This window comes from Methylocystis sp. (genome assembly GCF_050251305.1).
Taxonomy (GTDB): Bacteria; Pseudomonadota; Alphaproteobacteria; order Rhizobiales; family Beijerinckiaceae; genus Methylocystis.
Map to the genome: position 1 here is coordinate 1 of NZ_JBFWNB010000023.1, position 51627 is coordinate 51627.

Consider the following 51627-nt stretch of genomic DNA (forward strand, 5'->3'; position numbering starts at 1 on the left):
AATATCGCGAACAGGGCTATTGGCGCGGCGCGCCGCTGACGGAGTTTTTGCTGTCCGCGCGCCGGCGCGCCCCCGACGCGATCGCGCTGATTTGCGGCGATCGACATTTCACTTACGCGGAACTCGACGCCAGATCGTCGCGGCTTGCGTGCAGCCTCGCGCGGCGTGGAATTGCGACTGGCGATAAGGCGCTCGTGCAACTCCCGAATGTGGCCGAATTTTACATCGTCTTTTTTGCGTTGCTGAAGATCGGCGCGGCGCCGGTGAATGCGCTGTTCAATCATGACCGGCTGGAGATGACGGCCTATGCCGAACAGCTTCAGCCGAAACTTCTGATCGCATCCGCGGAACATCGCCTTTTCCCCGATGACGCCTACCTGAGACGTCTGCAAAGCGTCTCGCCAGCGTTAAGGGTCGTCTTGATCCATGGACCAACTGAATATGCTGAACGTCTGGAGTCGCTGTGGGAGGGCGACTCGATCGGCGCGGTGGGCGATCTGCGCCCTTCTGCGCCCGATGAAGTGGCGTTCTTCCAATTGTCGGGAGGCAGCACCGGCGCGCCCAAGCTCATTCCGCGCACGCATGACGATTACGCCTACAGCGTGCGGCGCAGCGCTGAGATTTGCCGTCTGACGCCGGAGAGCCGCTATCTGTGCGCGCTTCCAGCGGCGCATAATTTTCCGCTCAGCTCGCCCGGGGCGCTCGGCGTGTTTCATTCTGGCGGAACGGTCGTGATGGCGCAAAACCCGAGCGCCAGCCTCTGCTTTGAGCTCATTCGACGCCATAGGGTGAATTTCACGGCGATCGTGCCGACGATCGCTTCGCTATGGCTCGACTCTGCAGTCGACGAACCTCTTGGCGCGCCGCAGCTGACGGTGATGCAGGTCGGCGGCGCGCGACTCAATGAGGGAGTCGCCAGACGACTCGTCGCCGTCTTCGGCTGCCGGCTGCAGCAGGTCTTCGGCATGGCGGAAGGGCTCGTGAACTATACGGATCTCGATGACAATTCCGGGCGCGTTTTCACGACGCAAGGCCGGCCGATGAGTCCAGACGATGAAGTGAAAGTCGTCGACGCAAGCGGCGGAGAGGCGGCCGCAGGCCAGATCGGGGAGCTGTTGACGCGCGGTCCCTACACTATCCGCGGGTATTACCGCTCTCCCGAATACAACGCCCGCGCCTTCGATGACGAGGGCTTCTATCGCACGGGCGATCTCGTCGAACTGACGCCGGACGGATATTTGAAAGTCGTCGGCCGCAAGAAGGATCAGATCAACCGCGGCGGCGAGAAGATCGCGGCGGAAGAGATCGAGAATCTCCTGCTGCGGCACGACGCCGTCCTGCACGCCGCGCTCATTTCCATTCCCGATTCGCTGATGGGCGAGAAAAGTTGCGCGTACATTGTCACAAGCGACGCCGCGCTCCGTCCGATCGCCTTGCGGAAGCATCTGCGGAGCCAGGGAGTCGCTGAATTCAAGCTCCCTGATCGTTTCGAATTTCTCGATCAGATGCCGCTGACGGCCTTCGGGAAAATCGACAAACAAACTCTGCGCAGCAACATCGAGACGAAGCGCGACATCCCAAGCGAATAGGAAGAATCATGGCCATACAATCCCTTGCATCTTACGCCATGCCGAGCGCGGATTCGTTCCGAATAAACAAAGTCGGCTGGAGCCTTGCGCCCGAACGGGCGGCGCTGCTCATACATGACATGCAAGACTATTTCGTCGGTTTCTATGGCGCAGAGAGTCCATTGGTCGATCAGCTCGTTTCGAACATTCGAAAATTGCGCGCCTTTTTCAAGGCTCACGGCGCGCCGGTGATTTATACCGCGCAGCCGATTGAGCAGAGCGATCAGGATCGAGGGTTGTTGAACGATATGTGGGGGCCGGGTCTCAACGCCCATCCGGACCTGCACAAAATCGTCGCGCCGCTGGCGCCGGAAGCGGACGACATTGTGCTGACCAAGTGGCGCTATAGCGCCTTCAAGCGCTCGACTCTCGCTGAGATGATGAAGGATATGGGCAGGGATCAGCTCGCGATCTGCGGCGTCTACGGCCACATTGGCTGCCTGACCACGGCGCTCGACGCGTTCATGCAGGACATCAAGCCCTTTGTGATCGCCGATGCGATCGGCGATTTTTCGCGTGAAGATCACCTCATGACTCTGAACTATGTCGCCGGGCGCTGCGGCATGGCCATCGGCGTCGAGGATGTGCTCGCCGCAGGAAAGGGGCATGCCGCTTTGCTCACCAGAGAAGACATCAAGAAGCAGCTCCTGTCGGCGCTCGAGGTCGAGGAGGCGGAATTCGACGCCGACGAGAACCTTATCGATTACGGACTCGATTCGGTGCAAGTGATGATGCTGGTCACGGAATGGCGCAGGCGCGGCGTCGATGTCGGCTTTGAGGAGCTGGCGAAAAATCCGACTTTGAACGGCTGGTGGGAGATCATCGACCGTCGGCTCTCCGCGGACGTTGCAGCGTGACGACAGAGCCGCCGCCAATGGATTTTTCAGGAAAGCGGATCTGGGTGACGGGCGCCGGCCAGGGAATTGGCTATCAGACAGCGGTTCGCTTTACGGCGCTGGGCGGCGACGTCGTCGGATTGGACAAGGCCTTTTCGGCTTCGAACTACCCTTTTGCAACGATGCGCGTCGACGTCAGCGATCGCGACGAGGTGCAGGGCCTCTGCCGAACCCTGCTGGAAGAGCGTCTGCGATTGGACGTGCTGGTGAGCGCCGCCGGAATCCTGCGGCTCGGGTTGACGGAAGAGCTGAGCGGGGATGATTGGGCCGCCTGCATGGCGGTCAACGCGGCCGGCCCTTTTCACCTCTTTCAGCAGACGATCCCGCAGTTCAAACGGCAGCGCTCGGGAGCCATCGTCAGCGTCGGCTCCAACGCAGCGCATGCGCCGCGCATGCTAATGAGCGCCTATTGCGCCTCGAAGGCGGCGCTGACCAGTCTGACTCAATGCGTCGGCTTGGAGCTCGCGCCTTATGGCGTGAGATGCAATCTCGTCTCTCCCGGCTCAACCGACACCGCGATGCAGCGGTCGATGTGGCGTTCGGCCGAGGGAGAAAAGCAGGTGATCGCCGGCGATCCCGTATCCTATAAATTGGGCATTCCTCTCGGAAAGATCGCGACTCCGGAGGAAATCGCGAGCGCCGTCGTCTTTCTTGCATCGGATCTCGCAAGCCACATCACGCTGCAGGATCTTGTCGTCGATGGCGGCGCGACGCTCGCAGCCTGACGGCGGCGTAAGCGCTCTTCGTCGCCGATCGGGAGCCGCGCTCCTGACGTTCCGACGCTGAGCTGAGTCGCTGGCGCGCCGCCAATGCCGCGGCTGTCGCCAATGCGGCAGACTGCGGATTTTTTCAGCGTCCGCTGCTGCAATTCGAGCAGAGCGCCGTTAACGCGAGCTGCGTTCGCGCGGGTTTTTCGTGCGCGCAAGAACCTGCCGTTCCTTGTGGTTGAATGATTTCAGCAAGTTTTTGCCGTAGATGGCGCCGCGCTTGCATCCGCCGGCGCGAGGACGTCGTTCGCGACGTCGACCGGTCCAGCGAAGGGCCCCCAGCATTGCCGCTGTCCTGAACGTCTGCTGCGCAGGCGTTCAGGCAGCGGCTTTTTTCGTTGCGCATCGCCCGGATGCAGATGAGGTTTGCGATGAAGAGAGCACAGCCACAGGGAGCGACGCTCCCACAGCCGCGGTCGTGCGGCGCATTCGCGATGGCCGTCGCGGCCGCGCTTGTCGCCGCCGACGCGAACGCCGCGCCTCGGAAGCCGATCCCTGCGGGGGCGTCGGTACAGCCGCCTCAACCGGCGACGCCGCCCATGCAGGCCGATTCGACTCGCGCCGCCTCAAAGCCTCCCGCGCCGCCGCCCGCGCCGATGGGGGTCTTCGGGGCCGCCGTGCCTGGAGCCGGCAAACTCGTCGTTTCGATCAACTCCGCATTCGGCAATCTCGCCGGAATCAAAATGGGCACGCGAACGGTTTCTAACGAATACATCGTCACGACCGTGCCGTTCTTCCTTAACCCCAAGCAAACCGTGCGGATCGTTCCTCAAAATATATCGTTCAGAACGCAGATCCTCGGGCTCAGTTACGGCGTGACCGACGATCTTGCGGCGGTTCTCACGGCTGGCTTCGCCGAGAAAAGCCTGGAAGCGCTCACCTTCAAGGGAACATCCGGCATTTTGCCGCTGGGCAGGAGCTATCCGGGAACAGAAGGCCTCGCCGACTTCAGCTTGTCCGGGGTGTATCGCGTCTATCATGACGACGTCCACCGCGTCATGGTCAATCTCGGGTTTTCCTTCCCGACCGGCAGCAACTACGCGACGTTCAACAACTTCCTGCTGCCGACCGGGGTCCGCCAGAACATCCGCGGCTTCTATGGGATGCAGATCGGCACGGGCACGTTCGACGTCATGCCGGGCGTTGTTTATGCCGGCTTTAGCGGGCCGTGGTCGTGGGGCGCCTCTTATCGCGGGCGCTTCCCGCTCGCGCCCAATCCGCAAGGCTATCTGTGGGGCGATCTTCATGACTTCAGCGGATGGGGCGGATATTCTTGGATTCCGGGCTTTACCACGACGCTACGTGTGAACGCCTCACTGCAGGGCCCGATCCGGGGGTTCGACCCAGAGATCCGCGGACCGGCCGTGCCCGCCAATCCAGCCTTCTACGGCGGACAGCGGGTGGAGCTCTTTGGCGGCGGGACGATCAGCGGCGCGTTCATCGGTTACGACAACTGGACGCTCGCGGGCGAAGCAGGCCTTCCCGTATATCAGAACCTCAATGGTCCGCAGATTATGAAAAACTGGCAGGCCGGGATATCGTTGCGGTACAAGAGATAACCGCGTGGATCGCGCCGGGCGGGCGTCGCGAGTCTGACAACTGACGATGCAACGACCGGCATGCACGACCGATTTTGCGCCCACCGGATGCCGCCAATTGAAGATCGTCATCGTCGACGAAAGCCCCATTCGCTCCTTGATCCTCGAGGAAGGGCTGCGTGAAGCCGGCTTCCCGAAAGTGGAGCGCATCGGCGAAATGCACAATCTGCTGAAGCAGATTTACGCCATTGATCCTGACGTCATCCTGATCGATCTCGAAAATCCTTCGCGCGACACGCTCGAACAGATGTTTCAGGTCAGTCGCGCGGTGCGCCGTCCGATCGCAATGTTCGTCGACCAGAGCGATACGGCGTCCATTCAGGCGTCGGTCGACGCTGGCGTTTCGGCCTATATCGTGGACGGATTGAAAAAGGAGCGCATCAAATCGATTCTCGATCTGTGCGTGTCGCGATTCAGGGCCTTCTCCAAGCTTCAGGACGATCTCGAGCAAGCCAAATCCGATCTGGAGGAGCGCAAGACGATTGAACGCGCCAAAGGCATTCTGATGAAGGCGAAGAAGCTGTCCGAAGAGGACGCTTACAAGATGATGCGTGGCGCGGCGATGCGCGAGAACAAGAAAATCATCGAGATCGCCCGCTCGGTCATCACTGCGGCGGAGATGTTCAAATGACCGGAGAAGCGCATGTGAGAATCGGCTTCATTCCGCTTGTCGACTCCGCGGCGCTGTTGATCGCGACCGAAAAAGGTTTCGCCAGAGCGGAGGGGCTCGACGTCGAGCTGATCCGCGAAGTGTCCTGGGCGAATGTGAGAGACAAGCTCGCCATCGGCCGTTTCGACGCGGCGCATCTTCTGGCGCCGATGGCGGTCGCATCCACTCTTGGTCTAGGCCATGTGCGCGTCCCGCTCGTCGCGCCGATCAATCTTGCGATGAACGGCAACGCGATTACGGTGTCGACGGCGCTTCATGCGGAACTGTCGGCGGAAGACGCGGTCGCTCATCCGGCGCAGACCGCGCGCGCCCTGGCGAAACTCGTCGCGCGCCGCCGCGCCGAGGGACGAGAGCCGTTGACCTTCGGCATGACCTTCCCTTTTTCGACGCATAATTATCAGCTGCGCTATTGGATGGCGGAGGGCGGAATCGATCCTGACGAAGACCTGCGGCTGATCGTCTTGCCGCCGTCCTACATGGTGGAAAATCTCGCGCGCGGCCAGCTCGACGGCTTTTGCGTCGGCGCGCCGTGGAGCTCTCTTGCGGTCGACGCAGGCATCGGCGTCATTCTTCATTTCGGCTGCGAGATCTTTGCGCGCGCTCCCGAGAAGGTCCTTGCGTTGCGAGAGAGCTTCGCCGGCGACGATCCCAATCTTGTGGCCGCTCTGGTCCGCGCCCTGGAGAAGGGCGCCGCCTTCGTCGACGATCCGCCAAACCGGGATGAGGTTTCGCAGATTCTGTCGCGTCCGGAATATGTCGGCGTCGACGCCGAATTCATTCGCCGCGTGCTGACAGGCCATTTGCGCATCAACGGGCGAGACGAGCGGGAGGACGTCGACTATCTCCTCATCGGAAGAGACGGCGCGATGCGGCCGGAGCCGCGTCAGGCCGAATGGATCTATGCGCAGATGCTGCGCTGGGGGCAGACGCGCTATGCGCGAACCATGGCTGATCAGGCGAAGCGCGTCTTGCGCGCCGATCTATTCGACGCCGTGCTCGGGGAGGCGCATGTTGAACATGAAATCAGCGCCTTTGCGGGTCCGTCCTTCGATGGTCAAAGCTATGAGGACTATCTCGCCGGTTTTGTCATCGGACGACGCGTGTGAGCGCTGAACCGCTGCCCGAAAGCGCCAGAAGTTAGGCGCCTGCCGCCTAAGCATTCGGCGCCGCGAACGCCGGCCAATTCCCTCGATAAGCGCTAAAGTCCTGCATTTGGCGGGAAAAACTGATCGGGCCGCCATTGGCCTGAAACATGCAACACCCCCTTTGGTCAACGACGACCGCCGGTCCGCCGGAACGAGCCCAAGGACGGGCTCCGTCACAGAAGCGGCTTCGCAATCGCGTCGCGCTTCGGTCGTCTTGCCAAATCATGCCAGACTTAGGCGAAGCGACCTGTGACCGGACCGTCGGCCGTTCAGCAGAGTCGACACATGACTGGATCGCAGAAGTGTAAAAGCCGCGAAAACCTCGTCGTCGTTGGCGCAGGCATGGCCGCCACGCGCTTCGTCGAGGAGCTGACGAGCCGGGCGCCCGGTCAATACGATATCCTGGTGATCGGGGAAGAGTCGCGGCTGGCTTATAACCGTGTGCTGCTGTCTTCGGTGCTGGCAGGAGAATTGTCGGTCGACGACATCGAGCTCAAGCCCAGCCAATGGTGGCGCTCGGCCGGCGTCGAAACTCTGAGCGGCCGCAGGGTCGTCAAGATCTACGTCCCAGAAGGGCGCCTCATTCTCGATAATGGCGATAGCGTCGGCTATTCGAAACTTGTGCTGGCCACGGGCTCGCGCGCGGCGAGACTGCCGATCGACGGCGCCGATCTGCCGGGCGTTCACGTCTTCCGTGACGTAGAGGACGTCGAGGCGCTGTCGCGCTTCGCGAAGAACACGCGCGCCGTCGTCATCGGCGGCGGCCTCCTCGGACTCGAGGCCGCCTATGGTCTCGCGCGGCGCGGCGTCGACGTGACGCTCGTCCATGTCATGGATCGGCTGATGGAGCGTCAGCTCGATGCGGAGGGCGCGGAAATCCTTCGCCGTCTCGTCGAGGAACGCGGCGTGCGCGTGCTGCTCAACGCGCAGACGACGCGCATCGACGGCGCAGGCCGCGTTGAAACAATAGCGTTCATCGACGGCCGAACGATTCCAGCGGACGACGTGATATTCGCCGTCGGCATTCAGCCCAACGCCGGCCTTGCGCGAGAAGCAGGTCTTCACGTTGGGCGCGGGGTCGTCGTCGACGACGGTCTTGAGACGCGCGCGCCAGGCGTCTTCGCCATCGGCGAATGCGCCGAACATCGCGGCGCCTGTTACGGACTCGTCGAGCCTGCCTATGAGCAGGGACGCGTTCTCGCCATGCGCCTCGCCGGACAAGACGCCTCCTACTGCGGCAGCGTCGTCTCCACCAATCTGAAAGTCTCCGGCGTGCGTGTTTTTTCGGCCGGCGATTATCTCGGCGAAGACGGTGCGCGCCGCATCGTCTGCAAAGACCCGCGCATGGGAATCTATCGCAAGCTCGTCGTCCGCCGCGACAGACTCATTGGCGCAATCCTGATCGGAGACACCAACGGCGCTGCCGATCTCCTCGATCTCATCCGCTCCGGCGCGGACATTTCGTCCATGTGCGACGATTTGATGTTCGGTCCGCTGATCCAAGAGGCCGCCTGAGATGTCCGTCGATTTCACGCTCGATCAGAAGCGCTATCTTGAAGGCTTTGCCGCCGGTTTCTCGGCGCGCAGCGGACAAAAGGCGCCGGTTCCGCAAGCGCAGCCGACGGGGCCCGACGCCGCGCATGTCTTGGCGCAGGATCGGGTTGTCGCCGCAGGCGGCAAGCTGAACGATCAGGAGAAATGGAAGCGCGAAGAGCATCCTTTCGACGCCTGGCCGCGGCTCGTCGCGCAGGCGAAAGAGAATGCGCCGCCAAAGCCCGCCGACAATTTCCGTTGGCGCTACTACGGGCTCTTCTATGTCGCGCCGGCGCAGGACTCCTATATGTGCCGGCTGCGCATTCCCAATGGCGCGCTCACGCATTGGCAGTTCGCCGGCCTCGCGGATCTCGCGGAGACCTATGGCGGCGGCTATCTGCATGTGACGACGCGCGCCAACATCCAGATTCGCGAGATTGCGCCAAAGAACGCGACCAACATCGTCGAGGCGATTCAGGATCTCGGACTCTGGAGCAGGGGCTCGGGCGCCGACAACATCCGTAACGTCACCGGCACGCCGACCGCGGGCGTCGATCCGCAGGAACTCATCGACACGCGCCCCTACGCGCGCGCGATGCATCATCATATTCTCAACGACCGCTCGCTCTATGGCCTCCCGCGCAAATTCAACATCGCCTTTGACGGCGCGGGATTGATCGGCGCGCTCGAGGACACGAACGACATCGGCTTTCAGGCCGTCGTCGTGAAAGAGGGGCAGGGCGTCGCGCCGGGCGTCTATTTTCGTCTTGCGCTCGGCGGCGTCACCGGTCACAAGGATTTCGCTCGCGACACTGGCGTGATCGTCCCGCCGGACGAAGCGGTGGAGGTCGCCGACAAGGTTCTGCGCGTCTTCATCGAGCATGGCGATCGGACCAACCGCGCCAAAGCGCGCCTGAAATATGTGCTCGACGCCTGGGGCTTCGACAGATTCCTCGGCGCCGTCGAAGACAAGCTCGGACGCAAATTGCTTCGCGTGGGAGCCGACGCGATTGACGCGCGCCCGCGCCAGGATCGCGCCGCCCATATTGGCGTGCATCAGCAAAAGGAGCCGGGCCTGAATTGGATCGGCGTTACGCTGCCGGTCGGTCGTTTCACCCCCGAGCAGGCGCGCGGTCTCTCCGAGATCGCGCGCCAATTCGGCGACGGCGGTCTGCGTCTCACGGTCTGGCAGAATGTGCTGATCACCGGCGTGGCCGACCGCCTGGTCGCCGAAGCTGTCGCGATGATCGAGACGCTCGGCCTTTCGACAAAGGCCTCGCCGATTCGCGCCGGACTCGTCGCCTGCACGGGGAATTCCGGCTGCCGCTTCGCCGCCGCCGACACGAAGCGGCATGCCGAAGAAATCGCTGCATTTTGTGAAAAGGCTGCCCCGATCGATGCGCCGATCAACATCCACCTGACCGGCTGCCATCACTCATGCGCGCAGCATTACATCGGCGACATCGGGCTGATTGGCGCGCGCGTAGCCGTGAACGAAGAGGACGACGCCGTCGAAGGCTATCACATCCTCGTCGGCGGCGGCTTTGGAGAAGACGCCCGCATCGCGTCCGAGTTCTACCAGAATGTGAAAGCGCAAGACGCGCCGCAGGTGGTGGCGAGAATTCTGCGCGCCTATCGAAAGCACCGTGCGGATGCGGACGAAACCTTTGTCGCCTTCGCGCGCCGTCACGACATGGATACGCTGCGTCGTCTCGCCAATGAGGAGAGCATGGCGTGACTCATCTGTCCTCCCCGACGTTTCTCATTCCGCCGAACGCGCCGTTCACGCCCGAACAGCGCGCCTGGCTCAGTGGATTCTTTGCCGGCTTCGCCGCCCCAGACGACGGTTCCATCACGCCGCTGTCGCCGGAGGCCAACGCCGCCGTCCTGGCCAGCGCGTCGGGCGATGGCGATGATGGCGAAGCGCCCTGGCATGACCAGACGTTTGCGCTCGATGCGCGCATGCAGCTTGCGCAAGGCCGTCCGCTACGTCGCCGCATGATGGCGGCCATGGCGCAACAGGACTGCGGCCAGTGCGGTTACAATTGTGAAACTTATGCGGACGCGCTCGCGGCTCGAAAAGAAGAACGCCTGAACTTGTGCGCGCCCGGCGGCAAGGACACGGCGCGCACGCTGAAGGCGCTGGCGACGGAACTGGAGCAGGCGACAGCGGCGCCGGCGGATGTTGCGCCGGCTGAACCGGCCGTCGCTTGCGCGCCTGGCCGATCGCGCGACACGCCCGCTTGCGCGACCTTCCTTTCGCGCCGTCGGCTCAACAAGGACGGCTCCGAAAAGGAGACATGGCATATCGAATTCGATCTCGCCGCAAGCGATCTGAGCTACAAGGCCGGCGATAGTTTCGGCGTGTTTCCCAAAAATGATCTCGGCCTCGTCGATCAGATCATCGCCACGCTTGGCGCATCGCATACGACGCCGGTGGGCGGTAAAACCCTGCGCGACGCCTTGCTCAGCGACGTTTCGCTGTCGCCGGCGCCCGATGCGCTGTTTGAATTGATCTCCTTCATCACCGGCGGCGCGCAGCGCGAAAAGGCGCGATTGCTCGCGCAAGGCGAGGATCCGGACGGCGACGCGACGACGCTCGACGTGCTCGCCGTGCTGCAGAAGTTTTCGAATGCGCGCCCCCACCCGGAAGCTTTCGTCGAAGCGCTGGAGCCTCTGCAGCCGCGCCTCTATTCCATCTCGTCGTCTCCGAAGGCGGCGCCAGGACGCCTGTCCTTGACAGTCGACGCCGTCCGTTACGCTGTCGGCAAACGCAAGCGTCTTGGAGTCGCTTCGACGTTTCTCGCCGAACGCATCGCGCCGGGCGACGGCGTTTCGGTCTATGTTCAGGTGGCGCATGGCTTCGCCCTGCCGGACAATCCTGCGACGCCGATCATCATGATCGGGCCCGGCACCGGCGTTGCGCCGTTTCGCGCTTTTTTGCAGGAGCGTGGGGCGACGCGCGCGGAGGGAAAGAACTGGCTGTTCTTCGGCCATCAGCGTTCCGCCTGCGATTTTTTCTACGCCGACGAATTCGAAGCCATGAAGTCGACGGATCTGCTCACTCGCCTGTCGCTCGCCTGGTCGCGCGACGGCGCGGAGAAATTCTATGTGCAGGATCGCATGCGCCAGTCCGGCCGCGAACTATGGGCGTGGCTTGCGGAAGGCGCGCATATTTATGTCTGCGGCGACGCGCAGCGCATGGCCAAGGATGTCGAACGCGCGCTTGTCGACGTCGTTGCCGAATTTGGCGCGCGCAGCGTCGATGAAGCGGTCGCCTTCGTCGCCCAACTCAAGAAGAGCGGGCGCTACCAGCAGGACGTCTATTGAGGCCGCTCATGCTCGACGGAATCCTGGCGCCGGCGCCTCATGAAAACTCTCAGCCTGGGCAGCCGCCGCGCCAGGCGGTTGCGACGCGTTCGACCTGCCCCTATTGCGGCGTCGGCTGCGGCGTGCTCGCCTCGGCCGCCAGCAAAGACGTCGTCGGCGATCCGGCCCATCCCGCAAGTTTCGGCCGCCTCTGCTCAAAGGGATCGGCGCTTGGCGAAACGCTCGGACTCGAAGGACGGCTTCTTCATCCGCTGCGCCGCCAGGCCGACGGCGCCTTTGCGCGTGTAAGCTGGGATGCGGCTCTGGATGAAACCGCGAACGGCCTGCGCCGCATCGTCGATCGGCATGGCCCCGAGGCGGTCGCGGTCTATCTCTCCGGCCAGCTGCTGACCGAAGACTATTACGTCGCCAACAAGCTGATGAAAGGATTCATCGGCTCGCCGAATGTCGACACCAATTCGCGTCTCTGCATGGCGTCGACGGTCGCCGGCCAGAAGCGCGCTTTCGGCGCCGATGTCGTGCCGGGCTGTTACGAAGATCTCGATGAAGCCGACCTGATCGTGCTCGTCGGCTCCAACGCCGCATGGTGCCATCCGGTTCTGTTTCAGCGCATCATCCGCAACAAGGAGGAGCGCGGCGCGAGGCTTGTCGTCATCGACACGCGCAGCACGCCGACGGCGGAATCCGCCGATCTTTTCCTGCAGATCGCGCCAGGCGCCGACCAGGCGCTGTTCTGCGGCCTGCTCGTCCATCTTGCGAAGGTCGCCGCCTTCGATGAAGAATATGTCGGTCGTCACACGGTGGGCTTGCAGCAAGCGCTGAAGGGCGCTCAGCAGATCGCGGCTTCGATTGAAGCGACCGCCATGACGACCGGATTGCGCGAGGTCGATATTGCGACCTTCTTCGAATTGTTCGCGCAGACGCCCCGAACCGTCACAGCCTTCTCGCAAGGCGTCAACCAGTCGGCGCAGGGCGCCGATAAGGTCAACGCCATCATCAATTGCCATCTCGCGACGGGGCGCGTCGGCAAGCCAGGCGCGTCGCCTTTCTCGCTCACCGGCCAGCCGAATGCGATGGGCGGACGTGAAGTCGGCGGGCTCGCGAACAGCCTTGCGGCGCATATGGGATTCGACGCTGAAAGCATCGATCGCGTTCGCCGGTTTTGGAATGCGCCGTGCGTCGCGCCGCGCGAGGGATTGAAAGCGGTGCAGATGTTCGACGCCGTCGCGCGCGGCGACGTCAAGGCGCTGTGGGTCGTGGGAACCAATCCGGCGGCGTCTCTCCCGAACGCCGATGCGGCGCGCGCCGCGCTCGGCAAGCTCGAACTCTTCATCGTTTCAGACAATGTGGCGTCGAACGATACGATCAACAGCGGCGCGCATCTGCTGTTGCCGGCGCAGGCGTGGGGCGAGAAGAGCGGCACGGTGACAAATTCCGAGCGTCGCATTTCTCGTCAGCGCGCATTTCTTCCGCCCCCGGGAGAAACGCGCGCTGATTGGTCAATTTTCGCCGACGTCGCGCGACGCATGGGCTTTGACGGCTTCGACTTCCGCTCGGCTGCAGATGTCTTTCGTGAACACGCCGCGCTATCGGCATTTGAGAACGCAGGCGCGCGCGCCTTCGACATCGGCGGGCTCGCGCGGGTGAGCGACGCCGAATATGAAGCGCTCGAACCGGTTCAATGGCCAATTCGCGAGGGAGAAGAGAAGGGCCGCGAACGCCTTTTCGCCGAAGGCGGCTTCTGCTCGAAGGACGGGCGAGCGGCGTTCATTGCGCCAGCGAAACCAAGTTTGGCGATCGCATTGACCGACGACTTCCCGCTTCGGCTCAACACCGGCCGCATTCGGGATCAATGGCATACTATGACGCGCACCGGCGTGAGTCCGCGCCTCGCGCGGCATCTCCCGGAGCCCTTCGTCGAAATCAATCCGCTGGACGCCTTGGCGCTTGGCGTAGAAGATGGCGGATTCGCCCGCGTCGCCACCCGATATGGGAACTGCGTCCTGCGCGTCGTGACGACCGATCGCCAGCCGGCCGGCCATGTCTTCGCGCCGATTCACTGGACCGATGAGACCGCCGCAGATGCGCGCGTCGGCGCGCTTGTGGCGCCGGTCGTCGATCCATTGTCGGGTCAGCCGGAATCGAAGGCGACGCCCGCCGCGATCACGCCGCTGCGCTTTGCGCGCCACGGTTTTCTCCTCTCCCGTCAGCCGTTGGCTCTGCCCCTGGGCGTCTGGTGGACGCGGGTGGCGGTTGTAGAGGGCTACGGCTATCGCGTCGGCGCCGATCTCTCTGATGATGATTGGACGGCCGTCATTCAGGCCTCGGCGTCGAGCGAAGACGTTATTCAGCTGATCGACGAAAAGAAGGGGCGTTTCTCCGGCGCCGCCTTTTTCGAGGACCGTGCGGCGCTCGTCTGGTCTCTGGCGCCTCTCGCGCCGCCTTGGGATCTGGCGCTCGAGCTCTTTGAACAGGAGCGCGTCGAGGCGTCGCAGCGACTGTCGCTGTTGTCGGGGCGTTCGGCCCTCGCGGCGAACAATGACGGTCCGCTCGTTTGTTCATGCTTCAGCGTCGGCCAAAGACAGATTGAAGCGGCGATCCAACAGGGATGCATTTCCGCTTCCGATGTTGGGAAGGCGACGCGCGCGGGTTCCAATTGCGGTTCGTGTCGGCCGGAAATCGAACGTCTGATCAAGATTTCTCTTGCAGCCGCGTCTGCGGCGGATTTGGCGCGAGAGGACAAGCCAAGCGTGAAAGCAAGCCAAACATGAAAGAAGGAGCATCTGATGAATCTCGCGGATTTTAGGAAGGCGGGTCACTGGCCGACGCTGCTTGCGGCCTTCCTCTATTTTGACATCAGCTTCATGGCCTGGGTCTCGCTCGGCCCGCTGATGATCTACATCACCAAAGGCATGCCGATTTCCGTCGAAGACAAGCTCTCTCTCGTCGCGATTCCAGTGCTTGGAGGCGCGTTCTTTCGCGTGCCGCTCGGCCTCCTTGCCGACTCGATCGGTCCGAAAATGACCGGCGTCGTCGCCCAGGCGATCGTGATGTTCGCCGTCTCTCTCGTCTGCGTTTTCGGATTGAGCAGTCCGCTGGCCATCGGACTATTCGGCTTGTCGCTTGGGCTCGCCGGCGCCTCCTTCGCGGTCGCGCTGCCGCAGGCCGGCCGCTGGTATCCGCCGCAATATCAAGGCCTGGTCTTGGGCATCGCGGGCGCCGGCAATATGGGCGTCGTGCTCGACACGCTTTTTGCGCCGACGATCGCTGAGGCGTACGGTTGGCAGACTGTCTACGGCGTTCTGCTGGCGCTGATGGTTCTGGTGCTGCTCGTCTATGTGTTGGCCGCCAAGGATGCGCCAGGCGCCAAGACGACGATTGAATTCGCCGACTATGGCAAAATGCTCGCCGACTCCGACAGCCGCTGGTTCATGTTCTTCTACTTCATCACTTTCGGCGGCTTTGTCGGTCTCGCCTCGGCGCTTCCGCTCTATTTCACGACGCAATACCACGCGACGGGCGTCGCCGCGGGCCTCATGGTCGCGTTGATCGTCGCGTTCGGCTCCGGGTTCAGGCCGGTCGGCGGCTACATCGCGGACCGCATCGGCGGCGTAAAAACCCTGTCGTTTCTCTTTGTCGTCGTCTCGGCCTGTTATTTCGCCGTCGCCTTTCTTCCGGCCGGACCTGCGCCAGCCAAGGGCCTCGCAGGATGGAGCCTGATGCAGCTGCCGCCGGTCGCTTTTGCGGCGGTGGCGCTGTTTTCGGTCGGCGTCTTGTCGCTCGGGATGGGCAATGGCGCGGTGTTTCAGCTGCTGCCACAACGGTTCCGTCGCGAGATCGGCGCAATGACCGGACTTGTCGGCGCCGCTGGCGGTTTCGGCGGGTTCTTCCTCGCCAAGACTCTGGCCTTCTCAAAAGGGGCGACGGGAGGCTTCACCTTGGGGTTCATGTTCTTCGGTTTCCTTGCGCTTCTCGGGCTCGTAGGTTTGGTGTTCGTCAGGACGCGCTGGCGCACCACCTGGGGCGCGGTTTCCGGCGCGCGAATCTGAAGCTGAGAAACACTCGTGTCGTTCCGCATCGTCCATGATCTTCGAGTCGAAGCGGGCTTTTCCACACAAAAGGGCCGACGGCCGGACAATCAGGACTATGTCGCCTATTGCTTCGGTCCGGGCGGCGCCGGCGCCTTGCAGGGCGTCGTCGCCGCCGTGGCCGACGGCGTCGGCGGCCACAAGGGCGGGCGCGCAGCGGCTGAGACGGCCGTGCGCGCCTTCATCGACGGCTATTATGCGCAGCCGGAGACCTTGGGCGTCAGCCGCGCCGCCGCCCGTTCGCTCGAAGCCGCGAACGGCTGGATCGCCGCGCAGTCGCGGGTCGATCCTGCTCTGCAAGGAATGGCGACGACGTTCAGCGCGCTCATTCTGTCGCGTCGCACGGCCTTCATCCTTCACGTCGGCGACACCCGCGTCTATCGCCTCGCCGGCGACGACTTCGAGAGATTGACGAAGGATCACACCCTCGGTCGCGGCGATTTCGCGCATGCGCTCCTTCGCGCGATCGGCTTCGAGGATGCGCTCCCGTTTGATCAGGGAATGCATAGTCTCGCTCTGCATGATCGATTTCTGCTGTGTTCGGATGGCGTCCATGGCGCGCTGACGGACGACAGCCTTCACGCATTGCTTGCCGAAAGGCGCGCGCCGCAGGAGACCGCGGAAAAAATTGTTCAGACCGCGCTCGACATGGGCAGCAACGACAATGTCACGGCGCTCGTCGTCGACATCGTCGATGTGCCGCCCGCCGACGCGCGCGCCTTGTCGGCCGCGCTGGAATCGCTGCCAATTCGCGAATTGCCGGCGATCGGAGACCACGTCGATGACTTTCGAATCGACGCGCTTCTTTCCGAAGGGCGCTACAGTCGGTTGATGCGCGCCACGGATATGCGGAACGGCAAAGAGGCCGCGTTGAAATTTCCGCATCCGCGCGTCGCCGACGACACCGCCTACCGACTGGCCTTCGTCAACGAAGCCTGGGTCGCCGCGCGCGTCAGAAGTCCCTTCATCGGCGAAGTGATCGAACTTCCCCCGGGCCGACAAACGCGCCTGTATTCGGCGATGCCGTTCTATGAAGGCGAGACATTGGAACGGCGCCTGGGCCGCGAACCGCGGATCGATCTTGCCGAAGGCGTTTCAATCGCCGCGCGATTATCGCGCGCGATCGCGACATTGCATCGCTGCGGCGTCATTCATCGCGACATCAAGCCGGAAAATGTCATTTTGACGAAGGTCGGCGGGCTGCGGCTGGTCGATCTCGGCGTCTGCCGCGCGCCGAACCTCGAGAATTTGCCGGAAGCGCATGCGCCCGGCACGCCGAGCTATATGGCCCCCGAGCTTTTCGATGGCGCCGCCGGCGACGAAGCGTCGGATCTCTTTGCGTTCGGCGTTACGGTGTATCGCATGTTCAGCCGTTGCTACCCTTACGGCGAAATCGAGCCCTTCAGCAGGCCGCGTTTCACGAAACCGGCGTCGCTCGCGTTCAAGAGACCGGACCTTCCGGCATGGCTCGACGCCGCGATCCTCAAAGCGATCGCCGTCGAACGCGACGACCGCTTCGGCGACGTGCTGGAATTCGCCTTCGAACTCGAGAACGGCTCGGCGCGCGCTCAACCGCTGACGCTGCGCAGGAAGTCGCTCTACGAACGCAATCCTCTCATATTCTGGCAGACGCTCTGTTTGCTGCTCGCGATCTTGTTATCGATTTCGGTTTTTTATCGATAAGGCGGCGTCTCGGGTGGCGAGCGATACGCGCTCGCGCGCGTCCGCATCCGCAGGACAGCTCAGCGCCGCATCTCCGGCTCGCGGTTCCACCAGCCCCCGCCGAGCGCCATGAAGAGCGCCGCCGTATCGGCGAGACGCGTTGCTTCGGCCTGCACGCGCAACAAGGCCGCAGAGAAATAGATTCGCTGCGCGGTGAACACCGCGATCTGAGAGACCTGGCCATATTTCAATTGCATGCGTACGATATCGAGGCTGCGTCGCGAGGCGTCTTCGCTCTTGCGGGCGGTTTCGACGGCCTTGGCGTCCGATTGCAGGGAACGCAACGCGTCGGCGACATTCTGAAACGCGTTGACGACGGTGCTGCGATATTGGGCGTCGGCCTGTTCCAGCGCCGCCACGGCGGAACGCTCTTTATTCAAGAGCGTCATCCCGTCGAAGAGCGGCTCCGCGGCGTTCGCGGCGAGCGTGTAGAATCCGGTGCCCGGCGCAAAGAGCTGCGCGACATGAAAGGCGCTGGCGCCCAGATTGGCGGAGAGCGTGATATTGGGCAAACGAGACGCGCGCGCGATGCCGACGGCGGCGGTGGCGGCATGAAGATTGGCTTCCGCGGCGCGAATGTCCGGACGTTGTTCGACCAGCATCGACGGCACGCTCACCGGCACCGTCATCGGCAGCTTGAGTTGCGACAGCTTGAATTGCTGCTCGATCTGATCGAAGGACAGACGCCCGGCGAGCGCGGTCAGCAGATCGCGCTGGAGCGCAAGCTGCTTTTCCAGCGGCGGCAGCGCCTGCTCGGCCTGCGCAAGCGCCGCCTCCTGCGCAACCACATCGGCTTTGGCGATCGAGCCGAACGAATATTGCCGATTGAGGATTTGCAGCGAGTCCTTGAAAATCGCGATGATGTTCTTCGTCGCCTCGATCTGTCCGCGGATCGAGGCCTCCTGGATGGCGGCGACGACGACATTGGAGGTGAGCGCCAGCCGCGCGGCCTCCATCTGAAACGCCGCCTGGTCCGCCTGCGCCTCGGCGGCTTCGACGCCACGCCGGTTGAGGCCCCAGATATCCGGCGCATAGCTGATCGTGAGCTGCTTTAAGAAGAGGCCGTAAGGCGCCGTCGGATTGGTCGTTACCGGGCTCGGAGTCGCTTGGCCGGTGATGAGGTTGTAAGGGCTCGGATAGAATTGGTTGAACAGCGACTGGTTGATTGCGCCGTACGACCGGTTGTTCGATTGAAGGTTTTGGCTCTCGTTAGAGAGGAGCGCGATCTGCGGAAGCAGTATGCCCTTTTGCGCTTCGGCGTTGTAATAAGCGACGCCAATCGCCGCCTCGGCCGCCTCGAGCGAAGGATTGTGGTCAAGCGACTCGCGCACCAGCGCGTCGAGCGGCTTTGAGCGATACAGCGTCCACCAGTCTTCCGGAATGTCGCGGCCTTGCGCAAAACGCTGGCCCAATCCAGGGGACGCCGTTTTTTCCGGCGTGAAATGCGGCGCATCGGGCGCCGGCGGCTGAACAAAATCAGGTCCGACCAGACAGCCGCAAAGCGATGCGGCGAGCAACGCGGGCAATGCCGCGCGCATTATCCGCGCTGCTGCGCCCGTACTCCGCATGCCTGTGTCGCCTGTCTTGACCATGGGCCGATATCAGACCGCCTGGCTCCCGCTCGCCGCAGCCCTCATACGCCTTTCCATAAAGCGTTCGATGACGAAATGCAGCGTTGGAATTACGAAGAGGATCAGGCCCGTCGCCGCGATCAATCCGCCGACGATGACCGTGCCGAGACCGCGCTGCACGTCGCTGCCGACGCCCGTCGCCAGCGCGGCGGGGAGCATGCCGACCAAAGGCACGGTCGACGTCATGAGCACCGAGCGGAACCTCTCGGCCGCGCCGTCGAGCACCCGATCGCGAAATTCGGCGCGCTCGTCGCCCATAATCGCCTCGGTGGAAACGTCCGTCGCGCCGCGACGCACGCGCGCGGCGGCGACATGCACCGCGGTGACGCGATTGAGTTGCGACACCATGATGATGCCGTTCTGCACAGCGACGCCGAACAGCGCCAGAAAACCGACGCCGGTGGCCACGTTCAGCGTCTCTCTGGTCATGATGAGCGCGACGAGTCCGCCGAGCGCCGAAAGCGGAACGACGCCGAGAATGAGCAGCGCATTCCGTATTCTTGCAAAGCCGATGTAGAGGATCAGTAGCATCAGGAGAAACACCACGCCGGCGATGATCATGAGCCGCGCCTGCGCGCGCTGCTGATTTTCGAATTTGCCGCTCCAGACGACGTTATTTGCCTGTTTGTCATAGGCGACCGTGTCGGCGACCGTTTTCTGCGCCTCCGCAAGATAGGAGCTGAGGTCGCGGTCGGCGTAGTCGAGTCGAATGGTCAGCACCCGCTTCGTCTTCTCGTGGGAGATCGCGCTCTCGCCGTTCTGCAACGAGATTTTGGCGATCGCCGACAAAGGAATTTGCGCGCCAAGCGACGTCTTCACAAAAAGATCGCTGAGTTCTTCCGGGCTGTTGCGCGCCTGAAAGGGAAAGCGCACCGTCATATCGTAGCTGCGGTCGTTAACGTAAATCTGCCCGATGGAAGCGCCGCCCACGCCGATCTGAATTAGATTGGAGACATCGGCGACATTGATGCCATAGCGCGCGGCCGCCGCGCGGTCGATATGGAAGGCGATTTGCGGAATCGGCGGCTCCTGCACGATCGACGTCTGCGTCGTGCCCTTGACCGTCTTCAGCGCGGCGACGATTTCATTGCCAATTCGGCGCGTTTCCTTGAGGTCTTCGCCGAAGACCTTGACCACCATCGCGCTGTGCGCGCCGCTAACGAGATCATTGACGTTGTCGATGATGGGCTGGCTGACGCCGATCTCCATGCCGGGAAGCTGACGCAGGCGTTTGGTCAGCTTGGCGATAAATTGTTCTTTGGTTTCCCGGCCGGGCCAGGAGCCGTAAGGGGTGAGACCGATCGGCGCTTCGATATGGCTCGTCGTCCAGGGGTCGGTGCGATCGTCGTTTCTGCCGATCTGGGTGATGACGTAGGACACCTCGGGAAATTCCATCACGGTCTGGCGCAAATCGCTCGCCATCTCCGACGCTTTCTCGAAGGAGATGCCGCTTGGAAGCTGCACTTGCAGCCAAAGCGACCCTTCGTCGAGATTTGGCAGGAAATCGCGTCCGACAGCGCTGCCCGCCACCACGAGGCCAGACACGGTCAGCGCCGTCGCGACATAGATCACGGCTGGCCGCTGCAGACAGAAGAAGAGCCCGTCCCTGTAGCGACGCTCCAGCCATTCGAGCGGACGATTGTGGAAGGGACGCGATGGATAACGCAACGCCAGATAGGCGAGGCTCGGAACGACGGTCAGCGTGCACAGCAGGGCGCCGATGAGCGCATAGGCGATCGTATAAGCGACCGGCGCGAAGAGTCGCGCCTCAACGCGCTCCAGACCGAGCAGCGGCACATAGCCGGCGATGATAATGATGGTGGCGAAGAAGATCGGCCGGACAACCTGACCGACGACAAATTGGACGTCGACGACCCGAAGCTCCCGGTCGGGATTGTGCTCCCGCAGTCTGAGAATCGCTTCAGTCACGATGATTGCGCCGTCGACGATAATGCCGAAGTCGATCGAGCCAAGCGAAAGCAGATTGGCGGGCAGCTTGGTGAAATTCATGAGAATGAAGGCGAAGCTCAGCGAGAGCGGAATCGTCGCCGCAACCACCAGCGAGCTGCGCGGGCTTCCCAGAAAAAGCATGAGGATGACGACGACGAGGATAATTCCCTCGGCGACCGTATGCCCGACTTTGGAAACCGTGAGCTGCACCAGCTCATTGCGGTCCATGTACGGGACGATTTTCACCTCTTGCGGGGCCAACTGCGCATTCAGTTCATTGATTCTGGCGTGCACCGCCTCCAGAACCACTGTGGCGTTCTCGCCCTTCAGCATCTGCACGACGCCCTGAATGGCGTTCGAATTATAATCCTTGCCCAGCATGCCTTCGCGTTCTTGCTGGCTGTATCGGGGCGTGCCGACGTCGCGCGTCAGCACGGGCACGCCGCCATGCTGGGCGATGACGATGTTCCCGAGGTCCTCCTTGGTGCGGACCAGACCGATGCTGCGAATGACGTAGGATTGTTCGCCGCGGGTGATGCGGCTGCCGCCGGCGCTGGCGCTGTTTGCGACGATGGCGCTGGTCACGTCATTGAGGCCGAGCCCGTAGCGTTGCATCGCAACGGGATCGAGCTGTAGTTGAAACTGGCGCGTGACGCCGCCGAAATTGGCGACGCTCGCGACGCCGGGCACCTGATTGAGCGCCGGAACCACGATCCAGCGCTGGATTTCGGAGAGCTCCTCGATATTTTTGGCGTCCGACTCCAGCGTATATCTGAGAATTTCGCCGGTCGGGCCGGTCAGCGGCCCGAGCGCAGGCTGAATGTTCGGCGGCAGCGTCACTTGCGCGATGCGCTCCAACACCCGCTGGCGCGCCCAATAGTCCTCCACGCCATCCTTGAACACCATGGTGATGAGCGACAGCGCGAAGGTGCTCGTCGAACGGATGGTGATGAGGCCCGGCGTGCTCGCGAGCACGCGTTCGAGCGGGATGGTGATCTGCTGTTCGACTTCCTCGGCGGCGAGGCCGGTCGCCCGCGTGGACACGACAACCGTCACGTCGCCGATCTCGGGATAGGCCTCGATCTTGAGCTGCGTCCAGGAATAGACGCCGAAGGCGAAGACCAGCGCCGTTGCCAGAATCACGCTGGCGCGGTTCTTGAGGCAGAACTCGACGATCCGCTCAATCATTCAGAAGAATCCCGCCGCGCACGACGATCTTTTGGCCGGCGTTGAGTCCCGAGACGACTGTAAGGCCCTCGATATCGGTCTCGGGCTCGACCGGCTTGCGCTTGAAGGTCCATGGCGCGACCTCGACGAAGACGCTCGACTCGTCATTGACCATCATCAGCGCTGAAGGCGGCACGACGACGCGCTTCGAGGGCGGCGAGAAAAAGCGCACCGTCGCGAACATGTTCAGCTTGAAGATCCCGTTCGGATTGTCGAACGCGATGCGGACCTTGTTGCGCCGCGTGTCGGCTTCGAGCAATTGACTGATGATTTCGACTTTGCCGGGAAATTTCTTGTCCGGATAGGCGACGAGCGAGACCTCGACTCGCTCCTCCTTCTTGACGAAGGACAAATCCTTTTCGCGCACGCTCGCGGTCACCCATACGCGATCGAGGTTGGAGATCGTCATCATCGGCGCCGTCGTATTGTCGATGAAATCGCCGGGCGCAGTGTCGAGCGCGGTGATGGTGCCGTCGATCGGCGCATTGAGGGTGATCTTGCGCTGACCCGTGAGCTTGCTGTTATCGCCAATCACCTCGAGGCGGGCTTCGGCGCGCTTCAACTCCGACGTCGCCTGCAGATAGTCGTTTTGCGCCTGCTCGAGATCCCGCATCGCGAGGCCGCCCGCCTTGTTGAGGCCCGTGGCGCGGTCAAGCGCGCTTTTTGTCAGCCTCGCCGCGGCGCGCGCCTTTTCGGCGTCGGCGATGGCCTGCGCCAGATCGCCCGAGTCGATCGTCGCGAGCGGCTGCCCCTTTTTGACATTGTCGCCAAGCTCGACGTTCAGCTCGCTGACGCGTCCGTTGACGGGGGCCAGCACTCTCACGGTGCGGGCCGGATCGGCCTCGACTGTTCCGGGCACGACGCGACTGAGGCTCACGTTGCGGAGCTCGGCCGGCGCGACCACAATATGCGACCGATAGGGAGACCCGTCCGGGATGAAAACCGTGTCGCCTTTCCGCACGAAGGGCGGCGTGCGTCGCCTGTCCGACGCGCCAGGCTCCTTGCCGGAAAAAATCCTTTCTGGCCCAACGAGATAAAGAAGCGCCGCAAATAAGGCTAATGCGCTAAGCGCCGTGATCGCCGCGGCAAGCGTTTGACGCTGGCTCAAAGCAAAATTGCTTCCCAGACCCCACATCCGTTTCACGTTTAGTTTGGCGCTCCGCAGACTCATGGCCATTGGGGTCTGTCGATCGTTCCCTGAGCGCCGGCTACCGGTCAATAACGGCTACTCAAAGCACAGTGAACTGCGACTGAATAGTGACGGCCGGGCGGTCCAAGCGACTTAGATGCAACTGATTTGTTTCTCGAATATTGCTGTCTTAAAGCGCGGCGGTCGGCCGACGAAAACACTGATCTATTCGCCCTGTCTTGCGCCGACGCCGAGCCGATGGCGATCAAGCGCGGCGTTATCGATGGGCCAGCGGGATGGCGATCGCGAAGGCGGCGCCGCGCGAAGTTTCGTCGTCGCCTTCCTCAATAAAATCAATGCTGCCCCCGTGGGCTTGCAGCATGGCGCGGACGATCGCGAGCCCCATGCCCGTGCCGCCTTCCTCGCGTTGGGTGGTGAAGAAACTGTCAAAGATTCGGTCGCGGTTGGCGCGGGAAACGCCGCGCCCGTCGTCGCGCACCACGATCATCAGATCGTCGCCTTTGCGCGCGCATGAAATCGTGAGTTTCGTCGCACCGTGGCGCTGTGCGTTGTCGGCGAGATGCGAAAGCGCAACGCTCACATTTTCCAGCGACATCCCCACGCTGGCGGACAGCGGGCCTTCCGCTTCGATCCGCAGGGCGCTAAAGGCCGAGCGCAGCTCGGCGAGGCCTTTCTCGAGAGTCGTCTCTCCGGCGATGGGCGTCGCTTCGGCTCGGGCGAGTTCGCGTAGCCGTTGCACGATCGCCGTCAGACGGCCGGTGTCGGCGATGATGTTGGTCAGAAAGCGCCGCCGCTCTGCGTCGCTCATGCCCCCGGCCGGCGTCCCGACGTCTTCGCGCAGCAGTTCCGCCGCGCCCTGGATCGCGGTCAACGGCGATTTGAGTTCGTGGGAAACGTGGGCGGCGAAGGTGGCGATGAAGTCGGACCGGCTTTGCAAGGCCTCGGCCATATCGAAGAAGCTCTGCGTCAGTTGTGCGAATTCGGCCGTGCCATGGTGGGTCACTGGCGTGAGCGCCGCACGGTCGCCGCGCGCGATCGCGGCGGTGCGGGACATCAGCTCTCGCATCGGCAGCGTGATCGCCCGCTGGAAGATGGAGCCGATCAAAAGGGCCAAAACAAAAATCGTTGCGCCGGCGGCGGCGACCTTGCCGCGCTCTTCATAGAAATTCTTGAAGACGTTGCTCGGCGTGCGCGACGCATAGACCACGCCCGCCACCCGGCCATGGAGCGTCACCGGCATGGCGGTGAAGACGCGAACGGCCGTTCCCCGGCTCCAGGAGTAAAGCGGCGGCGGGTCGTGCTTGGAGATGCGCAAGCGCATCACGCTGCGGAAGCGCCCACGCAGCGCCTCGGCGACTTCTTCGACATGCGCCAGAGAAAGTCCAACGTCCTCTCCTCCGGCGATAACGACTCCTTTCGGATCGAGCAGACGAAAGCCGGCGAGCGTCGTCTTCTGCGTCTCGATGAGGTCCGGCGCGAGCCGCACGCCCAGCGCCACAAACGCCGGATCGGCCGGCGCAGAGGCGGGTGCGGCTTCCGGCCTGCGTCCAAGCATGTCGTCGCGCGTGAGATCCAGGGTTGGCGTGATGGGGCGGTATGGATCGGCGTCGGCCGGCGATTGCGGCGCTTCGACGCCGAGAGAGACGCCGACGGGCAGGGTCGCTTCCATGTCCCGCCGCATGACCGCCGCCAGGACCGCGCTCTGGCCAATAAGCTCCGACTCGGTCTGGTGAACAAGCTGGTTCTCATAGATCCGGAAGAAGAACAGGCCGGCGAGCGGCAAGGCGAGGGCGGCGAGCATGACGAGCGCGACGATCAACCCCACGCTTGGCCGCCATTTGCGGGAGACGCGCACTTTCGATCCGCGCAGGCTCACGCCGTTTGCCCGCAGTGGCCGATGCGGAAGCCGACGCCATGAACCGTGTCGACGATATTGTCGCATCCCGCCGCCGCGAATTTCGCGCGGATGTTGCGCACATGGCTGTCGATCGTTCGGTCCGCGACATGAACCAAGCCGCCATAGGCCGAATCGAGGATCTGATCGCGGCTGAAAACCATGTTGGGACGGCTGAGCAGCGTCTTGACGATGGCGAATTCGAGCGCCGTCAGAGCGACGGGTCGCCGCCCGAATGTCGCGGAGTGCGCGCCTGCGTCGAGAACCAGATCGCCGCGCGTGAGCGAAGACGGCTCATGGGGACGTCCTGTCTGCGCGCGTTTCAAAATGACATGGACGCGGGCGACGAGTTCGCGCGGGCTGAACGGCTTGGTGACATAGTCGTCGCCGCCGATTTCGAGTCCGATCACGCGATCGATCTCCTCGTCGCGCGCCGACAGGAAAAGGATGGGCGCGTCCGAGGTCTTGCGGATGCGCCGGCATACTTCCAGGCCGTCCATCTCCGGCATGCCGATGTCGAGGACGACGAGGTCGGGCGCTTCCTCGGCGAACCGGCGCAGCGCCTCCGCGCCGTCGCGCGCCGCCGCCGTCTTCATGCCGGCTTTCTCCAAAGCGAAACAGATGATGTCGCGAATATGAGGGTCGTCGTCGGCGACCAGAATGAGATGGACCACGGATGCCTGCCTAATGGTCGCCCGGCGCGCCGCTATCCGCAGCTTCGCGCAACTCCTGATCATTATCGAAGTAGCGCTTCAAACGCCATTGGCGGAACGACCAGTCGCGCCAGCCCATCGCGGCGAGCGACTCCTGCGCCTCGGATCGTATCGCCGCCCAATCCGGGCGTTCCCAGCTTCCGCGTTGCGCGCGGCGGAATGCGTCATAGGCCGGCATGGCCTGCGCTCCGAGCGAGAAGAGATATTGCAGGTCGAGCGCCGGTCCCGCGCCTGTCGCCTCCAGACAATGCTCGACATTATAATTCGCTACGATGTAGGGAAAATTCACGAAACAACTGGCGTAGAGGACGGCCGCCGCAGCGGCGGCGTTGGCGTTGAGCAGCCATCTGTTCGATTTCCGCTGGACGATCTGGACGACGATGAGGATCAACCCGATCGCGACGAGACCCATCCAGATCATGGCGGCGAGTCTGAGTTCGCTCATCGAATAGGCCGAGACATAAAGGCTGGTGCGAAACATCGATGACAGGACCAGCAGGACGTTTTGCGCCACCCAAAGGAGCACGAGCGGCCGGATCCGTGGGGAGTAGTCGGTCGGGCCGCCTGGCCGCATGGCGATCAGCACGAAGATTGCGGCGAGCACGGCGGTCGCGATCAGCGGATAGGCGCCGCGGTGGGCGTAGGCGGCGTAGGTCAGTCCGTGCGGCAGCGTGAGGCCGCCCCAAAGATAGGCGATATCGAGCGACGTCTGCACTGCGAAAAGCGCATTGAACATCACGAGCGAGCGGAGCACAGCGGCGCCGCCGAACAGAATGTCGAGATCGCGGTTGGCCGTCGCAGGCGAGTCCGGCGTCGCGTTCGGCGGAATGCGTCCACGCCGCATATGGACGAACGGCCAGACAAGGCAGGCGATCATAAGCCAAAAACCCGCACGTGCGACGGAAAGAAAATCGAGCAGTCGGCGCGGATCGAGTAAGAGCGCCCAATCATCGATCAGCGGATTGGCCGAGGCGAAGAGAAATAGGAATGTGATGGACAGCAGAACCGGCGCGACCCAGGCGGTCAGCGCGGCAAGACGCCCCACCCGCCGGCGGTTGCGCAACCACAGTTTCCGCGCCCGCAGGAGGTCTCCCAGGAGCCAGAGACCGCCGACGAAAGGAAGGCTGAGCGCGCGACGCAGTTGACGAGGCCAAGCGGAAACGTCGCCGGAAACCATGATCAGCGCAAAGAGCAGAGTCGCGCCGGACGCGAGGAAAAATGAGACCCATGAGAGGTCTTCGACGATCGCCAGCCCCGCAAGCGCGAACGCGGACAGAGCGACGAGCCGTAGCGGCCCCCGCGCGCGGACCGGATTTGCGATCATCGCCGCAAGACCGCAGGCCGCGAGAAACAGGGCGAGCGACAGGCCAGGCGTCACCGCGTCGTAGAAGAGCCAGTCGCCGAGCGCGACAAGCGCGGCCGCGATCGCCGCATGGCGGATCAGCCAGCGCGTCGGCGGGCGAAGGGAAAGGCAATGGGCTTCATCGCTCATCGGGCAGTTTCCGTTGGTTTGGCGCGGGAGTTGGCGCGGGAAATGGAATGACGCGCGCGCGGCGCTGTCCGGTTGGCGGCAGGCCGGTCGTCGCCCGCTTCGCCGGTTCGTGCGCCAGCCACCAGCCGTCGTTGAGCAGCCGGCGCGGAAGGCGTGTGCGAAGGGGGAATGAGACGACCTCTGCCATGCGCAGACGGTGCAGGCCGCCTGTGCAGCCGAGGTGATGGCCGCGACGAAATTTCAAGGATTTTCTTGCAGATTTCGTGCAGGCAGGAATCGCCGCAAGGATCAGCGATGCGGGGGGCGCCCCGCTACAGCGGGGGAAAGCGCGCGCCGCAGGCTGCGCTGGCTCCGCCCTCGCGGTCCCGGCGCGCGGGCGACGCTCAAATCTTACTTATCTTGTTTTCAAGAGGAGGCGGCATGAAGGGAAAAATCGGCCTTGAAGAGCATTTCGCGCATCCCGCGACGCTTAGCTCCTCGCAAGAATATGTTTTGGAGCGAAAATGGAGCGAGATGAAAAAACGTCTTCTGGACGTCGGCGACATTCGCCTGAAGCTTATGGATCAGCACGGGATGGAAATGATGATCGTCTCGCTGAATTCGCCGGCGATCCAGGCGATAAGCGACGTTCCGACCGCGATCGAGATGGCGAAGCGGGCAAACGATCTGCTGTCCGAACACGTCGCCAAACGACCCGATCGGTTCCGCGCCTTCGGGGCTTTGCCGCTGCAAGATCCGGAGGCGGCCGTCCTCGAAGCGCAGAGATGCATCGCAGACCTCGGTTTCGTCGGCGCGCTTGTAAACGGATTTTCGCAGGTCGGAGACGAAGAGTCCGTCGTCTATCTGGATGACGGCCGTTACGAAGAATTTTGGACCGAATTTGCGAAGCTCGACCGACCATTCTATCTGCATCCGCGTGATCCCATCGCGTCGCGGTCCCGCATCTACGACGGGCACCCTTGGCTGCTCGGCTCTGCATGGGCCTTCGGCGTGGAGACGGCGACGCACGCTCTCAGGCTGATGGGGAGCGGTCTATTCGACCGGCATCCCGACCTCCAGGTGATCGTCGGCCACCATGGCGAAGGTCTCCCCTTTCTGATCTGGCGCGTCGATCATCGCGTTGCGACCGCGCCGAGAGGCATTCAGATCAAGAAGACGTTTCAGGCGTATTTCCACCAGAATTTCTACGTCACGACGTCCGGCTCGTTTCGGACGCAAGCGCTGGTCAACTCCATTTCGGAGATCGGGTCGGATCGGGTGCTGTTCTCGACCGACTATCCCTTCGAGGAACTCGGCGACGCGGCGCATTGGTTCGACGCGGCGAGCATCGCCGAAAACGACCGGGAGAAGATTGGTCGCCTGAACGCGGTCAGGCTGTTCAGATTGGCCGTCTGAGAAATCGGCATTGAGCCCCGCGCGGCTGCAAATTTGCGCGCTCGCCGCCGCGCCAAACCGCGCGCCCAATAGCGCCCAAGGGCGTTTCATGCGCTCCGCGCCGTTTCACTCGCGGCGCGCCGGCGCCGAAGGCTTACGGAAAATCACGAAGACCTCCGTCCTGTCCCCAAGCCAATACCCGAAAATAAAATAAAAACCTGTCCGTGGACTCAACCACAATCGCGCGCTGTTCAGCGGGCGTTCGAAAAGCACGTCGAGCGTCCCATCGAAACAGTCCATGTAAAAATGCAGAAATTTCATCGAGATGATTGGCAAATTCATGTACCCGTTCAAATATGTGCGCTCGAGTTTTAAGCCGATGTTTCGGCCTGCTTCCTGCAGCGCAGGCAGAGCGAGGATATGGCGATGATAGGGTTGGTGTAGGGAATGAACATATTTACCTACTTCATCGAGATCGATCGCGGCCGCGTTCGGCGTGCCGATGGCGATCAGTCCGCCTGGACGACAGAGAGCCTCCAAGCGCGCGATCGTATCAATGGGATCTTCGACATGCTCGATCACGTCTTGCGAGATGACGAGATCGTAGCGTTCCGCAAGCGGCGCAGGATCGCTGAAGGCGGGCGAATATGCGTCATAACCGACCGCGTCGTAACCTCTTTCCCGCAGATATTGCGTTAGCGAGCCGCCGCCGCAGCCGTAATCGAGCACGCGCTGGCCGCGCTTCAAACCCTCTCGGGTCAGCCGCTGCGTCAGGCGGCGATACGCCAGCCGCAGCACCCAATCGAGCTTCATTTTGAAAAAAGGATACGATTGATACGCCCGATCAAGGTCTACGTGATCGCCAGCGTGAATCGAGCGGCACGACGAACAGCGCCACACGCGAAACCGGGCCTTTGCCAGCGACCTTACATTCGCCGGCGCCATCGCCGCTTCAACGTCAGAGTTCGAAGAAGCTCCACAAACGCAGCAAACCTCAGGGATGCTCGTCATTTCCAGATCCGGGCTTCGCGAGACGCCTCCCGCCGCTGGCGGCAGGCTGCTTGAATTCGGCCCCCAACAAGCGCGCTGTGCGTTGGGTTGGCGCATCGGCGATTCGACATGTTCTTGGGCGCGCCGTCAAACTGTCCGCCTTCGCGATCGACCCCCGACCGTGAACCGCACGACCTATCGAGCGACAGTAACGCTTATCGCTTCTGGACTTGCCCGTCGCGCATGACGATCTTCGGATGCGCCGTCACGCGCTTGCGGAGTCGGTCATTTATCTCGTCCGACTCCCGCATCCATCGGCTCCCAAACGGATCGCGACAGGCGCGCCGCGCGCCGGTCCCGCCTCGCCGCCGGGACTGGAAGCATGTCGTGCGCGACCGCGATCCAGCGCTCACCCCACGGATTTTCAATAGAGCGCCGCCGCCTGAAGCCGCTCGATATCGAAGCGCTGAAGAGGGCGAAGCGACGTCAAGACATTGGCGAGGAATTGCTCGGCGCGCCCGGCGCGTTCAGCCGGTCTCGCCGCAAGACCCGGCAAGAACGCCCCGCCGTGACATCCACGGTCGGGGCGCTCTCTTGCGCGGGGGAAGGAAGAAACCGCGCTGAATGATCATTTGGGGCTCAGAACCGGCGCCGCATATCCTCCGGCGTCAGGCTTCGCCGAAATTGGAGCCGAGGCGCCTCTCAAGACGCGCCGGGCCTGCCTCGCGCGGTGCATTGGACTCGTCCCGGAAACCGCCGGCAGATCAGGCTCTTGTCGCAGGCCTTAACAAAATGCGCCCAATGCGCCCCGTCATGTGTTCTCGCTTCCCGTTCCCACGCGTGCACTGCGTTGTTTCGAACCCGCGAAACGGACCATCCGCGAGCCGTCCCCACATGAAAGTGTGTCTTGCATCGATCTCGCGCGGGCGCTTCCGTTGCGGACATAACGAGCATCATCGCTATTGCGCCGGCAGCGGCCGCTGCGTTTCGAGTGACCCTTAACGCCCTCATATTTTTCCTCCCCGACATCGTCTTGTTGAAGTGCACGGATCGACCGACGTTGAACGTTCTCGCCGAGTCAGGAAACGCGCGACTGCCGAAATAGTTGCACGATGCGAGGATTTGGCTTTCACGCGCGGGGCCGCGGACCGGCCGGCGCGCCGACTCACGCGGCGCGCCGGTTGTTCTATGTCGCGGATGCGCCGCGCCTCATCGCGACGCTATTCCGTTTCGGGTGCTTGACCCGCGACTGCATCATGCCGAGCCTTGGTCCACATGCCGATCTCGGAGCGCCCGACGATCAGGCTGCCGTTCGATCGCGCCTCCTGGAGCAAGCGGTCGCGGAACGTCTCGATATTGACCTCGTCGGCCGTCGCCACGCCCACTTTCTCCATGGTCGGCAGAAGGCTTTCGACAATATCGCCCACTCCAGCCAGCCACTCTTGGGCCTCGGAGCCGCTTGCGACGAAGGTATGCATGCGCATCGTGGGAGGAGGGAGGTCCGCACCGACAAAAACAGCGCGAGTTCTGTCCAAGAAGTTCCAGGACTGGCCGCTCAACCATGTCGTGTCAGTGATCCAGCGACAGGCTCGTTCGTAAAGCGGCGCGAGAGGGAAGGATCGAACGAACGTCCAGTCGGGTTCATGAAAGGCGAGCAGACCGCCCGGGACCAAATGCCGGACGAGTCCACGCAACATCGCCGAGGGGTCAGCCTGAAACGGGAGCACATACCGGCCAATCGCTGCGTGAAAGCGCCTGTCGAACTCGATCTCCCCAGGATCGCCTTCTCGGAACTGAACATTCCGAAGACCACGCTCCCGAGCCGCCGTGATCGCTGCTGCAACTGCTGCGGGCGCCTTGTCGACGCCAAGCACGCTTCCTGTCTCTCCAACGAGTTCGGCCGCGAGAAAGGCGACTTCGCCGGCGCCGCTGCCGACGTCAAGCACGCGCATGCCCTGCGTGACGCCCGCTTCGCTCAGGAACCGCCTTGTGACGGGCTCAAGGAAACGCGCCTGGGCGCGAAGGCGATTGAGCTCGTGATCGGAGTGACCGAGAACGTAGAGCGGATTCGGGTTTTTGTTGTCGTTGCTCATAGCCAGTCCCCAGCGCTGTCATGCGACGCAACTCAACGGCGGTCGGCGGCGCCGATCTCCGATACGGGCCGGAACATCGTTCCGGTCATCCGCCGCGCCGGCTTTTCATGCGCTTATGCTGAATTCGGACATCATGAATTCGCGGGTCATGTGGAACAATCGCTCATGGCATTTTGCGTTGCCATGAAGCCCGTCGTCGGCGAGCAGCGGGCTCATGTCTTCATTTTGAAGAATGGAGAAAAAATCAAGTATCCTGGCGCCTTGCGCGCGCGCGACCGAAACCAGCTCATTTGAATAGGCTTCAGCGTCATGGAGCAAGTAATAGGAGTCGGTTCCGGACAATGGCGTCGTGCGAGATTCGTCAAAGGGAATGCCTGTCATCACCACGGTCTCGGATATGGCCTTCGCGGAAGAGATCAGCTCCTCCATCATGACTCGGAATTGTCCCAGCGAAACCGCGTTTGGAGCGTCTCGCCGGCCATCGCGGCGGCTGTCGTTAAAACCGGGATACGCCATGATCAGATGGGGTCGTCTCGCTGCGGCCTCCAAAGGGAGCCGTTGAATCAAATTCGGCGTTTGCTCTCCCCAAATCCCAAGATTGTATACGCGATTGCGTGCGTCAATCGATTCGCGCCAAAGCCTGAGTCGATTTACAAATCCGCCACAGTCTTTGTCCGCTGTTCCGTAGATTGTGCTTGAACCAAAAATAACGATGCGCCGCGGAGGCATATCGGGCTCTCCCTTCCTTGGCGACGGACGCCGCTGTGGCTAGTTGGTCTCGCCCAAACCTGGATCATGCAGAAAGCTTGTTCGCCCTGTGGAGCATGATTGCGACGTCATAAATCGCATACGCTGATGCTTGGTCGACATGGCGCCGAGTGACCGCCAGAAAAGCCGCTGCAGCCAAATCTTGTATCGTCGCATCGGGGCAATCCTGACGAACGTTAGCGATCAAGGTCTCGCCACGATAGCCTTCGGAAGCGCGGTGAATAAACCGCGCTGCGATTGAATGGCGCTCAGCACTGAACATTCGGAGACCAGGGTTCGTCGAACGTCACTAACGCGTCGCGAAAACGTCGTTCATGAATTTCGTGGATGCCGTCTTCGCTTCCCAAATGTAGGTGATCGGCCGCGTTGCAGAAGCCCGCGTCGGTTGATTCAGACCTGCTGCGTAGATTGCGCAAGAGACTAAATCGCATGGCGGCAGACGGGCGCTTGGCGAAGGCTTGGCTGGATGCCCGACTCCACGAGCTCCCACCGCGCAGAGGGCGATCTTAGCGGGCGCTTTCAGGCCCTTGCGCCGCCGCTCCTATTTCCTTGCGCCTTCTCGGCTCAGCGAAGAGCCCCGCCGGCTCGCGCCGGCGAGGCCCAAATTTGCGGATTTTGAAAGCCGACCTCTATCGCGTCGCCGTTACGGTCTTTTGACGCGAGGCTCGCTCGCTGTTCAGACCTTTCGAGAGGCATGCGCGCTTCGGCGGGTGCGGACCCACTGGTTGACAAAGATGGGCCGTTGGTCGCCAGCAGCTCGCTTTGGCGCCTATTCCATGCTCAGAGGTCGATCGGAGCTGAGTTGGCGGACAGCGCCATTTCGGGCACGTCGGCAGGAATGAACAGGTTCGCGCCCGTCACCGCCACGATGTCTTGGACCTTGACGCCAGGCGCCCGTTCGCGCAGCGCCAAACCGTCGTCGGTTGGTTCGATCACCGCCAATTCCGTCACTATCAAATTGACGCGGCGCGCCGCAGTTGGCGGCAGCGTCAGTTCCTCGACAATCTTTGGATTGCCCTTGGCGCTATGTTGCATGGCGACGATCACGCGTTTGGCGCCGGAGACAAGATCCATCGCGCCGCCCATGCCGGGCACGATTTTTCCTGGAACCATCCAATTGGCGAGGCGCCCCTTCGAATCGACCTGCAATCCGCCAAGCACCGTCATGTCCAGATGGCCGCCGCGAATGAGCGCGAAGCTCGTCGCGCTGTCAAACGCCATTGCGCCGGGCAATGCCGAGATGAAGCCGCCTCCAGCGTCGGTCAGGTTGGGATCCTCCATGCCTTGCGGCGGCGGCGCCCCGAAGCCGATAATGCCGTTTTCGCCCTGAAACGCGACATGCATGCCCTGGGGAACATAGTTGGCGACGAGCGTCGGCAGGCCGATACCCAGATTGACCATCATGCCGTCACGCAATTCCAATGCGACGCGGCGCGCGATAACCTCTTTCGCATCCATCAGCAGGCCCTCGCGACGAGATGATCGACGAGCACGCCAGGAGTGCGCACAGCGTCCGGCGGAATCACGCCGACAGGCACGATGTGATCCGATTCGACGATGACGCAGTCAGCGGCGAAAGCCATGACCGGATTGAAATTTGCGGCGGTCAGACGATAGGTGAGATTGCCGAAATAGTCCGCCTCATGCGCGTGCAGCAACGCGAACTCGGCGTGAATCGGCAGTTCGAGAAGATATTCTACGCCTTCGATCTCGAGGACACGCTTGCCTTCGGCCACCGTCGTCCCGACGCCGGTGGGCGTCAGCACGCCGCCGAGGCCGCTGCCGCCGGCGCGAATGCGCTCGGCGAGCGTGCCCTGCGGAACGAGCTCGACCTCGATTTCGCCGGAGATCATCTTCTGCTGCGTCGTCGGATTTGTGCCGATATGCGACGCGATCACGCGCGCGACGCATCCAGCGTCGATCAGCTTGCCGACGCCAACGCCAGGCCGCGCCGTGTCATTGCCGATGACGGTCAGTCGCTTCGCGCCGCGCGCCGCCAGCGCGTCGAACAGGCGTTCAGGCGAGCCGACCCCTAGAAAACCTCCGAACATCACGCTCGCGCCGTCGGGGATGAGATCGACGGCTTCCTGCACGGTGATCGCTTTTTTCATCAGACTCGCCTAGCCGATGTTGTGAAGGCCGGCGTCGACATAGATCGTGTCGCCGGTCATGCCGGACGCGCCGCCGCCGACAAGGAATGCGACCACCCGTCCAACTTCGGCGATGTCGACGAGACGGTGCTCCGGACTCCGCGCAACCGCTGCGTCAACCAGTTCATCGAACTGCGCGATGCCGCTGGCGGCGCGAGTCTTCAGCGGACCCGGAGAGACCGCATAGACGCGGACGCCATTTTCCCCGAGTTCGGCCGAAAGGTAGCGCACCGTCGCCTGGAGCGCCGCTTTGACCGGACCCATGACGTTGTAATGATTAACGACTTTGTCGGCGCCATGATAGCTCATGGTCAGTAGCGCGCCGCCCTGCGTCATCAGGGGCTCGGCGAGGCGCGCCATCTCGATGAAGGAGTAGCAGGAGATATGCATCGCCTGCTGAAAGCCGGCGAGGGAGCAATCGACCACCCGGCCGTGAAGATCCTCGCGCGGCGCAAAAGCGATGGAATGAATCAGGAAATCCAGCTGGCCCCACTCGGCCCGGATTTGATCGAACGCCGCCTCGAGCTCTCCTGGATGCTCGACGTTGAGCGGCATAATCAAACTGGCCTGAATTTGCTCAGCGAGCGGCCGAACGTATTTTTCAGATTTTTCGTTGGCGTAGGTTATCGCCAGTTCCGCGCCGAAGGCGCGCAGCTTCGACGCGCAACCGAAGGCGATGCTGTGCTCATTGGCGACGCCGACGACGAGGCCGCGCTTGCCGCGCAACATGTCCCCGATGCGGCTGTCCGGGTCCCATACTTTCGGAAGAGGGTCGACCGCTCGACAGGTTTCGTCGGCAAGCGTCATCACGTCGCTCCTTTGCAGGCGGACTGTTCGGCGTCGGGCTTCTAGAGTCGCGCAGTGACCGCTTGATGAACGAGCTCCAGAGCAGGATGCAAAGCGTGCAATTAGTGCGCCGTCCAGCCGCCGTCCATCGTCAGAATTGCGCCGGTTATCGAGCTGGCGTCCTCTGACGCGAGGAAAACCGCAAGCGCGGCGACCTGTTCCGACGTGACGAATTGTTTCGTCGGCTGCGCTTCAAGAAGCACGTCGTGAACGACTTCCTCGCGAGTCATGTGGCGCGTCGCCATCGTGGCTGGAATCTGCTTTTCCACGAGAGGCGTCCAGACATAGCCCGGCGCGATGGCGTTCACCGTGATGCGATCGCGCGCGAATTCGAGCGCCGCGGTCTTGGTCAGTCCCGCAATGCCGTGCTTCGCCGCGACATAGGCGGATTTGAAAGGCGAAGCGACGAGCGCATGGGTTGAGGCGGTGTTGACGATGCGTCCCCAATTGCGTCGCTTCATGCCTGGGGCGACGGCGCGGATCGTGTGAAAGGCGGCTGACAAATTGATCGCAATGATCGAGTCCCATTTTTCGGTCGGGAACTCTTCCAGCGGCGCCACATACTGAACGCCGGCGTTGTTGACCAAAATATCGACGGACCCGAAGGCTTCTTCGGCCTCGACGATCATCTCGGCGATCGCTGCCGGAGCCCCTAGATCCGCGGGGCAGTAGATGGATTTGACGCCAAACTCGTGCTCGATTCCGAGGCGCTCCTCCTCAATGTCCTCGGCGACGCCGAGGCCATTGATTACGACATTGGCGCCCTGCGCCGCAAACGCTCGCGCAATGGCAAGACCGATGCCGCTTGTTGAGCCCGTCACGAGCGCCGTCTTGCCCAGGATCATCTGAATTTCCACTCACAAGGTTGAGCACGCGTCGGCGTAGACCGGCAGATCAACTTCTATGTGAAGCTTTCATGATGTTTCGGTGAAGCGTTCGAAAAAGCTGCGACGGCAAATTGACGCTCTGCGGTTTCATCTGGCTGTCAAGGGCAAGCGCCAAGATCACGGATGATGATCCAGCATATCGGATGCGCCCGCAGACGCGAGATGTTTGACGCGCAATCGCTTCATGCGGAGGCGGCATGGCGATGACTCACACTCCGATCCGCAATACCACCTGGGACGAGCTGCAGATCGGCGCAAGCGCGCGTATCGAGCGGTCGTGTACGACCGAGGATCTGGTGCTTTTCGCGCACGCCTCGGGCAATCTCAATCCGCTGATGCTGCCGGGCGACGACGACTCCGACGCCATCGCGCCGTCGCTGTGGGTCGGTTCGCTCGTTTCCGCGGTGCTTGGCAATCTTTTGCCCGGACCCGGCACGCTCTACCTCGCGCAGAATTTTCGTTTCGGCGCGCGCGTGCGGCCCGGCGACAGACTCGTCGTGGACGTGCGCTGCGCCGAGAAGCGGGAGAAGCCTGTCGCATTGTTCGATGTGCGCGTAACCAAAACCGATGGTTCGATCGCCTGCGAGGGCGTCGCGGAAGTCGCCGCGCCGCTTGAATCGATCATTTCGAGGCGCGAAGAGCTGCCAGCGATTATTTTTGATAGGCATGACCATTTTTCTCGATTGATCGATCGCGCCGCGGGGCTCAATCCGCTGCGCACTGCAGTCGTATGTCCCGATGAACAGAATTCCCTCGCCGGGGCCGTTCTCGCCGCCGAACGCGGGCTCATCGAACCTTTGCTGATCGGTTCGCGGGCCAAGATTCTCGACGTCGCTGCGGCGTCCGGCGTAGCGGTCGACGAGAGTTGGATCATCAACGCCGCGAATGCGTATGACGCCTGTCATCGCGCCGTCGAGCTGACCCAGCGCGGCGAGGCGCGCGCCATCATGAAGGGCAATGTTCATTCCGACGAAATCCTCGGCGCGATCGTAAAAAAGGACGCCGGTCTGCGAACGGCGAGGCGCATCAGTCATGTTTTTGCGATGGACGCGCCGACGCTGGATCGCCTGCTCTTCATTTCCGACGCCGCCGTCAATATTGCGCCGGATCTCTCGGTGAAGGTCGATATCGTCCAAAACGCCATCGATCTCGCCAACGCCTGCGGCGTTGAAGCGCCCAAAGTCGGCGTGCTCTCCGCGGTCGAGACGGTCAATGTCGCCATTCCATCGACGCTCGACGCCGCAATCCTGTCGAAAATGGCGGAACGCGGCCAGATCAAAGGCGGCGTGGTCGACGGTCCGCTGGCGATGGACAACGCCGTCGATATCGGCGCCGCGCGCACCAAGGGCATCACCTCCTTCGTCGCCGGGCGCGCGGATATTCTTGTCGCGCCCAATATTGAAGCCGGCAATATGCTCGCGAAGGAATTGACGTTCGTCGCGCGCGCCGAGGCCGCCGGCCTCGTGCTCGGCGCCAAAGTTCCGGTGATGCTCACGAGCCGCGCCGACAACGACCGCGCGCGGCTTGCGTCGAGCGCGCTCGCCGCGCTCTACGACCACTGGCGCGAGACCGGCGCGGCTGTTCCGGCGACTCAGTCGCTGCCCGCGGCGGCGGAGTAAACGCGTGCGCCAACACGTTGTGACGCTGAACGCCGGATCTTCGTCGATCAAATTCGCCTTGTTTCGCGTTGAGGCGGACCGGCCGATGTTGATCGCCAAGGGCCAGGCCGAAGGACTCGGCGCGACGCCAAGCTTTCGGGCGCGCATTTTGGGCCGTGACGAGGATCGCCTGTCGCTTGCCGCGAATGACCATGAAGCTGCGACACGCGCCATCGTCGACTGGATCGGGGACGCCTTTCCCGACATCAATGTCAGCGCGGTCGGGCACCGCATTGTTCACGGCGGCGTCGATTATGCCGGGCCTGTCCTTCTCGATGCCCCGATCATCGCGGCGCTTCAGGCGCTCATTCCGCTCGCGCCGCTGCACCAGCCGCATAATCTCGCAGGGGTCGCCGCAGCGCGCACGGCCTTTCCGGGCGTGCCGCAGATCGCCTGTTTCGACACCGCCTTCCATCGCGGCCATCAGTTCGTCAATGACGCCTATGCGCTCCCGCGCGCGCTTTACGACCGCGGCTTGCGGCGCTTCGGTTTTCATGGGCTGTCCTATGAGTTCATCGCGCGTCGGCTGCGTGAGATCGATCCGCCGCGCGCCAAGGCGCGCGTGATCGTCGCGCATCTCGGCAATGGCGCGTCGGTCTGCGCAATGAAAGACGGGCGTTCCATCGCGTCAACGATGGGATTTTCGGCGCTTGACGGCCTGCCGATGGGCACGCGCTGCGGCCAGGTCGACCCTGGCCTGCTGCTCTATCTGCTCGAACACGACGGGATCTCGACGGCGGAGCTCTCGCGCCTGCTGTATCGCGAGTCGGGACTTTTGGGTCTTTCCGGCGTCTCGCAGGACATGCGCGCGCTCGAGGCGTCGAGCGCGCCGTTTGCGCAAGAAGCAATCGACTATTTCGTCCACCGCGTCGGAATGGACATCGCCGCGCTTGCTGCGACGATCGAAGGAGTCGATTCGCTCGTTTTCACCGGCGGCATCGGCGAGCATTCGGCGCGCATACGCGCCGACGTCGTCGCAAAGCTTGGCTGGCTTGGCCTCGCTTGCGACCGCGACGCCAATGAGGCGCATGCTCAGCTCATCTCCACGCCCGCTTCGTCAGCGTCGATCTACGCGCTCGCCACGGACGAGGAGGCGATGATCGCGCAACACGTCGTAGAGGCCATAGGGTTGAGTCCCGCGGCCGCAGCTTGAATGGAGCGAATAAGAATGGAGCCGACTTTCAGCCTCATCGACTTCCCGACGCGTTTCGCCAAAGATCAGTCGATCGCCGGTTTGGAAACGCAGCAGGTGATGACGGCGACGGCGCGCCACCTTGAGAAGATCGCGCGAACGCACGGGGCCCGGACTCAGGCGTTCTGGCGGAAATTCTCGGCGGCGAGCGCCGCGCTCGCCGCCGCCAATGGCGCGAATCAACTTCAGGACGACGCGACGTCCTATGCGAATGATGTCATCCGCCGCGGGCTCCTCACGCTCGACATTTTGCGCGAGCGCGCGGACAATGACGCAAAGCATGAAGCCGCTGGGTCGCCTCCGGTTCTCTCCTACGAGTCGGAAGTGGTTCTCGACGGCCGCGACCTGCCGCGTCCGGTCAATTATATTCTGCTGCGCATCACGCCTCCGCAGGGCGTTCAGACGTTCGACTGGAAGCGGCCCTATCTCATCATCGATCCCCGCGCGGGGCACGGCGCCGGAATCGGCGGCTTCAAATCCGACAGCCAGGTGGGCGTCGCGCTGCATGATGGCCACCCGGTCTATTTCCTTGTCTTCCGGCCGCATCCGGAGCCAGGACAGACGCTCGCCGACGTCATGCGCGCCGAGGCCGCTTTCGTGAAGACGATCGCGCATCGCCACCCCAAATCGCCGAAACCGATCATCGTCGGCAATTGTCAGGGCGGCTGGGCCGCCATGGTGCTTGCGTCCGCCAATCCGGACATTACCGGGCCGCTTGTGATCAATGGCTCTCCGCTCGCTTACTGGTCCGGCCGCATCGGCGAAAACCCGATGCGCTACAATGGCGGTCTCTTGGGCGGCCTCGCGAGCGTTCTCTTTCTGGCGGATCTCGGCCATGGCGAGTTCGACGGCGCGCATCTTGTGTCGAATTTCGAGCTGCTCAATCCCGGCCGAAATTTCTTCGCGAAATATTACGATCTTTTCGCCGACGTCGAAAACGGCCGCGACAAATTCCTCGAATTCGAACGCTGGTGGGGCGGCTTTCATTATATGACGGAAGCGGAAATCCGCTGGATCGTCGAGCAGCTCTTCGTCGGCAACAAGCTGTCGCGCGGAGAGGCGCGCATCGAACGCGGCCGACGGCTCGACTTCAAGGCGATCCGCTCGCCCATCATCGTCTTCGCGAGCTGGGGCGACAATATCACGCCGCCGCAGCAGGCGCTCAATTGGATCGTCGACACCTACGCCGACGAACATGAAATCAGGATCTGCGGCCAACGCATCGTCTATATGATCCACGAGAAAGTGGGCCATCTTGGCATTTTCGTTTCATCCTCAGTGGCGAAGAAGGAACATGCCGAAGTCACCTCGACGATGAAGACGATTGAGGCGCTCGCGCCTGGTCTCTATGAGATGAAGATCGAGGAGGAGACTGGCGAAGGGGTGCACAAGCGCTTCCGTGTGAGCTTCGCCGAGCGTCGCGTCTCGGATATCCTCAAGGTTGACGAGAACGATCGCAGCGAAGAGCCCGATTTCGCCGCAGTCGCGCGCCTTTCCGAACATGCCGCCGATTTCTATGATCTCTATATGCGCCCCTTTGTACAGTCCATGGTGACGCCGCAGACGGCGACGTCCATGAGGAAAGTTCATCCGGCGCGACTGCAGCGCCAGGTCTTTTCCAGTGAAAATCCGGCGATGGCCTGGGTCTCCACAGCCGCTGAGGCGGCGCGCAAGGAGCCAACGAAGGTCGCTGCGGACAATCCGTTCGTTCTCGCCGAACGCCTCTGGGCCAGCAGCGTCGAGCAGACGCTCGATCTTTGGCGTGACATGCGCGACGCCTGTTACGAAGCGGCCTTCTTGTCAATCTACGGCCATCCGTTCATGCGCTGGGTCGGACGCCGACATGACTTCCAGCGCACGCACAAGGACCCGAGCGAATTGCGGCTCATGCCGGAGGCGCAGGCGGCTTTGCTCAATATTGGCCGTGGCGGTTTCGCCGAAGCCGTCATCCGCATGCTGCTGCTGCTCAGCGAAGCGCGCGGCTCGGTGCGCCGCGACCGCCTTGAACGCTCGGCGCATATGCTGAGTTGCGATGAACCTTTCGTATCGCTCGGCGCGCAACATCGCGCGCAACTCATTCACGAGCAGTCGATCATTGTGGAGTTCGAGCGCGAGCAGGCGATCGAGACGCTGCGAAATCTTCTGACGTTTGACGAGCGAGAGAAAGCCGTCGCCTCAATCGAATTCGTCGCGGGCGCCATCGAAGAAATGGAGCCGCGCACCATCCTGATGTTGCAAAAGATCCGCAAGGCGCTCGACCTTGCGCCCATCCAGACCAATCTGGCTCGCGTCGACCCGCTGAAAATTGGCGATGGCGCGGAAGAGTCGGAGGAGGCCGCCTGATCGGGCGTCATCAAAGCCGGTCATCAACCGCAGGCGGCTGCTCGGTCGAGCTTGGCGCGGAGCCTCGTTTGGGAGCGGGCGCGCCCGCAGACGGAAAGATGGCGTCGGCTATGCGCCGCCCTCCCAAGCGGCAAGCGTCCACGCTGCTTCCGCCACCCGGATGGCGCGAACCACACGGATGTTCCGATCCAGCCATTTGAGGCGCGCGATCCACTGATCGCGGATCCCAATGAGACAAAATCTGTCGCGCCAACGCTCTCGGCCGGATGGCGAACCGGTCCGAGCGCCCCGGGGCGGCATGTTACTTACGGCTCCGGCAAGTTCCGGCAAGCCGCTTGCTTGCGTGAGGCAAACCAGCGCTACATGCGTCGCCCGAATGTCGAGTCAATCGCCCTATCGGCGATGGAAGCGCCCTCAAACCGACGAAGCCGATGCCACGCAACGAACTTTACCGGGCGGCGAGCCCCTACCTTCTGCAACACGCCGATAATCCGGTCCATTGGCGGCTGTGGACGCAGGAAACGCTCGAGGAAGCGCGCCGATTGCGAAAGCCGATCCTCCTGTCGGTCGGCTACGCGGCCTGCCACTGGTGCCATGTCATGGCCCATGAATCTTTCGAAGATCCGGCGACCGCCCAGGTCATGAACGAACTCTTCATCAATATCAAAGTCGATCGCGAGGAGCGTCCGGACATCGACCATCTCTACATGACGGCGCTGCAGTCGCTCGGGCAGAGGGGCGGCTGGCCACTGACGATGTTCCTGACGCCGGGAGGCGAGGCGTTCTGGGGCGGGACCTATTTTCCCAAATCCGACCAGTATGGACGGCCCGCCTTCGTGAGCGTGCTCAAGCGCGTCGCCGAAGTCTTCGCCGGAGAGCCTGAGACGATCGCACAGAATGTGAACGCTGTGCGCGCCCGGTTGGAGCAATCCGACAAAGCGCCGTCCGGCGCCGGCGCGCTCAACCTGACGCCCGCACAGATGCGTAATTTTGCGTCACAGATCGGAAAGGGCGTCCCCGGCGGCGCCTTTTGCGCCAGTCTCGACGCGGACAGCGAAGGCGCCGAGGGGCGTTTCTATGTCTGGACCTGGGACGAAATCGTCGCCTGTCTCGGCCCGGAAGACGCCGCCTTCTTCGCGCGTTTCTACGATGCTTCGCCTGCCGGCAATTGGCATGACGAGTCGCGCGGCGAGATGGTGACGATCCTGAATCGCCTCGTCGCGCCGCAGGGTTCGCTCGAAGAGGAGGCGCGTCTCGCCGCCATGCGCGAGAAGCTGTTTCTGACCCGTGCGCGGCGCGTGCGTCCGGGTCGAGACGACAAGATCATGGCGGACTGGAACGGGCTGATGATCATGGCCCTCGTCGAGGCCGCGACCGCCTTTGACGAACCGGGTTGGGTCGAGATGGCGGCGCGCGCCTATGATTTCATTGTCGCAACCATGCAGTTCGAGGATGGCGAGGGACGACGGCGACTGGCGCATAGCTGGCGCGCGGACGCACTCGTCAAGCCGGGCATGGCGCTCGATCACGCGGGCATGATCGGCGCCGCGCTCGCGCTCCATGAAGCGCGCAACTGGCGCAAGGCGGATTTTGCGCGGCGCGACTATCTCGCCGACGCCATCGCCTGGGCCGACGCCCTGGACGCCTGGCATCTCGACGCGCAGACCGGCTTCCTGCAGATGGCGGCGCGCGATGCGAAAGATGTGATCATGCGGCTTGCGCCGACCGCCGACGACGCGATTCCGAACGCGCATCCGGTTTATCTGTCGGCTTTGGTCCGCCTTGCGGCGCAGACGGGCGACGAGAAGTGGCGGCGGCGCGCCGACGCCATGTTCGCGGCGCTCGGCGCCATGATCGGCTCGAATATTTTCGTCCATCTCGCGACGCTCAACGCTCTGGATCTGCGCCTTCGCGCGAAAACGATCGTCACGGTCGGCGCGGCGCGGCAGGCGCTCTACGAAGCGGCGCTACGCTTGCCCGCCATCGACCGCATCGTCGTTGACGGCGAAGGATTGCAGACGCCGATGCTTGCCGGCGCGGCGCAATCGATCGGAGACAGGGACGCCGCCGCCTTTGTCTGCGCCGGAGAAACCTGCTCGCTGCCCGCATGGGACGAGGCCGGCCTGCTCGCCACGCTTCGAGAGGTCGACGCGGCGCAAGCGGGCGCGAGCGGCGCGCGGCCTCAGCCGTGATCGTGGTCCTGCGCGCTGGCCGCAGGCTTGTGGACGACGAATGCGGAGAGAAAATCGCCTGCGACGAGGATGCCGTCATCATCCATTGCGTGACCCAATCCGGGCCGGCGCAGGCTCTTCACCGGCGCGCCGAGCGCCTTGAGCCGTTCTTTCGTCGCGGTCATTGCGCTGAAAGGCACGATCGGATCGGCTTCGCCATGAATCATCAGCACAGGCGGCTTCGAGGCGATGTCCTCTATAAGCGCTCGTTCGTCATAGAGCACGCCGGAAAAAGCGACGATCGCCGCCATCGGCTTCGGACGTCTGAGGCCGACATGCAGCGCCAGCATTGCGCCATGTGAAAAGCCAACAAGCGCGAGGTGACTGTCGGGGAGTCGGCGTTGCGCCAGCATGTCGTCGAGGAAGGCGTCGAGAAGCGGCGCCGTCGCCCTGATGCCGTCATTGATCGCCGCAGGGCTCGCATCGGCGTTTTCGAACCATTGCCGTCCGCCTGAGGCGCACGGAAAAGGCGCCTCCGCGGCGACGAAATCGGCCTTGGGCATGGTGGGCGCCCAGTTCAGCGCCTGATCGATGATCGCTGCGCCCGAGCTGCCCGGACCATGCAGCAACACCACGAGATAGGCGGGCTTGCCGCAGGACAGCGCGGCGATTATAGGCCCTTCGACGATCACTGGCATATCGGGCCTCTGGAGAATGTCGGGGAACGCGCATGGAACGGTTATCGTGACGACGCATGCAAACCGGCTGCCATCGATGGCAAGACGGCCGCGCGCCGACGACGTTCGATGAACCCCGGAGTCCACAGTCCTGTGCGACCGTTTTAGATCAAATTTTTGGTCTGCTTTGCGGTGTCGCTCCAGCAATAGGCGAATTCTCACGCCTCGAACGTGTTCTGTCGCCGCGGGAATTACGATAGCAAGCTCCCCATATCTTCGCCGGAGATCGGAGCGAAATCGCCGCGATGTGTCTCAATTGCAACAGCGCTCAGGAATTGAACGCGCAGCCGCTTTGACGCTTCCCGGGCCATTGCCTCGACCAGTTTGGTAGGATAACAAAAAAGTGTTCGTGAGAGAGGCGGGATGGCGACGCGCATAGCGCGCGGATCGCCTCTTCAAGCTGGGCGGCGGCAATTCCGATGGTCAACCATCAGACACTGAGACGCTCTCAAGGCCGCAAGATCATTGCGGCGGCGGCGTTGTCGCTGCTTGTTCTGCGGGGATTGAGTCTTCTGGCGTTTGCCGGGCCATTGGCGGAATTGTCGAACTTTGTCGATCCTGTTCTTTCAGCTTTCTTTCTCGAAGAACACTGTGACCGGGCGGATGGCGAAACAGATCGCAAGGCGCCGCTCCAAGATTGCGCGGATTGCTGTGTCTTGTGCGCTTCCGCAGCGCCGGACCTGGCTGTTCCCGTCGCTTCGAACTCCAAGGGAACGATCTCACTCCTGACGCGCGCGAAGATTTCACCGTCGAAACTTGATCCAGACGAACTGCGCGCGCCGCGGCCGCCCGGGTTGATTGCAAATTGGTCTGCGACGTCGCCGCCTCGCAATTCATAGCAAGCATGATCGGCGTTTCAGGCGTCGCACACATTCGCTGAACGCGCTTCGCTCAGTCAGATTCGCTCCACCGCATAGGATTTGGAGTCGCGTTGCGCCACGCCCGCTCGACGAGGGCGCGGCCGACGAGCGGCTGCGCGCCCCAGACTTCTTACCAGGAATAAAAGAATGCTACGGAAACATCTCGCTCTTGGCGTCTCCGTCCTCACTTTGGCTCTCGCCGATTCAGATTATTCTGCGGCTCAGCAAGCGCTGCCAACGATCGAGATTGGCAAGCCCAGGCAGCTGGGAAGACAATCGCCCCAGACAACGACCCCCGCAAACTCGGACGGCCCCGGCAGGGACTCGGAACCGGGTCCTGCGATCGAAGGGGGACAAGGCTCCAGTCAACCGGCGCTGTTCACGAGAGGCGGAGGCTCGCTTGTGGCGCCCTCCATTCCTACGTTGCGCGCGCAACTCAACCGGACTGTCGGTTCAGTCGCCTTCGTCGATTCCAACACGCCCGAACAGCAGACGCGCTACATTGCAGATCTGAGGGACGCGCTAAAGGATACGCCCGGCGTCTTCGCTGAATCGCGATATGGCGCGGAACTTCGTCTCTCGGTGCGCGGATCGAATCTCACGCGCGACTATCACAATCGAGGGCTGGAGCTTCTGCAGGACGGCATTCCGATGACGTTCGCCGACGGCGCCGGCGACACCTATTCGATAGACCCTCACTATTACCGCGCCATCGAGGTCTATAAGGGCGGCAACGGATTGACTTACGGCGCGTCGACATTAGGCGGCGCCATCAACTTTGTTTCGCCGACGGCCTACACCGCGATCTCGCCCAATTATCTTAATCTCGAGGGCGGAAGCTTCGAGACCATACGCGGCCAGGCGCAGGCGTCCAGAATCATCGGAGACTTCGATGTCCTGCTCAACGGATCCTTCACGCATTCGCTCGGCTTTCGCGGCCATGAGAAGTCTGATTACTCGCTGATCAATGGCAACGCCGGATACAGGTTCTCGAACAATCTCGAAACCCGCATGTATTTCGGCTATTACAACACGCATCAGCAATTGCCGGGAACGCTCACTCTGGGACAGATCGCGGCGGATCCGAGGCTAACGCTGCCGCCTTTCGTCGAAGGCTTCGGCGCGTTTTATGGCAACTACGTCAATCCGGCGTCCGGCGACTGGGGATTTAGCGGCAATCAGGGCCGATATCAGCAAAACTACCGCATCGCCAACAAGACGACCTATGTCACGGATTTCGGCCAGCTCGACATCAATAGCTGGTACATCGGCCAATATCTGTATCACCCTGTCTTTGTCGTCATTCAGCAGAACACCAATAATTGGGGAGTCACGCCGCGCTTTACGTCGAAGCATGAATTGCTCGGCCACAAGAATGAAGTGATCGCCGGCGCGCGCGTCTGGGGCGAGAGCGGAAGCGACAAGTGGTGGACAAATTTCAATGGCGCGATCGCCAACCCCTATGGTTTGGCTGATCGCCCGACGCTCTTCAATTCGCTTGGCGCGCCGCCGTTTGGCAATGTCATTGGCGCCGGCTTTCCGGCATGGTCGTGGAACTCGCTGTCGCAGTTCGGATTCAACAACGGAAACAACGCGTGCGGTTTCGTCAATTATGCGATCATGCAGGACTGCCCGCTTGTCCCCTTTGTCCCGGTCGGGCAAAATCCACAGCTGCGGAACAATACGATCAACGCGTTCAATGTCGAATTCTATGGCGAGGACAGGTTTCACCTTACCGAAAATCTTATCGCGATGGTGGGGCTGAAATACATTTCCGATCGCAGGGCCACGGCGGCGCTGGGCGGAATTCCCTTTGAGCCTCTTACCGGTAGCGCTTCCAAGACCTATCACGGCTTGATGCCAAAGTTCGGAATGATGTGGCAGGCGACTCCGGATATTCAGGTCTTCTCCGATGTCACGCTGTCGCGCGACGTGCCCGACATGATCGATCTGACGCAAACGCTTTTTGCTCCACGACCGCCATGGCTTCCGAATTCGGAGGGTCTATTTGGATTTCAGCTGAATAATCTCAAGGCGCAAAAAGCTTGGACAGGCGAAATCGGCACGCGAGGCAAATACGACCGTTTCGCCTGGGATATTACGTATTACTACGCCAATATCTGGGACGAATTGCTGAAGTTCAACACCAGTCCCGCTTCCGGCACAGTGTCGGTCACGCGCAATGCGCCGAATACGGTCCATCAAGGCGTCGAGCTGGGCGGCAGCGTCGAAGTGCTTCGCGATTTGCAGGGCGAGGGCGCTGGCGACGTTTTGAAGATCGCCCAGATCTGGAACATGAATCTATTCGCCTTCAGCGGCGATCCGACATATGGAAACAATTGGCTCCCGGCGATTCCGCGTCATGTGCTGCGCACGACCGTCAGCTACAATACGAACGACGGGTTGTATATCGCGCCGCAAGTCGATTGGGTCCCCTCAGGCGCATATGTGGATTACGCCAATACGGTAAGGGCGCCGGGCTATGCCCTGATCGGACTGCAAGCGGGTCTGAAGATGGCCAATGGCCTCGAATGGTATGTGGATGCGCGCAATCTTGGCAATGTTCATTACGTCAGCGACGTCATCAGCGTCGCGAACGCCTTTCGACCGCCGTTCACGATCGCAACAGGCCTGTACGATTGGGTGCCGGGCAACCCACAGGCGTTCTATCCCGGCAATGGCGCGTCGATCTATGCCGGCGTGAAGTATCGCTTTTAGCGGCGAAATGTGCGTGGGTCAGCGAAGGTCTTGATTGGCCACGCTGACCCAAGCGCTCCCGTGAAGTTCAACGAAAATTGTTGAGAACGACGGTTCCGCCGGAGATAACCAAATCCGGATATTCGAGAGACTTAAAGTTGCCCAGCGGATCTCCCTTGACGGCAATGAGATCTGCAGGAGCGCCTTCTGTTAATTACGGCGACAGTTGCAACGCCACTGCCTGAGGCTCGGCGCGTTGCGGGAACAATCAAAGGGGAATCTTGATATTCGGTCTCGCGCGGCTGGGAGCGATCGCCTTTGCGACGTCGCGCGCCGCGGGATGAGTTCGTTTGAGCGCGATCTGGGTCAGCGGCGCAACGAAAGTGCGCGTGCTCGCGTCGCCCTCGATCGTGAATTGGCACATGATATTTTCACTGTGGCCGTTGTGGAAGACGTTGACGATACGCAACGTCGGCGAGGTTGATCCGATGATTTGCCTCGACTGCAGATAGCCAAGAAGCGGCTGTCTTGCATGTGCGGACGCTGGCAGGCTCCTTCTCAAACGATCGAGAAATGGATGTGCTGCGCGACGAAGTTCAATCATAGCTTCCTCTTAGAAAAGAATGGCTGCAATGCCACGAAATCAACCTGTCTTTGACCAGTCGGCTTCAGAAAATTGCAATCGCGTTTCGTTCTTCCTGCCCGTGGAGCCATCGACCCACCCGCTAAGGTAGTCGGAGGCCGTCGAACCGTTCAATCGTCGCGCCGGCTTGAACCACTTTGTTCCCTGCGCGGCTCGAGGGCGTCGCCCCCTCAAAAAGGAAGCGACGCCTCATTGTGTCAGAACTTGAGTTTTATGCCTGCCGAGAACGCGCGCGGCTGGCCGGCGAGGATGCCTGAGCCTTGCGCGGTGACCAGGCCGCCGGTCGGCCAGACCAGCGGCGTTTGGATCGGCGTGCCGGAGAGGAGAGAATTGGCCAGGACAAATGCGCCGGCGACATAGGTCCGATTGAAGACGTTCGAGACGTCGAAATAGAGCTCGATGTTCTTGAAATAGAAGTCTGTGAGATCGTGATTGTAGTGCGCGTTCACGTTGAACAGGCCGTAGCTCGGCAGCGTGGTGAAATTGGCGTTGTCGATCGTATAATCGCTTTTGAAAACATATTCGACGTAAGCGCCGAGACCCGAAAGGTCGCCGTAGGGCTGGTCGTATCCAAAGCGCGTCGTCAGCGTATGCATCGGCACATTGGGAATTCGGTTGCCCGAGCGATTATAAAGAGCGGGCGCGCCGCCGGCCAGAGCAACCGGCGGGAAGCCGGCCGTCACCGATCCGAGATCGTCCCAATAAGTGGTGAAGAACTGATCGTTGAACGTATAGGCCATGATCATCCGCCACCCCTCATAGGGCCGCCAATCGCCATTGAGTTCGACGCCGCGGTGGATGGAGGACGGGATATTTTGCGAATAATTAATGAACCCGTTTGTCAGCGTCAGGAGTTCGTTGCGATGCCACTCGTTGAAACCGGTGACGCTGAGGGTGAGATCGGGGCGGGGCGTCCAGTCGATTCCGAGATCGACGCCCATGTTGGTCTGGGCCTTCAGCGGATTTTGCCCGACGCCGTTCCGGGTAGTGGTGAGAAACACGAATGTCGGCGTGCTGTAGCCGGTCGAATAGCGCGCCCGCACTTGCCACTCGGGACTATAGCGATAGGTCAGCGACGCTTCCGGCGCGGTGTTCCAGTAATCATTGTCGACGGCGACCTGAGTGGGAAATCTGGGCGCCAGATTGGCGGGGTAATTATAGGCGGTGTTGACGCCCCAAACGCGATTCCAGTTGGTGCTGAACCCCACGACGCCCGTCAGGCCCGGAGCAAGAGCAATCTCTTCGCGCGCGCGCAAACCGATGTTCGACGTGTAGGAATCGATCTTGCCGACCTGGGCGCCGATTGCGCCGCTATACCATCTATTGGCGATCTGGTTGAAGAGCGGGTTGGTGGTTTTGGCGTTGCTGTAGAAGAACTGCAGGAAATGCGTCGCCGGAAATCCAAAGATCGGCACGTGACTGGTAATGTCGGTCTGCGCGGTGATGCCCACCGTCGGACCCCTCAAAGCCACGGGGCCGCCCTGTCCGCCCGGCCCAATGATCGGCGGCGGCCAAGTGCCGTTGATGATATCGAGATAGTCGTAAGTAAATTGCGACCGCCAGGTGGTGGCGTTGTCGAAATCATGCTCGAACTGAACGCCGCCAATCTGTCTGACGGAGTTTGCATGCGTGCCGAGCTGCCAGACGCTTTGGCGCGTGAGCGCGCCGGATATGCCGTTCACCGGCACGTTCAGATTGTTGCACAAGTTGAGGTTCTGAGAGACCGCGATCGAGCATCCATAATTTTGTTGAAATGGATTGAGATAGTACACATTGATATTTTCTCGGTTGATGAACTCCGATCTCAGATTATTGGCGATATATTTCACGATAACGCGATCGGTTGGGGTCACGTCCCATCTGCCGAGAAACTTGGCTTGCTTGCCTGAGAAAGAATTGCGGGTCCAGCCGCTGCTATTGGCGTCGGACGCGAAAAACGCCAGATCGAAGTCGCCGAGCGTGCTGTCCTTCACCGCCTTGCCGACGCGCACGTAATTGTTGACATAGCCGAAGCTGCCAAATTCCGAACCTGTGTGGACGCCGTCGATTTCGGCGCCGGAAAAGGACCGAAAATTGATCGCGCCCCCATAGGCGTAATTGCCGAAGAGCGCCGAGGATGGTCCGCGATAGACGTCGACGGCGGCATAGGAGTGCGGATCGAGCATATCGGTGCGGCCATTGCCGTCGGCCGTGGTGATCGGGAATCCGTCTTCGTACATCATGATGTTGCGGACGCCGGTCGGGAACCCGACGCCAAGCCGATTGCCGGAGCCGCGTATCGAAATAAACAGATCCCGCGCATTATTGCCCTGCTGTATGGAGACGCCGGGGCTGTATTCCAACACTCTCCGGACATCCGCGAGCGGCGTCGGCTTGAGGAATTTGGTGTCGACGATCGTGACGGTCTCGCCGGGCGGATCCCGGTAGATCGGCAGCTTCGCGCGGGCCGGATTGAAGCCAGGCGCATATCCCCCTTCGCCCGCCGTCGACTCTCTTACGGCCGGAATCGGCGCGCCGACCGTCGGTCCGCGCGGCGCGCCGCGAACGCCCGGGCCCGCGCGAAGCCGGCCGCCAATATCGATCGTCGGAAGCGTCTGCTGCGCATGGGCGATGGGGGCGGAGGAGAGGAGCGCGAGCGCGCCGAGCGCGGCTCCATGCATCAGTTTCGATCGGGAGCTCATTTTATGTTCTTTCGTAATCGGGGTTGAAACTCAGTCGGAGGACGCATGCGATGGGCCGTTCGCGGCCGCTGCGGGTTTCCACGGGTCGGCGAAACGTTGCGAC

Annotated in this window: 35 protein-coding genes; 19 read left to right on the top strand and 16 right to left on the bottom strand. The window is 62.2% G+C overall.

What is annotated here, in order from left to right; all coding sequences use genetic code 11:
• The 12 genes from AB7F41_RS09585 to AB7F41_RS09640 form a co-directional block, all read left to right on the top strand.
• On the top strand, window positions 1-1589 hold a 1589-nt coding region (locus AB7F41_RS09585), incomplete at its 5' end, for a (2,3-dihydroxybenzoyl)adenylate synthase (protein WP_428406526.1).
• An 8-nt stretch (window positions 1590-1597) separates the two neighbouring features.
• Entirely contained in the window at window positions 1598-2485 is an 888-nt protein-coding gene (locus AB7F41_RS09590) for an isochorismatase family protein (protein WP_428383128.1), read from the top strand.
• Window positions 2486-2502: 17 nt separating this feature from the next.
• The gene (gene dhbA, locus AB7F41_RS09595; protein WP_428383130.1) at window positions 2503-3249 is read left to right on the top strand and encodes a 2,3-dihydro-2,3-dihydroxybenzoate dehydrogenase; all 747 of its coding nucleotides are present in this window, start codon (window positions 2503-2505) and stop codon (window positions 3247-3249) included.
• 581 nt (window positions 3250-3830) lie between these two features.
• Entirely contained in the window at window positions 3831-4850 is a 1020-nt protein-coding gene (locus tag AB7F41_RS09600) for an alpha-amylase (protein WP_428383132.1), read from the top strand.
• Window positions 4851-4896: 46 nt separating this feature from the next.
• Window positions 4897-5520, top strand: a complete 624-nt coding sequence (locus AB7F41_RS09605) for an ANTAR domain-containing response regulator (RefSeq protein ID WP_428383133.1) — start codon at window positions 4897-4899, stop codon at window positions 5518-5520.
• Entirely contained in the window at window positions 5517-6665 is a 1149-nt protein-coding gene (locus tag AB7F41_RS09610) for a CmpA/NrtA family ABC transporter substrate-binding protein (protein WP_428383135.1), read from the top strand. Before AB7F41_RS09605 ends, AB7F41_RS09610 begins: the two co-directional genes overlap by 4 nt.
• Before the next feature lie 324 nt (window positions 6666-6989).
• Window positions 6990-8219: an NAD(P)/FAD-dependent oxidoreductase gene (locus AB7F41_RS09615; protein WP_428383137.1), complete on the top strand. Its 1230-nt coding sequence runs from the start codon at window positions 6990-6992 to the stop codon at window positions 8217-8219.
• Between the two features lies 1 nt (window position 8220).
• Window positions 8221-9975: a NirA family protein gene (locus AB7F41_RS09620; RefSeq protein ID WP_428383138.1), complete on the top strand. Its 1755-nt coding sequence runs from the start codon at window positions 8221-8223 to the stop codon at window positions 9973-9975.
• Window positions 9972-11567: a sulfite reductase subunit alpha gene (locus AB7F41_RS09625; RefSeq protein WP_428383140.1), complete on the top strand. Its 1596-nt coding sequence runs from the start codon at window positions 9972-9974 to the stop codon at window positions 11565-11567. Before AB7F41_RS09620 ends, AB7F41_RS09625 begins: the two co-directional genes overlap by 4 nt.
• 8 nt (window positions 11568-11575) lie before the next feature.
• Window positions 11576-14338 carry a molybdopterin-dependent oxidoreductase gene (locus tag AB7F41_RS09630; RefSeq protein ID WP_428383142.1) on the top strand — a complete coding sequence of 921 codons (2763 nt, stop codon included), beginning with the start codon at window positions 11576-11578 and terminating at the stop codon, window positions 14336-14338.
• 15 nt (window positions 14339-14353) lie between these two features.
• Entirely contained in the window at window positions 14354-15616 is a 1263-nt protein-coding gene (locus AB7F41_RS09635; RefSeq protein ID WP_428383144.1) for an MFS transporter, read from the top strand.
• Window positions 15617-15631: 15 nt separating this feature from the next.
• Entirely contained in the window at window positions 15632-17338 is a 1707-nt protein-coding gene (locus tag AB7F41_RS09640) for a bifunctional protein-serine/threonine kinase/phosphatase (protein ID WP_428383146.1), read from the top strand.
• Window positions 17339-17397: 59 nt separating this feature from the next.
• Here the strand turns inward: AB7F41_RS09640 and AB7F41_RS09645 are convergent, their stop codons facing one another.
• The 6 genes from AB7F41_RS09645 to AB7F41_RS09670 form a co-directional block, all read right to left on the bottom strand.
• Window positions 17398-18915 (bottom strand): efflux transporter outer membrane subunit, encoded by a 1518-nt coding sequence (locus tag AB7F41_RS09645; RefSeq protein ID WP_428383147.1) that lies wholly within the window; start codon window positions 18913-18915, stop codon window positions 17398-17400.
• A gap of 63 nt (window positions 18916-18978) precedes the next feature.
• Window positions 18979-22146: an efflux RND transporter permease subunit gene (locus tag AB7F41_RS09650; RefSeq protein WP_428383148.1), complete on the bottom strand. Its 3168-nt coding sequence runs from the start codon at window positions 22144-22146 to the stop codon at window positions 18979-18981.
• Window positions 22139-23293, bottom strand: a complete 1155-nt coding sequence (locus AB7F41_RS09655; RefSeq protein WP_428383150.1) for an efflux RND transporter periplasmic adaptor subunit — start codon at window positions 23291-23293, stop codon at window positions 22139-22141. Before AB7F41_RS09655 ends, AB7F41_RS09650 begins: the two co-directional genes overlap by 8 nt.
• Before the next feature lie 298 nt (window positions 23294-23591).
• Window positions 23592-25211 carry a HAMP domain-containing sensor histidine kinase gene (locus tag AB7F41_RS09660; RefSeq protein WP_428383152.1) on the bottom strand — a complete coding sequence of 540 codons (1620 nt, stop codon included), beginning with the start codon at window positions 25209-25211 and terminating at the stop codon, window positions 23592-23594.
• Window positions 25208-25903, bottom strand: coding sequence for a response regulator transcription factor (locus AB7F41_RS09665; protein ID WP_428383154.1), 696 nt, complete (start codon window positions 25901-25903; stop codon window positions 25208-25210). The genes AB7F41_RS09660 and AB7F41_RS09665 overlap by 4 nt, the downstream gene beginning before the upstream one ends.
• Before the next feature lie 10 nt (window positions 25904-25913).
• Window positions 25914-27434, bottom strand: coding sequence for a DUF4153 domain-containing protein (locus tag AB7F41_RS09670; RefSeq protein ID WP_428383156.1), 1521 nt, complete (start codon window positions 27432-27434; stop codon window positions 25914-25916).
• Between the two features lie 420 nt (window positions 27435-27854).
• Between AB7F41_RS09670 and AB7F41_RS09675 the strand changes: the two genes are divergently transcribed.
• Window positions 27855-28829 carry an amidohydrolase family protein gene (locus tag AB7F41_RS09675; protein ID WP_428383158.1) on the top strand — a complete coding sequence of 325 codons (975 nt, stop codon included), beginning with the start codon at window positions 27855-27857 and terminating at the stop codon, window positions 28827-28829.
• A gap of 105 nt (window positions 28830-28934) precedes the next feature.
• Here the strand turns inward: AB7F41_RS09675 and AB7F41_RS09680 are convergent, their stop codons facing one another.
• The 7 genes from AB7F41_RS09680 to AB7F41_RS09710 form a co-directional block, all read right to left on the bottom strand.
• Window positions 28935-29621 carry a class I SAM-dependent methyltransferase gene (locus AB7F41_RS09680; protein ID WP_428383160.1) on the bottom strand — a complete coding sequence of 229 codons (687 nt, stop codon included), beginning with the start codon at window positions 29619-29621 and terminating at the stop codon, window positions 28935-28937.
• A 1397-nt stretch (window positions 29622-31018) separates the two neighbouring features.
• Window positions 31019-31891, bottom strand: coding sequence for a class I SAM-dependent methyltransferase (locus AB7F41_RS09685; protein ID WP_428383162.1), 873 nt, complete (start codon window positions 31889-31891; stop codon window positions 31019-31021).
• 105 nt (window positions 31892-31996) lie between these two features.
• Window positions 31997-32620: an SGNH/GDSL hydrolase family protein gene (locus tag AB7F41_RS09690; protein ID WP_428383163.1), complete on the bottom strand. Its 624-nt coding sequence runs from the start codon at window positions 32618-32620 to the stop codon at window positions 31997-31999.
• An 819-nt stretch (window positions 32621-33439) separates the two neighbouring features.
• Window positions 33440-34117, bottom strand: coding sequence for a 3-oxoacid CoA-transferase subunit B (locus AB7F41_RS09695; RefSeq protein WP_428383164.1), 678 nt, complete (start codon window positions 34115-34117; stop codon window positions 33440-33442).
• Window positions 34117-34770: a CoA transferase subunit A gene (locus tag AB7F41_RS09700; RefSeq protein WP_428383166.1), complete on the bottom strand. Its 654-nt coding sequence runs from the start codon at window positions 34768-34770 to the stop codon at window positions 34117-34119. The genes AB7F41_RS09695 and AB7F41_RS09700 overlap by 1 nt, the downstream gene beginning before the upstream one ends.
• 9 nt (window positions 34771-34779) lie before the next feature.
• Window positions 34780-35616, bottom strand: coding sequence for an enoyl-ACP reductase FabI (fabI, locus tag AB7F41_RS09705; protein ID WP_428383168.1), 837 nt, complete (start codon window positions 35614-35616; stop codon window positions 34780-34782).
• Window positions 35617-35717: 101 nt separating this feature from the next.
• Entirely contained in the window at window positions 35718-36500 is a 783-nt protein-coding gene (locus AB7F41_RS09710) for a 3-hydroxybutyrate dehydrogenase (protein WP_428383170.1), read from the bottom strand.
• Window positions 36501-36745: 245 nt separating this feature from the next.
• Here AB7F41_RS09710 and AB7F41_RS09715 point away from each other — a divergent pair, with 245 nt between their 5' ends.
• The 4 genes from AB7F41_RS09715 (at window position 36746) to AB7F41_RS09730 (ending at window position 43927) form a co-directional block, all read left to right on the top strand.
• Window positions 36746-38161: a bifunctional enoyl-CoA hydratase/phosphate acetyltransferase gene (locus tag AB7F41_RS09715; RefSeq protein WP_428383178.1), complete on the top strand. Its 1416-nt coding sequence runs from the start codon at window positions 36746-36748 to the stop codon at window positions 38159-38161.
• 4 nt (window positions 38162-38165) lie between these two features.
• On the top strand, window positions 38166-39353 hold the full coding sequence (locus AB7F41_RS09720) for an acetate/propionate family kinase (RefSeq protein ID WP_428383172.1): 1188 nt from the start codon (window positions 38166-38168) through the stop codon (window positions 39351-39353).
• Between the two features lie 15 nt (window positions 39354-39368).
• On the top strand, window positions 39369-41735 hold the full coding sequence (locus AB7F41_RS09725) for a DUF3141 domain-containing protein (protein ID WP_428383174.1): 2367 nt from the start codon (window positions 39369-39371) through the stop codon (window positions 41733-41735).
• A gap of 431 nt (window positions 41736-42166) precedes the next feature.
• Window positions 42167-43927, top strand: a complete 1761-nt coding sequence (locus AB7F41_RS09730; protein WP_428406527.1) for a thioredoxin domain-containing protein — start codon at window positions 42167-42169, stop codon at window positions 43925-43927.
• Here the strand turns inward: AB7F41_RS09730 and AB7F41_RS09735 are convergent.
• Window positions 43918-44604: an alpha/beta hydrolase gene (locus AB7F41_RS09735; RefSeq protein ID WP_428385869.1), complete on the bottom strand. Its 687-nt coding sequence runs from the start codon at window positions 44602-44604 to the stop codon at window positions 43918-43920. The two genes, AB7F41_RS09730 and AB7F41_RS09735, sit on opposite strands and share 10 nt — an antisense overlap.
• A gap of 458 nt (window positions 44605-45062) precedes the next feature.
• On the opposite strand from AB7F41_RS09735, the gene AB7F41_RS09740 reads away from it, so the two are divergent.
• Together AB7F41_RS09740 and AB7F41_RS09745 are read left to right on the top strand one after the other, a co-directional pair.
• Window positions 45063-45482, top strand: coding sequence for a hypothetical protein (locus tag AB7F41_RS09740; RefSeq protein WP_428385871.1), 420 nt, complete (start codon window positions 45063-45065; stop codon window positions 45480-45482).
• 423 nt (window positions 45483-45905) lie between these two features.
• The gene (locus tag AB7F41_RS09745) at window positions 45906-48221 is read left to right on the top strand and encodes a TonB-dependent receptor family protein (RefSeq protein WP_428385873.1); all 2316 of its coding nucleotides are present in this window, start codon (window positions 45906-45908) and stop codon (window positions 48219-48221) included.
• Window positions 48222-48468: 247 nt separating this feature from the next.
• Here the strand turns inward: AB7F41_RS09745 and AB7F41_RS09750 are convergent, their stop codons facing one another.
• Both AB7F41_RS09750 and AB7F41_RS09755 read right to left on the bottom strand, forming a co-directional pair.
• A complete protein-coding gene (locus tag AB7F41_RS09750) occupies window positions 48469-48804 on the bottom strand; it encodes a hypothetical protein (protein ID WP_428385875.1) in 336 nt (111 codons plus the stop codon).
• Window positions 48805-49040: 236 nt separating this feature from the next.
• Complete coding sequence (locus AB7F41_RS09755) at window positions 49041-51524, bottom strand: TonB-dependent receptor family protein (protein ID WP_428385876.1); 2484 nt, start codon at window positions 51522-51524, stop codon at window positions 49041-49043.
• Window positions 51525-51627 lie beyond the last annotated feature (103 nt).

Bases quoted from the DNA above. Each gene is read 5' to 3' on its own strand.
- AB7F41_RS09620 (WP_428383138.1), top strand. From the start codon at position 8,221: ATGTCCGTCGATTTCACGCTCGATCAGAAGCGCTATCTTGAAGGCTTT.
- AB7F41_RS09605 (WP_428383133.1), top strand. From the start codon at position 4,897: ATGCAACGACCGGCATGCACGACCGATTTTGCGCCCACCGGATGCCGC.
- AB7F41_RS09675 (WP_428383158.1), top strand. From the start codon at position 27,855: ATGAAGGGAAAAATCGGCCTTGAAGAGCATTTCGCGCATCCCGCGACG.
- AB7F41_RS09610 (WP_428383135.1), top strand. From the start codon at position 5,517: ATGACCGGAGAAGCGCATGTGAGAATCGGCTTCATTCCGCTTGTCGAC.
- fabI (WP_428383168.1), bottom strand. From the start codon at position 35,616: ATGACGCTTGCCGACGAAACCTGTCGAGCGGTCGACCCTCTTCCGAAA.
- AB7F41_RS09685 (WP_428383162.1), bottom strand. From the start codon at position 31,891: ATGAGCAACGACAACAAAAACCCGAATCCGCTCTACGTTCTCGGTCAC.
- AB7F41_RS09645 (WP_428383147.1), bottom strand. From the start codon at position 18,915: ATGCGCGCGGCATTGCCCGCGTTGCTCGCCGCATCGCTTTGCGGCTGT.
- AB7F41_RS09650 (WP_428383148.1), bottom strand. From the start codon at position 22,146: ATGATTGAGCGGATCGTCGAGTTCTGCCTCAAGAACCGCGCCAGCGTG.
- AB7F41_RS09740 (WP_428385871.1), top strand. From the start codon at position 45,063: ATGGTCAACCATCAGACACTGAGACGCTCTCAAGGCCGCAAGATCATT.
- AB7F41_RS09730 (WP_428406527.1), top strand. From the start codon at position 42,167: ATGCCACGCAACGAACTTTACCGGGCGGCGAGCCCCTACCTTCTGCAA.
- AB7F41_RS09600 (WP_428383132.1), top strand. From the start codon at position 3,831: ATGCAGGCCGATTCGACTCGCGCCGCCTCAAAGCCTCCCGCGCCGCCG.
- AB7F41_RS09590 (WP_428383128.1), top strand. From the start codon at position 1,598: ATGGCCATACAATCCCTTGCATCTTACGCCATGCCGAGCGCGGATTCG.
- AB7F41_RS09690 (WP_428383163.1), bottom strand. From the start codon at position 32,620: ATGCCTCCGCGGCGCATCGTTATTTTTGGTTCAAGCACAATCTACGGA.
- AB7F41_RS09615 (WP_428383137.1), top strand. From the start codon at position 6,990: ATGACTGGATCGCAGAAGTGTAAAAGCCGCGAAAACCTCGTCGTCGTT.
- dhbA (WP_428383130.1), top strand. From the start codon at position 2,503: ATGGATTTTTCAGGAAAGCGGATCTGGGTGACGGGCGCCGGCCAGGGA.
- AB7F41_RS09715 (WP_428383178.1), top strand. From the start codon at position 36,746: ATGACTCACACTCCGATCCGCAATACCACCTGGGACGAGCTGCAGATC.
- AB7F41_RS09700 (WP_428383166.1), bottom strand. From the start codon at position 34,770: ATGAAAAAAGCGATCACCGTGCAGGAAGCCGTCGATCTCATCCCCGAC.
- AB7F41_RS09750 (WP_428385875.1), bottom strand. From the start codon at position 48,804: ATGATTGAACTTCGTCGCGCAGCACATCCATTTCTCGATCGTTTGAGA.
- AB7F41_RS09695 (WP_428383164.1), bottom strand. From the start codon at position 34,117: ATGGATGCGAAAGAGGTTATCGCGCGCCGCGTCGCATTGGAATTGCGT.
- AB7F41_RS09635 (WP_428383144.1), top strand. From the start codon at position 14,354: ATGAATCTCGCGGATTTTAGGAAGGCGGGTCACTGGCCGACGCTGCTT.
- AB7F41_RS09755 (WP_428385876.1), bottom strand. From the start codon at position 51,524: ATGAGCTCCCGATCGAAACTGATGCATGGAGCCGCGCTCGGCGCGCTC.
- AB7F41_RS09630 (WP_428383142.1), top strand. From the start codon at position 11,576: ATGCTCGACGGAATCCTGGCGCCGGCGCCTCATGAAAACTCTCAGCCT.
- AB7F41_RS09680 (WP_428383160.1), bottom strand. From the start codon at position 29,621: ATGAAGCTCGATTGGGTGCTGCGGCTGGCGTATCGCCGCCTGACGCAG.
- AB7F41_RS09735 (WP_428385869.1), bottom strand. From the start codon at position 44,604: ATGCCAGTGATCGTCGAAGGGCCTATAATCGCCGCGCTGTCCTGCGGC.
- AB7F41_RS09710 (WP_428383170.1), bottom strand. From the start codon at position 36,500: ATGATCCTGGGCAAGACGGCGCTCGTGACGGGCTCAACAAGCGGCATC.
- AB7F41_RS09670 (WP_428383156.1), bottom strand. From the start codon at position 27,434: ATGAGCGATGAAGCCCATTGCCTTTCCCTTCGCCCGCCGACGCGCTGG.
- AB7F41_RS09725 (WP_428383174.1), top strand. From the start codon at position 39,369: ATGGAGCCGACTTTCAGCCTCATCGACTTCCCGACGCGTTTCGCCAAA.